The 57,671-nt window shown below is 45.0% G+C and carries 52 protein-coding genes and 1 riboswitch (1 of these 53 cut by a window edge); of the genes, 39 read left to right on the top strand and 13 right to left on the bottom strand.

The genetic code is table 11. From position 1 onward, the window contains the following. The 11 genes from AC0VXY_RS20005 to AC0VXY_RS19955 form a co-directional block, all read left to right on the top strand. Window positions 1–795, top strand: the 3' portion of a protein-coding gene (locus AC0VXY_RS20005) for a carbohydrate ABC transporter permease (protein ID WP_435989180.1). 108 nt of this gene lie to the left of the window's left edge; the window shows 795 of its 903 coding nt (coding positions 109–903); its start codon lies off the left edge, out of view; it ends in the stop codon at window positions 793–795. A 32-nt stretch (window positions 796–827) separates the two neighbouring features. Further along, window positions 828–1,658 carry a carbohydrate ABC transporter permease gene (locus AC0VXY_RS20000; protein ID WP_435989181.1) on the top strand — a complete coding sequence of 277 codons (831 nt, stop codon included), beginning with the start codon at window positions 828–830 and terminating at the stop codon, window positions 1,656–1,658. A gap of 115 nt (window positions 1,659–1,773) precedes the next feature. Further along, a complete protein-coding gene (locus AC0VXY_RS19995; protein ID WP_475526308.1) occupies window positions 1,774–1,962 on the top strand; it encodes a hypothetical protein in 189 nt (62 codons plus the stop codon). 91 nt (window positions 1,963–2,053) lie between these two features. Further along, complete coding sequence (locus AC0VXY_RS19990; protein WP_475526307.1) at window positions 2,054–3,043, top strand: LacI family DNA-binding transcriptional regulator; 990 nt, start codon at window positions 2,054–2,056, stop codon at window positions 3,041–3,043. A 186-nt stretch (window positions 3,044–3,229) separates the two neighbouring features. Next, a riboswitch (SAM riboswitch) is annotated at window positions 3,230–3,335 on the top strand. Window positions 3,336–3,405: 70 nt separating this feature from the next. Next, on the top strand, window positions 3,406–4,419 hold the full coding sequence (locus AC0VXY_RS19985) for a methionine ABC transporter ATP-binding protein (RefSeq protein ID WP_475526306.1): 1,014 nt from the start codon (window positions 3,406–3,408) through the stop codon (window positions 4,417–4,419). Continuing rightward, on the top strand, window positions 4,409–5,074 hold the full coding sequence (locus AC0VXY_RS19980) for a methionine ABC transporter permease (RefSeq protein WP_475526305.1): 666 nt from the start codon (window positions 4,409–4,411) through the stop codon (window positions 5,072–5,074). Before AC0VXY_RS19985 ends, AC0VXY_RS19980 begins: the two co-directional genes overlap by 11 nt. Before the next feature lie 21 nt (window positions 5,075–5,095). Then, entirely contained in the window at window positions 5,096–5,911 is an 816-nt protein-coding gene (locus AC0VXY_RS19975) for a MetQ/NlpA family ABC transporter substrate-binding protein (protein WP_475526304.1), read from the top strand. Window positions 5,912–6,501: 590 nt separating this feature from the next. Continuing rightward, window positions 6,502–7,635: an ABC transporter ATP-binding protein gene (locus AC0VXY_RS19970; protein WP_475526303.1), complete on the top strand. Its 1,134-nt coding sequence runs from the start codon at window positions 6,502–6,504 to the stop codon at window positions 7,633–7,635. Then, the gene (locus AC0VXY_RS19965) at window positions 7,632–8,543 is read left to right on the top strand and encodes a carbohydrate ABC transporter permease (protein WP_475526302.1); all 912 of its coding nucleotides are present in this window, start codon (window positions 7,632–7,634) and stop codon (window positions 8,541–8,543) included. The genes AC0VXY_RS19970 and AC0VXY_RS19965 overlap by 4 nt, the downstream gene beginning before the upstream one ends. After that, window positions 8,540–9,352, top strand: a complete 813-nt coding sequence (locus AC0VXY_RS19960) for a carbohydrate ABC transporter permease (RefSeq protein ID WP_475526301.1) — start codon at window positions 8,540–8,542, stop codon at window positions 9,350–9,352. The genes AC0VXY_RS19965 and AC0VXY_RS19960 overlap by 4 nt, the downstream gene beginning before the upstream one ends. A 79-nt stretch (window positions 9,353–9,431) precedes the next feature. Continuing rightward, window positions 9,432–10,778: an ABC transporter substrate-binding protein gene (locus AC0VXY_RS19955; RefSeq protein WP_475526300.1), complete on the top strand. Its 1,347-nt coding sequence runs from the start codon at window positions 9,432–9,434 to the stop codon at window positions 10,776–10,778. A 108-nt stretch (window positions 10,779–10,886) separates the two neighbouring features. Here AC0VXY_RS19955 and AC0VXY_RS19950 read toward each other — a convergent pair whose 3' ends face one another. Both AC0VXY_RS19950 and AC0VXY_RS19945 read right to left on the bottom strand, forming a co-directional pair. Continuing rightward, window positions 10,887–11,405, bottom strand: a complete 519-nt coding sequence (locus tag AC0VXY_RS19950; RefSeq protein WP_475526299.1) for an SEC-C metal-binding domain-containing protein — start codon at window positions 11,403–11,405, stop codon at window positions 10,887–10,889. Window positions 11,406–11,426: 21 nt separating this feature from the next. After that, window positions 11,427–12,041 carry a hypothetical protein gene (locus AC0VXY_RS19945; protein ID WP_475526298.1) on the bottom strand — a complete coding sequence of 205 codons (615 nt, stop codon included), beginning with the start codon at window positions 12,039–12,041 and terminating at the stop codon, window positions 11,427–11,429. Window positions 12,042–12,306: 265 nt separating this feature from the next. On the opposite strand from AC0VXY_RS19945, the gene AC0VXY_RS19940 reads away from it, so the two are divergent. From AC0VXY_RS19940 to AC0VXY_RS19910, 7 genes are all read left to right on the top strand, one after another. Further along, a complete protein-coding gene (locus tag AC0VXY_RS19940) occupies window positions 12,307–13,509 on the top strand; it encodes a M20 metallopeptidase family protein (RefSeq protein ID WP_475526297.1) in 1,203 nt (400 codons plus the stop codon). Continuing rightward, window positions 13,506–14,825, top strand: a complete 1,320-nt coding sequence (locus AC0VXY_RS19935; protein ID WP_475526296.1) for an amidohydrolase — start codon at window positions 13,506–13,508, stop codon at window positions 14,823–14,825. The genes AC0VXY_RS19940 and AC0VXY_RS19935 overlap by 4 nt, the downstream gene beginning before the upstream one ends. Continuing rightward, window positions 14,822–16,054 carry a M20 family metallo-hydrolase gene (locus AC0VXY_RS19930; RefSeq protein WP_475526295.1) on the top strand — a complete coding sequence of 411 codons (1,233 nt, stop codon included), beginning with the start codon at window positions 14,822–14,824 and terminating at the stop codon, window positions 16,052–16,054. The genes AC0VXY_RS19935 and AC0VXY_RS19930 overlap by 4 nt, the downstream gene beginning before the upstream one ends. A gap of 3 nt (window positions 16,055–16,057) precedes the next feature. Further along, on the top strand, window positions 16,058–17,365 hold the full coding sequence (locus AC0VXY_RS19925) for a hypothetical protein (protein WP_475526294.1): 1,308 nt from the start codon (window positions 16,058–16,060) through the stop codon (window positions 17,363–17,365). A 172-nt stretch (window positions 17,366–17,537) separates the two neighbouring features. Beyond that, the gene (locus tag AC0VXY_RS19920) at window positions 17,538–19,067 is read left to right on the top strand and encodes an AbgT family transporter (protein WP_475526293.1); all 1,530 of its coding nucleotides are present in this window, start codon (window positions 17,538–17,540) and stop codon (window positions 19,065–19,067) included. A gap of 239 nt (window positions 19,068–19,306) precedes the next feature. Then, window positions 19,307–23,278 (top strand): cell wall-binding repeat-containing protein, encoded by a 3,972-nt coding sequence (locus tag AC0VXY_RS19915; RefSeq protein ID WP_475526292.1) that lies wholly within the window; start codon window positions 19,307–19,309, stop codon window positions 23,276–23,278. A 170-nt stretch (window positions 23,279–23,448) separates the two neighbouring features. After that, entirely contained in the window at window positions 23,449–25,902 is a 2,454-nt protein-coding gene (locus AC0VXY_RS19910) for a cell wall-binding repeat-containing protein (protein ID WP_475526291.1), read from the top strand. 66 nt (window positions 25,903–25,968) lie between these two features. On the opposite strand, the gene trhO is transcribed toward AC0VXY_RS19910, so the two are convergent. Then, on the bottom strand, window positions 25,969–26,934 hold the full coding sequence (gene trhO, locus AC0VXY_RS19905; RefSeq protein ID WP_475526290.1) for an oxygen-dependent tRNA uridine(34) hydroxylase TrhO: 966 nt from the start codon (window positions 26,932–26,934) through the stop codon (window positions 25,969–25,971). 251 nt (window positions 26,935–27,185) lie between these two features. On the opposite strand from trhO, the gene AC0VXY_RS19900 reads away from it, so the two are divergent. Further along, window positions 27,186–29,192 (top strand): penicillin-binding transpeptidase domain-containing protein, encoded by a 2,007-nt coding sequence (locus AC0VXY_RS19900; RefSeq protein WP_475526289.1) that lies wholly within the window; start codon window positions 27,186–27,188, stop codon window positions 29,190–29,192. A gap of 92 nt (window positions 29,193–29,284) precedes the next feature. Here the strand turns inward: AC0VXY_RS19900 and AC0VXY_RS19895 are convergent, their stop codons facing one another. The 6 genes from AC0VXY_RS19895 to AC0VXY_RS19870 form a co-directional block, all read right to left on the bottom strand. After that, a complete protein-coding gene (locus AC0VXY_RS19895; RefSeq protein WP_475526288.1) occupies window positions 29,285–30,076 on the bottom strand; it encodes an SDR family oxidoreductase in 792 nt (263 codons plus the stop codon). A gap of 15 nt (window positions 30,077–30,091) precedes the next feature. Beyond that, window positions 30,092–32,257: a TRAP transporter permease gene (locus AC0VXY_RS19890; RefSeq protein WP_475526287.1), complete on the bottom strand. Its 2,166-nt coding sequence runs from the start codon at window positions 32,255–32,257 to the stop codon at window positions 30,092–30,094. Between the two features lie 12 nt (window positions 32,258–32,269). Next, window positions 32,270–32,743, bottom strand: a complete 474-nt coding sequence (locus AC0VXY_RS19885) for a DUF1850 domain-containing protein (RefSeq protein ID WP_475526286.1) — start codon at window positions 32,741–32,743, stop codon at window positions 32,270–32,272. Window positions 32,744–32,785: 42 nt separating this feature from the next. Further along, window positions 32,786–33,787, bottom strand: coding sequence for a TAXI family TRAP transporter solute-binding subunit (locus AC0VXY_RS19880; RefSeq protein ID WP_475526285.1), 1,002 nt, complete (start codon window positions 33,785–33,787; stop codon window positions 32,786–32,788). A gap of 135 nt (window positions 33,788–33,922) precedes the next feature. Next, a complete protein-coding gene (locus AC0VXY_RS19875) occupies window positions 33,923–34,618 on the bottom strand; it encodes a response regulator (RefSeq protein ID WP_475526284.1) in 696 nt (231 codons plus the stop codon). Further along, entirely contained in the window at window positions 34,602–36,212 is a 1,611-nt protein-coding gene (locus AC0VXY_RS19870) for an ATP-binding protein (RefSeq protein WP_475526283.1), read from the bottom strand. The genes AC0VXY_RS19875 and AC0VXY_RS19870 overlap by 17 nt, the downstream gene beginning before the upstream one ends. 75 nt (window positions 36,213–36,287) lie before the next feature. Between AC0VXY_RS19870 and AC0VXY_RS19865 the strand changes: the two genes are divergently transcribed. After that, entirely contained in the window at window positions 36,288–37,343 is a 1,056-nt protein-coding gene (locus tag AC0VXY_RS19865; protein ID WP_475526282.1) for a DctP family TRAP transporter solute-binding subunit, read from the top strand. A 17-nt stretch (window positions 37,344–37,360) separates the two neighbouring features. On the opposite strand, the gene AC0VXY_RS19860 is transcribed toward AC0VXY_RS19865, so the two are convergent. Beyond that, window positions 37,361–38,113, bottom strand: a complete 753-nt coding sequence (locus tag AC0VXY_RS19860) for a plasmid pRiA4b ORF-3 family protein (RefSeq protein WP_475526281.1) — start codon at window positions 38,111–38,113, stop codon at window positions 37,361–37,363. A 120-nt stretch (window positions 38,114–38,233) separates the two neighbouring features. Then, window positions 38,234–38,473 (bottom strand): hypothetical protein, encoded by a 240-nt coding sequence (locus AC0VXY_RS19855; protein WP_475526280.1) that lies wholly within the window; start codon window positions 38,471–38,473, stop codon window positions 38,234–38,236. Window positions 38,474–38,648: 175 nt separating this feature from the next. Here AC0VXY_RS19855 and AC0VXY_RS19850 point away from each other — a divergent pair, with 175 nt between their 5' ends. The 5 genes from AC0VXY_RS19850 (at window position 38,649) to AC0VXY_RS19830 (ending at window position 42,224) form a co-directional block, all read left to right on the top strand. Beyond that, window positions 38,649–39,575 (top strand): manganese-dependent inorganic pyrophosphatase, encoded by a 927-nt coding sequence (locus AC0VXY_RS19850; RefSeq protein WP_475526279.1) that lies wholly within the window; start codon window positions 38,649–38,651, stop codon window positions 39,573–39,575. Between the two features lie 66 nt (window positions 39,576–39,641). After that, window positions 39,642–40,028, top strand: a complete 387-nt coding sequence (gene gloA2, locus AC0VXY_RS19845) for an SMU1112c/YaeR family gloxylase I-like metalloprotein (RefSeq protein WP_475526278.1) — start codon at window positions 39,642–39,644, stop codon at window positions 40,026–40,028. A 420-nt stretch (window positions 40,029–40,448) separates the two neighbouring features. Beyond that, window positions 40,449–41,345 carry a helix-turn-helix domain-containing protein gene (locus AC0VXY_RS19840; RefSeq protein ID WP_475526277.1) on the top strand — a complete coding sequence of 299 codons (897 nt, stop codon included), beginning with the start codon at window positions 40,449–40,451 and terminating at the stop codon, window positions 41,343–41,345. 196 nt (window positions 41,346–41,541) lie between these two features. After that, window positions 41,542–42,003, top strand: coding sequence for a hypothetical protein (locus tag AC0VXY_RS19835; protein WP_475526276.1), 462 nt, complete (start codon window positions 41,542–41,544; stop codon window positions 42,001–42,003). A gap of 95 nt (window positions 42,004–42,098) precedes the next feature. Continuing rightward, window positions 42,099–42,224: a hypothetical protein gene (locus AC0VXY_RS19830; protein WP_336199816.1), complete on the top strand. Its 126-nt coding sequence runs from the start codon at window positions 42,099–42,101 to the stop codon at window positions 42,222–42,224. Between the two features lie 113 nt (window positions 42,225–42,337). On the opposite strand, the gene murB is transcribed toward AC0VXY_RS19830, so the two are convergent. Together murB and AC0VXY_RS19820 are read right to left on the bottom strand one after the other, a co-directional pair. After that, window positions 42,338–43,255: a UDP-N-acetylmuramate dehydrogenase gene (gene murB / locus AC0VXY_RS19825; RefSeq protein WP_475526275.1), complete on the bottom strand. Its 918-nt coding sequence runs from the start codon at window positions 43,253–43,255 to the stop codon at window positions 42,338–42,340. 188 nt (window positions 43,256–43,443) lie between these two features. After that, window positions 43,444–45,513, bottom strand: coding sequence for a bifunctional 2',3'-cyclic-nucleotide 2'-phosphodiesterase/3'-nucleotidase (locus AC0VXY_RS19820; RefSeq protein ID WP_475526274.1), 2,070 nt, complete (start codon window positions 45,511–45,513; stop codon window positions 43,444–43,446). 249 nt (window positions 45,514–45,762) lie between these two features. On the opposite strand from AC0VXY_RS19820, the gene AC0VXY_RS19815 reads away from it, so the two are divergent. The 14 genes from AC0VXY_RS19815 to hag (AC0VXY_RS19750) all read left to right on the top strand — a co-directional run bounded on the left by AC0VXY_RS19815 (window position 45,763) and on the right by hag (AC0VXY_RS19750) (window position 57,470). Next, a complete protein-coding gene (locus AC0VXY_RS19815; protein WP_475526273.1) occupies window positions 45,763–46,665 on the top strand; it encodes a DMT family transporter in 903 nt (300 codons plus the stop codon). 215 nt (window positions 46,666–46,880) lie between these two features. Beyond that, entirely contained in the window at window positions 46,881–47,732 is an 852-nt protein-coding gene (locus AC0VXY_RS19810; RefSeq protein ID WP_475526272.1) for a DegV family protein, read from the top strand. A 313-nt stretch (window positions 47,733–48,045) separates the two neighbouring features. Continuing rightward, a complete protein-coding gene (locus AC0VXY_RS19805; RefSeq protein ID WP_475526271.1) occupies window positions 48,046–49,530 on the top strand; it encodes an ATP-dependent helicase ComFA in 1,485 nt (494 codons plus the stop codon). A gap of 73 nt (window positions 49,531–49,603) precedes the next feature. Continuing rightward, entirely contained in the window at window positions 49,604–50,221 is a 618-nt protein-coding gene (locus tag AC0VXY_RS19800; RefSeq protein ID WP_475526270.1) for a ComF family protein, read from the top strand. A 60-nt stretch (window positions 50,222–50,281) separates the two neighbouring features. Further along, window positions 50,282–50,698, top strand: a complete 417-nt coding sequence (locus AC0VXY_RS19795) for a TIGR03826 family flagellar region protein (RefSeq protein WP_475526269.1) — start codon at window positions 50,282–50,284, stop codon at window positions 50,696–50,698. A 110-nt stretch (window positions 50,699–50,808) separates the two neighbouring features. Beyond that, window positions 50,809–51,078: a flagellar biosynthesis anti-sigma factor FlgM gene (flgM, locus tag AC0VXY_RS19790; RefSeq protein ID WP_475526268.1), complete on the top strand. Its 270-nt coding sequence runs from the start codon at window positions 50,809–50,811 to the stop codon at window positions 51,076–51,078. Window positions 51,079–51,095: 17 nt separating this feature from the next. Continuing rightward, on the top strand, window positions 51,096–51,590 hold the full coding sequence (locus AC0VXY_RS19785; protein WP_475526267.1) for a flagellar protein FlgN: 495 nt from the start codon (window positions 51,096–51,098) through the stop codon (window positions 51,588–51,590). 29 nt (window positions 51,591–51,619) lie between these two features. Continuing rightward, a complete protein-coding gene (gene flgK, locus AC0VXY_RS19780; RefSeq protein WP_475526266.1) occupies window positions 51,620–53,197 on the top strand; it encodes a flagellar hook-associated protein FlgK in 1,578 nt (525 codons plus the stop codon). Window positions 53,198–53,211: 14 nt separating this feature from the next. Next, window positions 53,212–54,117, top strand: coding sequence for a flagellar hook-associated protein FlgL (flgL, locus tag AC0VXY_RS19775; protein WP_475526265.1), 906 nt, complete (start codon window positions 53,212–53,214; stop codon window positions 54,115–54,117). Between the two features lie 74 nt (window positions 54,118–54,191). Further along, a complete protein-coding gene (locus AC0VXY_RS19770) occupies window positions 54,192–54,782 on the top strand; it encodes a DUF6470 family protein (protein ID WP_475526264.1) in 591 nt (196 codons plus the stop codon). Window positions 54,783–54,800: 18 nt separating this feature from the next. After that, window positions 54,801–55,244: a flagellar assembly protein FliW gene (gene fliW / locus AC0VXY_RS19765; protein WP_475526263.1), complete on the top strand. Its 444-nt coding sequence runs from the start codon at window positions 54,801–54,803 to the stop codon at window positions 55,242–55,244. Window positions 55,245–55,248: 4 nt separating this feature from the next. Next, window positions 55,249–55,470 (top strand): carbon storage regulator CsrA, encoded by a 222-nt coding sequence (gene csrA, locus AC0VXY_RS19760; RefSeq protein WP_034764426.1) that lies wholly within the window; start codon window positions 55,249–55,251, stop codon window positions 55,468–55,470. Window positions 55,471–55,626: 156 nt separating this feature from the next. Continuing rightward, window positions 55,627–56,541: a flagellin Hag gene (gene hag / locus AC0VXY_RS19755; protein ID WP_475526262.1), complete on the top strand. Its 915-nt coding sequence runs from the start codon at window positions 55,627–55,629 to the stop codon at window positions 56,539–56,541. A gap of 44 nt (window positions 56,542–56,585) precedes the next feature. After that, entirely contained in the window at window positions 56,586–57,470 is an 885-nt protein-coding gene (gene hag / locus AC0VXY_RS19750) for a flagellin Hag (protein WP_475526261.1), read from the top strand. Window positions 57,471–57,671 lie beyond the last annotated feature (201 nt).

Genomic DNA, 57,671 nt, shown 5'->3' with positions numbered 1-57,671 from the left:
GCTTTTTTGATCAGTTTCACAGACCTTGACCTAAAAGGGCTTGCCGACTGGTCGAATGTCAGCTTTATCGGCCTGGACAATTACTCGGCGTTAGTGTCGGATGAATTGTTCCATAAGTCGATTTTCAACACATTGTTTTATGTGGTCATTGGCGTTCCTCTTGTCATTGTTTTCTCATTAGGGATCGCCCTGCTGCTGAATTATGGGACAAGTAAACTGTTTACCGTATTCCGCGGCGTATACTACATGCCTTCGATCACGAACATCATTGCCGTCGCCGTGATATGGGGATTCTTATACAATACCGAATACGGATTATTTAACTACTTACTATCTTTACTCGATGTCGAGAAGATTCCTTGGTTAGGAGAGCCAACGATCGCCAAGCTATCGTTGATTGTGTTAGCCGTATGGAAAGGGATCGGGATCAATATGATCATTTTCCTTGCTGCCCTGCAGGGGATTCCAAAGTCCTATTACGAAGCGGCGGAGATGGATGGGGCGAACCGTTGGCAGGTATTGAAGAATGTGACGATCCCGTTACTGCGCTACGCCACTTTCTTCGTCACGGTCACAACGCTGATCGGATGGCTGCAATTCTTCGAGGAACCATTCGTTATGACCAACGGTGGACCACTTGATGGGACAATTTCAATGGCGTTATTCATCTATCAACGAGGATTCCAGTTCAGTGAATTTGGATATGCAGCCGCAGGCTCATTCATCCTGTTTGTCATCATCATTATCATCACGCTTCTTCAATTTAAGATGAGAAAATCTGATACAGAATATTAAGAATGAAACTATACAGTATCGGGGCTGAATATATGAAAACCAAAACAACGAAAAGTAAAGCGGAAAAGCTGTTAATCATCCTATTGCTTGCTCTCGGCGGGATTATCGTATCCGTGCCATTTATATGGATGATCTCAAGCTCGTTCAAGCCTGAAAGTGAAGTGCTTCAAATACCGCCAAGCTTGATACCGGAAAATCCGACCCTTGAAAACTACGTGAATTTATTTGAAAGCATGAATTTTGGAGTGTATCTACGGAACACGCTCATCATTGTACTATTTTCCTTTGTCGGTCTATTTTTTAATGCCATGGCCGGTTATGGATTTGCCAAATATCAATTTAAGGGCAGGGAGAAAATCTTCTATATCGTGCTTGCCACGATGATGATTCCTGCACAGGTTACGATGATCCCAGTCTATTTGATACTGAATGAAATGGGACTGACGAATACGATGACGGGGATTGTGCTTCCGGGACTGGCCGCTGCCTTCAGTATTTTCTTATTCAGGCAGTTCATGACGACGATCCCGACGGACCTGATTGAAGCAGCCAGACTCGACGGAGCAGGGGAATTCTATATTTTCTTCCGATTAATTGTGCCGATTGCGAAGCCGATCTTCGCCGTACAGGGGATCCTTACGTTTATCGGTGCGTGGAACAGCTTCCTATGGCCGTTGATCATCGCCAATGATGAAAGCCTCTACACATTATCCGTCGGGCTGTCATTGCTGCAGGGTCAATATGCCAACAACTTCGGCCTGCAGATGGCCGGCGCCGCCTTCATGGTCGTGCCGATCATCATCATCTTCTCCTTCTTCCAGAAATATATCGTCGAAGGATTTACGATGTCAGGCATCAAGTAATCAATGTGTACCAGGTACAGAGCTTTATGGATGTACCTGGTATATTTCTTTGACTGAAAAATGAAATCGATCCGGACGAAGGGCAGGGATAATGCCAGGACACCGTTTCAATGGAATGACGATATTCATGGCGGTTTTACCGACGAGTTTCTACGGTAATCATCCAGACTTCCATCTTCCTGAAAATGTTGATCATTCAGATGCAGAAGTGATCATCAGCAACTATTCCGATACCAGTGAACGACCTTCAGACATCAACACCCTTCGTCCCTACGAAGCGATTGTATACTTATTAGAAAAATAACCCAATACTTGAAGCGCTTTCATGTATAATGAACAGAAGAAATCAGTTAAGAAGGATGCCTTCATTTATTTAGCAATTAGGATGTGAACTTATGGCAACCATTAAAGATGTTGCTAAGCTTTCCGGAGTCGCCGTTTCGACAGCTTCTTATGCATTGAACAACAGTAAGAAAGTCAGTGAAGAAACACGACAGAAAGTTTTAGCGGCAGCCAAACAATTGAATTATCAAAAAAACGGGCTTGCTTCCGATTTGAAGCGGACAAGCACGAATACCATCGCCTTGATTCTGAGCGATCTATCAGGACCTTACTATTCCGAACTGATCAAGGGCGTTCAGGATGTGACCTCGACGAATGGGTATGATTTGATCGCCTGCAGTTCCATCGGGGGAGCACAGTCCACCGCCGTGAAATTTTTAAAAGAAAAAAGGGTTGATGGCGTCATCATCCTTGCCCATAATATCGATGACGAGACCATCCTGGAATCGGCAAGGGAAGGCTTTCCGATCGTGGTCCTCGACCGGAGCATCAAAAGCGATTATGTCACCCAGATCGAAGTCGATAATGTTCACGGAGCCTTCGTGGCAACTGAACACTTGATTGAGAGGGGGAGCCGTGACATCGCGTTTATCAGCGGACCTTATAACTCCCATGACAACGAGCTTCGTTTCCAGGGTTTCCGGGAAGCTTTGGACAAACATGGTATCGACTATAAGTCGAAATGGAAAGTATCAGGGGGCTTCACCCGTGAAGGGGGCTATCAGGCGACCAAAATGCTGATCGCTCAACGGGATGTCCCACAGGGTATTTTCTATGCGAATGATGAAATGGCCATCGGCGGCCTGCAGGCACTGAACGAAAAAAATATCTCTGTTCCAGAGGACATTTCCATCATTGGCTTTGACGACATCCAATTATCAGAATACGTGTCCCCGCCACTGACAACCATGAGGCAGCCGAAATATGAAGCGGGTGCGCTTGCCGTTCACCTGATCTTTCAGATGCTCTTGAAGGAAGAGGTCGATTCGTATTACAAGCTGACAACAGAGCTGATAGAGAGGGATTCGGTGAAAACTCGTTGACTTAGTGGAAGAACCTGACCTTTCCTGGATGGGAGAGGTCGTTTTTTTATATAAACAAAAATCTTTCGTTGCCGGGACAACAAAGATAACGCTTACATAAAAAACCACCAAAATCACCTCTTGACTTCCCCTTCGATACCCAGTATTATCCTCTATAAGATAAATTTTTCGAAAATTACATACATTCAATTATCCAGAGTGACCGAGGGATCAGGCCCTATGACGTCCGGCAACCTCCAGAAATGGAACGGTGCTAATTCCTGCAGAATGATTTCATTCTGAGAGATAAGTCGAGATAAACAGGCGATGCTTCTTTCAGTTGAAAGAGGCATTTTTTATTGGAGAAAAAAGGGGTGTGCACATTGATCGAGATTCGGAATCTGGTAAAAACGTACAAAACGAAAAAGCAAACGGTGGTCGGTGTCGACAACGTCTCTGTCACCATTGAAAAGGGGGAGATTTTCGGGATCGTCGGATACAGTGGAGCGGGGAAGAGCTCACTCATCCGCTGCCTGAATCTACTGGAAACCCCGAATTCAGGGGAAATCATCATCGATGGACAGGACTTCACGAAGCTCACATCCAAGCAGCTAAGGCTTGCCCGTCAGAAAACGAGCATGATCTTCCAGCACTTTCACCTCATCAAGTCGAAGACGGTGTTTGATAATCTCGCCTTTGCTTTGAAAGCAGCGCATGTACCGAAAGCGAAAATCAAACCGAGAGTCGTCGAGCTCCTGGAGATGGTCGGTCTTTCAGACAAAGCCGACGCGTACCCTGCTCAGCTCAGCGGGGGACAGAAGCAGAGGGTCGGGATTGCGAGGGCACTTGCCAATAACCCATCGGTATTACTTTGTGATGAAGCGACATCGGCCCTCGATCCGAATACGACCAAATCAATCTTGAGGCTGTTGAAAAAGATCAACAAGGAACTGGGATTGACGATCGTGCTCATCACCCACGAAATGGAAGTGGTGAAGGAAATCTGCGACCGGATGGCCGTGATGCAGGACGGGAAGATCGTGGAGGAAGGTCCCGTTTATGACCTGTTTGCCGAACCGAAACAGCCTTTAACGAAGCAGTTCATCGAAACGATTCTCCAATTCGACCTGCCACAGCATCTGGTGGACTCGAGAAAAGGGAAGCTCATCAAGATTCAGTTCAAAGGATCCATCGCCGAGGAAAGCGTCGTATCAGAGGTGTTTCAGCGGTACAAGGTGCGGGGGAATATCCTGCACGGCAAAATTGAATACATTCAGGATGTCCCACTTGGGATCTTCATTATGGAACTGATCGGATCAGCTGAAGAAATCGAAGCGGCGATCCGATATATCACGGCGAAGACGCAAAACCTGGAGGTGTTAGAGGATGCTGCCTGATTCATTGACTGCTATACTGCCAGAATTGAATATAGCCTTTTTTGAAACGGTGTATATGGTGGGGATTTCACTAGCCGTTGCGATTGTGGTGGGGTTGCCCCTGGGGATTCTGCTTTTCGTGACAGACAAGGGCTTATTTTTACAAAATAGTGTGATTAAGAAGGTCGTCGGATTCGTCGTGAACATGGTACGCTCGGTACCTTTCATCATTCTATTAGTAGCCCTCTTACCATTAACCAAACTATTAACCGGGACGACCATCGGGCCGACGGCGGCATCCGTATCACTCTCGGTTGCTGGGATTCCGTTTTTTGCGAGAATGGTAGAAACGTCTTTAAGAGAAATTGATAAGGGAGTTATTGAAGCATCGGTTTCCGTTGGGGCGAGTCCATGGATGATCATTAAAGACGTGCTGTTACCGGAAGCGCGTCCGGCGGTCATTCAGGCCATTACGATTACAACGATCAGTTTAGTCGCCTATTCCGCCATGGCCGGCATCGTCGGCGGAGGAGGAGTCGGGGACCTGGCGATTCGCTTCGGATATTACCGTTATGACAATACGGTGATGATTACGACCGTGGTCATCCTGATTTGTTTGGTTCAACTCATCCAGTATACGGGTGATGTGTTTGCACGATTGGTGGATAAACGATAACAACTATAGGGGGAACAACAAGTGAAAAAGTGGATTTTATTATTAGCATTAGCGGTAACAATGAGCGTACTGGCAGCCTGCGGAGGAGAAGAGGCAAGCTCAGAAGATAAAAAAGAAGTGACGATCGGAGCCACATCCGGTCCATATAGTGATATGGTTACGAAAGCAATCAAGCCCGGTCTTGAAGAAAAAGGCTACACGGTGGAAGTGAAGGAATTCAGTGATTACATACAGCCGAACAACGCACTAGCAGAAGGGGATCTGGATGCGAACCTGTTCCAGCACAAGATCTACATGGAAACCTTCGCGAAGCAGCATAACATGGACCTATCTGAAGTGATTGTCGTACCGACGGCGCCGATGGGGATCTACTCACAGAAGTTCGACTCCATCAAGGACATCAAAGAAGGCAGTGCCATCGCCATCCCGAATGATCCGACGAACGCGGCACGTGCGTTCCAAATCTTAGAGGACTCCAAGCTGATCACGTTGAAACCGGACACGGATCCATTGACCGTATCCGAAAAAGACATTGATGAAAATGTGAAAAACCTGCAATTCAAACCGATCGAAGCGGCACAGCTTCCAAGGGCTGTAGACAGTGTCGATTTATCTGCGGTTCCGGGCAACTACGCATTGGCAGCGGACATGGACCTTCTCGATGCCCTGCAATTGGAGGACATGCCTGACCAATACCGAAACCGAGTAGTCATGAACACAAAAGACATTGACTCACAACTCGCCAAAGACATCAAAGCCGTCGTCGAAGCCGACCAATTTGAAAAAACCATCGACAAAGACTTCAAAGGCTTCGGCAAACCGGAGTGGATGGAGTAGAGGGACGGACCTCGATTTTCACCGTAATTCAATAGTGAAACGTGATAGGGACGGGCTTCCGCATGAAAATGCGGAGGTCCGTCCCTCATCTGTTAGGTGCATCAAGAAAGGAAGGATAGGAAAAGTGCAGTCAATGGTTTTAACCGCCAGAAGGTGAATGTATTCTCGCTCTTAACAGAATGGTACGCCCAACCTGCTCTTGATATCATATTTTCTATAAGTTGAACGGATGTCAAATGGTCCGTTAATTCTATCCTGCCGAATCTATTAATTTTTATATCGATCGTTTATTAGTTCCACATTCGTAATGCAGTTGAAAATGTATTCATACAACCCTAATCTACCTCATATACTTTTCTCATACTGGAATTTTACTTCCAAATCCTCCTGATATGTTCATACATTTGTGTAGAGGCCCGGAGAATCACATCATGAGCTTAGGCGAACCTAGGTTATGTTTGTGATTCTTTTTATGTGCAGAAACGTTTGGGTTATGCCCGGTACATCAGCCCTCATTGTAACAGGTAAACATCTTCAAATATGAAAGCGTTTTAAAACATCGCTATTTACCGAAGAAAGGGGAAGAAGATGTGAAAAAAGTTGAGCTCATTGACGTATCAAAATCTTACGACAAAAAGAATGAAGTCATATCGAATATCAATGTCTCCATTAATCCGGGGGAATTTTTTGTGCTCGTCGGGCCGTCCGGCTGCGGAAAGAGTACGATGCTACGGATGATTGCAGGGCTGGAGGATATTACGGCTGGCGTTCTGAAGATTGGGGACAGGGAAGTGAATAACCTCCCGCCTAGCAAGCGGAATATTTCGATGGTTTTTCAAAATTATGCCCTTTATCCACACTTATCCGTCGAGGAAAACATCATTTTTGGCCTCCATGTGAAAAAAATCTCGAAGGCAGAGAGGAAGACGCGCTGTGATGAGACGGCGCAGATGCTGGGCCTCTCTGCGTATTTAAAAAGAAAACCCCGCGAACTTTCCGGTGGACAGAGACAACGGGTCGCACTGGCGCGTGCCATCGTCAATCAGGCGCCAATCTGTCTGATGGATGAACCCCTTTCCAATTTGGACGCCAAACTAAGGGCACATATGAGGTCTGAAATCAGACAGATTCAGCGGAAATTGGGAATCACGATGATTTACGTCACTCATGATCAAGTGGAGGCAATGACGATGGGCGACCGAATCATGATCCTTCATGACGGGAAGATCCAGCAGATCGGGAAGCCGATCGATATTTACAATAACCCTGCGAATCCTTTCGTGGCGACCTTCATCGGTTCTCCGCCGATGAATATTGCTGATGCGGAGTATAACTCGGAAACGTCACAGCTTCATATTGGGACTGATGGTAAAATCACCATGCTAAAAGATGATGAAAAATTCCTGAAATCAGGCCGTACCATTGTCGGTATCCGCCCTGAACATTTAAAAGCGGCGACAAAAGAAACCGAAGAGGGGGACAAAATCCATGTCAAAGTGATCAATGTCGAGGTGCTTGGAAACGAAACGATTTTTTCCTTTATGCTCGGCAAAAAAGAATGGACGGCAAAATGGACCGGACAGTGGAGGATAAATGTGGGGGACGTGATCCCCGTCGTTGTTAACTACAAATCTCTTTGCTTCTTTGACAGTGAAACAAAGCAGATCGTTAAAACCCCGTCGGATATTGAAAACCATATGTTTGATCAAGAGGTGCTCAAATGAAGTCCGGCCTGAATTCGGCATCGCCAAGCCTCTGGAAAAGGTCGCTGAACGTCAGGACCGCCATGCTTTATCTACTGCCTTCTATTCTATTGTTTGCCGTGTTCATATTTTATCCAATGTTCCGGACGCTTTATCTAAGCTTTTTCCTGACCGATCAGCAGGGGAATGCCGCCGTGTTTGTTGGACTTGAAAACTATGCTTATTTACTCGAGTCGCCCGAGTTCCTAAACAGTATAAAGGCCACCGTCCTGTTTGTATTGTATACCGTCCCGATTGGGATCATATTGGCTCTTTTTCTCGCCCTTATTGCGAATGAAAAATTGAAGGGCATCGGTTTTTTCAGGACGATGTACTCTTCTTCCATGGGGATATCGGTGGCAGCTTCATCCGTTGTCTGGCTGTTTCTGTTCCATCCGAGCGTCGGGATGTTCAACAGGTTGCTGAGCTTTATGCATCTACCGCAGGTGCAGTGGCTGCTTGATCCCGAATGGGCACTGATATCAGTTTCCATTTCGACTATCTGGCTAAATACCGGCTTCGCATTCTTAATTCTACTTGGAGGCCTTCAAAACATCGATGAGTACCTCTACGAAAGTGCCAGGATCGATGGAGCGGGGTATTGGTACCAGTTAAGGAGGATCACAATCCCGATGCTGTCGCCGACACTCTTTTTCATCATTACGATTTCGTTGATTAATGCGTTTCAGACATTCGGGCAAATTGACATCCTGACCAAAGGAGGACCTTCACAATCCACGAATCTCATCGTCTATTCGATTTACCGCGAGGCATTCATTAACTACCAATTTGGAACGGCGAGCGCGCAGGCGGTGTTCCTGTTCATTTGCATCTTGATTGTGACGATCCTGCAATTCAAGCTCGGTGAAAAGAAGGTGCATTATCAATGAGTATGCCGAAGAAAATATTGTTGTATGTCCTACTGGTTGTTTCTGCGTTTCTCGTGTTTTTCCCTGTTCTATATTCGTTCATGATCAGTTTCATGACGGGTTCGGAAATCCTCCAGGGGAAATTCCTTCCGCAGTCTATTACTCTGGAAAACTATTTTAAGGTGTTCGAGCGCCTGCCACTCATGAAATACTTGGTCAATAGTTTTGTCGTGTCATTCGGTGTCATGCTTGGGCAGCTCGTCGTCTGCAGCATGGCGGCGTATGCATTCGTGTTCATCCCGTTTAAGGGGAGAGATTTTATTTTCTTTCTGTTCATTTCAACGATGATGATCCCGTGGGAAGCAACGATGATCCCAAACTTCTTTACCATTCAAAAACTGGACTGGATCAATACGTATCAAGGGCTATCGCTACCATTCTTCGCTTTGGCATTCGGGACGTTCCTTTTACGTCAGCATTTTAAGACAATCCCGAAGGAGCTTCATGAAGCAGCGCAGGTCGCTGGCTTGAGCAAGTTCGCTTTCTTCTGGAGAGTGATCCTTCCAGTATCGAAAACAAGTCTCGTAACCCTCGGGGCATATGGATTTCTGACCACTTGGAATATGTATCTATGGCCGCTCCTCGTGACGACGAACGATTCGGTCCGAACGGTTCAAATCGGACTGAAGCAACTCCAGACGCAGGAAATGGCGACCGAGTGGGGAGTCGTGATGGCAGGCGTGATCATCGTCATCATTCCGACCCTGCTTCTTTTATTCCTCGGGCAGAAGCAACTGCAAAAAGGACTCACGCAGGGAGCATTAAAGTAGTGGTGTTTCACATGCCTTCTGCTCTCAAGTGAACAAAGGCATGTTTAACCATAAATAAAATAAAGGGGTGTTACCGAAAATGAAAAAGAAGCTGAGAATGCTGTTTGTTTTTAGTGTGTTGGCAACGATGCTTTTCACAACGGCCTGCTCGAACAGTGAGAATCAAAAGCCGAAAGACGATGACGGTGAAAAAAGTTCCGGGCCTGTGGAAATCAATTTCTGGCATGCGATGTCAGGTGCAGGCCAGGAAGTGCTTGATGGAATCGTTGACGATTTTAACAATTCTCAAGATAAGTATAAGGTCAATGCTGAATTTCAGGGGACGTATGAAGAGTCTTTGACAAAGTTGAGGAGTGTAGGCGGTACCGAGAATGCGCCGGCGATCACTCAGGTCTTTGAAGTCGGCACGAAGTACATGATCGAAAGCGGATTTATCGAACCGATGCAGACGTTCATCGATAAGGATAACTATGATGTCTCGCAGCTTGAGGAGAACATCCTGAACTACTATACAGTCGATGGAAAGCTGTATTCAATGCCTTTCAACTCCTCTACACCGGTAATGATTTATAACAAAGATGCTTTCAAAGAAGCAGGGCTCGACCCTGAAAATCCACCGCAAACCTTTGAGGAAGTGAAGGCGGCTGCTGCCAAGCTGACAAAGAAAGATGAGCGCTACGGATTCTCTATGCTCACATACGGCTGGTTCTTTGAACAGCTTGTGGCTACTCAAGGCGGGTTATATGTAAATGAAGAAAACGGCCGCGAGGGGGATGCAACGAAGGCAGTATTCAATGGGGAAGAAGGAATGCGCGTCTTCAAGTTCCTCGATGACATGAACAAAGCAGGGACATTCGGAAACTACGGAACGAACTGGGATGATATCCGTGCCGCCTTCCAAACAGGGAAAGTCGCCATGTACCTGGATTCATCCGCAGGTGTAGCGAACGCAATCAACAGTTCACCATTTGAAGTGGGAGTTGCATTCATTCCTTATCCTGAGGAAGTGGAACGCCAAGGAGTGGCAATAGGAGGAGCATCGCTTTGGATGTCGAAGGGTATCTCAGAAGAAAAGCAGGATGCCGCATGGGAATTCATGAAGTACCTGCAAACACCGGAAAGCCAGGCGAAATGGCATATAGGAACAGGCTACTTCGCCATCAATCCTGCCGCCTATGATGAAGACGTTGTAAAGAAGGAGTGGGAGAAGTATCCGCAGTTCAAAGTGACTGTCGACCAGCTGCAACAGACAAAACCATCTGTCGCGACACAGGGAGCATTGATTTCCGTTTTTCCTGAATCACGCCAGCAAGTCGTCACGGCGTTGGAGAACCTGTATCAGGGAACCGATCCGCAGGAAGCACTGGATCAGGCTGCGGAAGGAACGAACCGGGCAATAGAGATTGCGAATAAGACGAAGCAATAAATGAGGGAAATGACATTGGAGGGACGGACCTCCATTTTCATCGTAATGGAATAGCAGAACGTGATAGGGACGGGCTTCCGCATAAAAATGCGGAGGTCCGTCCCTCGCTTATAGACAGCACTTCTTATATTTCTTCCCGCTTCCGCATGGGCAGGGGTCGTTGCGTCCGATTTTGTCTCCTGTTTGGACGGGTTGTGTAACGAGAAGTGGTTGTTCATCCAATGAATGCTTTTCCACTTCTTCGATGAGGCTTTTCCACTGTGGAAGTTTCGGATGATGGATTCCGTTCATGACGCAGTTCACGTATAGGGATTCTTCCAGACAAAGCATGTTTTCATCATAACCTTCTTCGATGAGTGCTTCGATTTTGGGAATCGAGTCAGCTGATAACTGCTGACATAAATAATCTGCTATCAGTGTTTTAGCGGTAATGTCATCTGTTTGATCAAATAATCGTAACAGTGCTTGTTCCGCCTCCGCGCTCTTTATTCTGCCTAATACATCCAGTGTATAGAAATAGGTGTTCCCAAAGTGAGCTACTTTTTCAACCTCGCGCACCACCTGATCTGTCCCTATCTTCACCAGTGCATTGGCCACTTCCTCCAACAGCAAATCTTCTGCTTCCACGTTTTTAAAAAGGTTCACCAATTACGGGATGGCGCTCTCTTCGCGGGTTTCCCCAGCCATAAATACTGAGTAGACTAGATCGAAGCCGACTAGCTCATCTCCCTCAATCTGTACCTCCCCGCTTTTAATTTCGTCTTTCTTAACTAGCTCCTGAATGACCCTTTTCCCATGGTCAAAATACACTTGGTCATACTCATTCGTATTCAAATAAAACATGATGTCAGCAAGTTCCAAGAATAATTCCTCTTTTTTTAAAGCAGGAAGCTTTGCAATTTTCTTCAGTTGCCCTTCATCTATAAAAGATTTTACTTCGTTACTGTACTTAATCAGCAATTCTGTATCGGCATTCGCTAATAATTGAATGTAGAAGAGTACGTCGGTATCCCTTTTGCTCAGGCTTTTCAACCGACTGACTACCTCCTTCATTCCTTCCTCATTCAACGGCATGTACATTAAGTAAGGGAGTATAGGCGAAGAATATTCAGAAACCTGTCCCCGGTCATGGGCTTTTAACCCGGTTAAAAATGTATCCCCATCAACCAAATTGGAACCTTCTAACATTTCAATCGCATACCTCTGCACAAACGGGTCCTCACTCAAAAAATAAGGCTCTGCCCTCTCTACAAAACGGTTCATACAAACATCCTTTATCATAAGTATTTCCTTCAGTGTAATGGGTGGGAGGGGAAAAGGGAAGAGGGACGGACCTCAGTTATGTCAACTCCAGAAGGGGAAATCGTGATAGTAACGGGCTTTAATAGAAATACCGAGAGGTCCGTCCCTCAAAAAAACTTTCCCAACTTCAAAGGATTTCCCGTCTTGGTAGCGAATGTATATATTAACGGTATTATTAAGGAACTTTTCCTTAAATAATCATTCGACCGAAAAAGGAGATTTTTTCATGGATATAAAACAGCTTGTTCAATCAGTAGAGAATGAAGTCATTGCCTTGCGACGACATCTTCACCAGCATCCGGAAGTGAGTGGGGAGGAATTCGAAACGTCCAAGTCGATTCAGCAGAAGCTTTCGGAAGCTGGCATCCCTTATCAAACAGGCTATGCCAAGACTGGCGTACTGGGCATCATCAAAGGGGAAAAGCCGGGAGGGACGGTAGCACTCAGAGCAGATATCGATGCCCTGCCGATCCAGGAAGAAAATGAGCTTCCATACAAATCATCCGTTCCCAGTAAAATGCATGCCTGCGGACATGATGCCCATACGGCAATGCTTGTGGGGACAGGAAAAGTCCTCAATCAGTTGAAATCGGAAATAAAGGGCACGATCCTCCTTGTCTTTCAACCTGCTGAAGAGAATGCCCCAATAGGAGGTTCCCAACAAATGATGGACGATGGGGTCTTCGACGAATTCACGCCTGACATCATATTCGGACAGCATGTGTGGCCGGACCTTCCTGCAGGGGAAGTCGGGGTGCTACATAACGAAATCATGGGTGCTTCAGACCGCTTCAAGATCACGGTCAAAGGTTCAGGCGGACATGCCAGTATGCCCCACCAAACTAATGACGCGATCATCATCGCCAATAACCTCATCACCCAGCTCCAGACCATCGTGAGCCGAAACACTGATCCCATTGATTCCGCGGTCCTCACCATCGGTAAAATCGAAGGTGGATACCGCTATAATGTCATTGCGGATAGCGTGACCCTGGAAGGGACGATCCGGACGTTCAAACCGGAAGTGAAAGAAATGGTGAAGAGTCGCTTTTATTCCATCATAGAAGGAGTGGGAAAAAGCTTCGATGCTCACATGACCATTGACTATTTGGATGGATATCCGGCAACGGTCAACTCCCCTGAATGGGCAGATGAAGTAAGGAATGCCGCTCAGAAGGTGCTTGGGGAAAACGCAACACCAACCATATCACCATCTCTTGGAGGGGAAGACTTCTCCCGTTTCCTTCAGAAATATCCCGGAGCCTTCTACTGGCTAGGAACGTCAGTGAAAGAGACAGAACCTCAATATCCCCTCCATGACCCCCGCTTTAAATTGAATGAACGTGCATTAAGTAAAGGGGTTGAAGTAATGGTTCAGCTTGCGTTGGATGCCTTGGGGAGACTTGAGAAAGAGGGTTCCATCCGATGAAATCACTTGAACAGTTCATGGAAGAAATAGCGCCGGGTCTCACTGCTTTCAGGCGAACCCTTCATCAAAAGCCTGAACTCGGATTCACGGAATATGTCACTACCTATCTCCTGGGGAAAGAATTGATGGATCTCGGATTCACGATACATCTGGGAAAGGACGCCTTGGAATCAAGCGACCGATTGGGAGTCCCTCCAAAGGAATACCTTCATCTACAAGAGGAACGTGCCAGGATGGAAGGGGTGGAGGAAAGTTGGCTGGATAAAATGAGAGGCGGTCATACAGGGCTGGTCGCCACATTGGATACAGGTCAGCCCGGTCCTCATATGGCGTTTCGGTACGATATCGATGCCCTGCCCATCAGGGAGTCTACTGACCCGGGCCATTTTCCTGCAAGAGAGAATTTCACCTCTACCCATGAAGGCGTGATGCATGCCTGCGGCCATGACGGACACGCTGCCATTGGCCTCGGTGTCGCCACCTTTTTAACTCAATACAAAGACCAGCTTTCCGGGAAGTTCACCCTCCTCTTTCAACCTGCCGAGGAAGGGGGACGGGGAGCGAAAGCCATGGTGAAAAAGGGCTGGCTCCATCAAGTCGATTATTTTGCAAGCGGTCATATTGGAATCCGGAATACAAAGCTCGGTCATGTCTATGCGACAACAAACTCATTTCTTGCTTCCTCCAAAATCAATGTCGCCTATAAAGGGAAAGCGGCACACGCCGGCCTCGAGCCTGAAAAAGGAAAGAATGCACTGCTTTCAGCAGCAGCAGCAAGTCTCCATCTCTATACCATCCCGCGTCATTCCGATGGGGCGTCAAGAATCAATGTCGGGAAACTTCAAGCAGGAGCTGGGCGAAACATCATTGCCGATGAAGCCCATCTTGAAATGGAAACAAGGGGTGAAACTACTGATATCAATCAGTACATGTTGAAAGAAGCCCTGCGAATACTCCAGGCTTCCGGTGAATTGTATGGGGTGGAAACCGTGATCGATGTAGTAGGGGATACGGTGGAAGCAGAATGTAATCAAGAATGGATCCGGTTGTTACGCGAAGCAGCGGAAGCAAGCCCGATCATCTCGGACATTCATGATGTTTTACCTCTAAAAGCATCGGAGGACGTAACGTACATGATCAATGAAGTACAGAAGCAGGGTGGGAGCGCAACGTTCATGGTGTTCGGGACCGAACTGAAAAACGGCCATCATCATCACGCCTTCGATTTCGAAGAAGGGGTCCTGCAGGTGGCGGTAGATGCCTTCGCCCGTCTTATTTTAAAACTATCTCACCAAAAAGAGGAGGTTGCACGTTGAAAGATTGGCTTGATACTACTATAAAAATGTTGAATCTAGTTGATACCATGAAACAGCGGGACGGATTTACAAGGTTAGGATACTCAGAGGAAGAATTGGGAGCTATGAACGTATTCCGGAACATGGCAGAAAGCTTAGGATTATCTGTCCGGAGAGACGAGGCGGGGAATCTTTTTGCCAGATGGGAGGGGGAGACGGATCACGTTGTCATGACGGGATCTCATCTCGACACGGTTGAAAATGGAGGAGGGTATGACGGCGCGGCCGGTATCCTCTGCAGTCTGGGTGCCGTGAAAACCCTGAAAGAACAGGGGTTCAGTCCGCACCATTCTATAGAAGTAGTTTGCTTTGCTTCAGAAGAATCGGCCCGTTTCGGTGTTTCCACCATTGGAAGTAAGAGTGTCGCAGGAATTCTGGATAAGGCCATTGAAACGGTAACGGACCGTCATGGCGTTTCGGTTAAAGAAGCGGTAGAATCCACTGGCCTGGACTGGTCAACGGTCCAACATGCCGAACGATCCCAAGACGACATCCTTTCTTTCATCGAACTTCATATCGAACAAGGTACCCAAATCGAAGATCATGGAGCACGGTTCGGAATCGTCCGGGGCGTCGCCTGCCCGATCCGATTGAAGGTGAAGGTGGAAGGAATGGCCGGGCACACGGGTACGACCCCAATGGGAAAACGGACTGACGCCCTTGTGGCCCTTGCCCCCCTTATTTCATTCGTTTCCGGGGAAGCGGAAGAGCTCTCCCGTCAATCCCCGAAACCAATGGTGGCAACCGTCAGCACCCTGAACGTAAAGCCGAATGTCATGAACGTCATCCCCGGTTACGTAGAAGCGGGCATCGATATCCGGTCTGTCGACGATGACCTGAAGAGATCGATGGCTGATAAAATAATCGAAAAATGCCGAAGCTTAGAGAATGACTTTAATGTTACAATCAAAGTGAAAACTCTTGTAGATAACCCTTCCATCCTTTTGGATGAGAAGCTGACAGCCAGGGTGATGGGAGCCGGGGAAAGCCTCGGATACCCATCCTATGAAATGGACAGCGGGGCAGGACATGATGTCATGAATATGGCAACGAAATGGCCATCCGCCTTAGTCTTCATCCCTTGTGAAAAAGGGATCAGCCACCATCCGATGGAGCATAGCACGCTTAAGGACCTATCTATGGGAGTCGAGATTCTAGCTGAAGTATTGAAGCAAGAAGCAGGTGAATAATCATTGTTGATTAAAATTGGTGTCATCGGTCCGGATGATTCGATCAAACGGATCAATCATGTAGCAACGCATTTTGACCGTATTGAACTCGTGAATTTCCCCTATCATCAGGTGGATGAGATCGAACATATTCTGAAGAAGAATCGTGGTCTTGTCGATCAATGGTTCTTTTCCGGACAGTCCCCATTCTACTATGCCCTTGAGAAAGGGTGGATCACTGATAAGGAAGGAAGCTTTCCCCCCTTACACGGATCCAGCTTTTTCGGTGCATTATTGGAAGCGCAAATGAAAGAACAGACGCTTTTTAAGAAAATCAGTATCGACACGATTTCAAAGCAGGAAATTGAAACGGCCGTCAAGTTCCATTCTTTTGATGGGATCGACATCGCAAGCTATCCTTATGAAGGATATCGGAGTGCCGAGCAGCTTGTCGAGTATCACCGTTCCCTTTATGAAAAAAGGGAAATCGAGGTGGCCATCACGTGCATTCAAAGTGTACAAAAGAGCCTGACTGAAATGGGCATTCCTTGCTACCGCGTGGTGCCGACGAATTTATCGATCCGGATGATCCTGCAATATTTATTGGAAAGGGCCCAATCCAGAAAATATCGTAAATCCCAGATTGCGATCGTCGGGATTGAAGTGATCTATTCCACCCAGACCCTCGACGAGTCCCATTTTTCTTATAAAATGAAGCATCAGGAATTGGATCTGAAACGGAACCTCCTTCATATCGCCCAGAAGATCAATGGATCCATGGTGCAATTGGGAGATGGATTATTCTTTGTCTATACAACGAGAGGGGAACTGGATCTTCATAAGGAGGAGTCGATTTTTTCTACCCTGACTCAGGAAGTGAAGGCTCATACCGATTTGGATATACGCGTGGGACTCGGATTCGGTGTGACCGTGTTAGAAGCAGAACACCATGTCCGTCTTGCGTTTCAGCATGCGAGAAAGCACGAGTCCGCTATTGTTGTAAGCGTGAATGAAGATAAGACCGTCACGGAAATCCTCCCGTCCTTGAAACCTGTCACCTACTCACTGAACAACCTGGGTGATGAATGGAAGGCAGCCTTCAACGAGGCAACGGTCAGTTCTGCGATTGTCTCGAAAATCCTATCTCTTTCCCGTCATTATGATAAGGAAGAGATTACTTCCCAGGACCTATCCCGCTGGCTGAAAAGCACGGAACGGAACGGCAGGAGGATCCTGACGGAAATGGAGCGCATCGGGATTGTGAAAATCAGTGGTGAGGAACAAAGCGGGGGCAGGGGAAGGCCCCGTAAATTGTATCGTTTTCAGTTATAAGAGAAAGATCTCATTCCAATCAGGATGAGGTCTTTTTTTCATAATCAATAAATTAAAAATTTTCTAATAAATTTTATAAAATAAAGAGGAATCAGGCGTTCAATATCGAAATACTTATTAACGGAAGTAAAAAGGAATTATTCCTTAAAACATTAAACGAAGGAGTGACCTCATGACAAACCCGAATCTAGAAACGAATCCACCTCAGAAGGAGAAGGGATTTCTTCGCTTTTTAGGCGGAATCGAGAAGGTTGGGAATAAACTCCCCGACCCATTTATGCTATTTGTGTACTTATCTGTTTTCATCGTATTATTCTCGTGGTTTATTTCCAGTTTAGGCGTCACGGTCGTTCACCCGAAAAACGGGGAAGTGCTGGCGATCAAAAGCCTGGTATCCGGAGAAGGTCTTCAGTACATACTCACCTCCATGCTCGATAATTTCACGGGATTCGCACCACTTGGCCTCGTACTTGCCATGATGCTCGGTATTGGACTCGCCGAAAAAGTGGGACTGCTTGAAACAGCCATCAAGAAAACCGTACTGAATGCTCCAAAAGGGTTGATTACATATGCGGTCATCATGGTGGGGATCATGGGGAACCTGGCGTCAGATGCGGCGTTTGTCATTATCCCTCCCCTCGCTGCCATGATTTTCTACACAGTGGGAAGACATCCACTGGCAGGACTTGCCGCAGGATTCTCGGGTGTAGGGGCCGGATTCACGGCAAACTTCGTCATCACCGGAACCGATGCCCTACTGGCAGGGATTTCAACAGAAGCGGCAAAAGCCTTCGATGTCACCGTGACGCCGGTGGATAACTGGTATTTCATGATTGCATCAGTCGTGTTCCTGACCGTCGTCGGTGCATTAGTCACAGAAAAGATCGTGGAACCTAGACTCGGAACGTACAAAGGAAAAGTCGACAAAGTACTGGAAGAAGAAAGTCCATTAGAAGGGAAGGCGCTACGCAACGCAACGCTTTCTGGACTGGCGTTTATCGTATTATTGGTGGTTTCCATCGCTTGGCCGGATTCCCCGATGCGAAATGAAGATGGCGGACTCATCCCGTCTACCTTCTTATCAGGTATCATTCCGATCACTCTACTATTCTTCATCATTATCGGTGTCGCATACGGAGTGACAGTGAAGAAAATCCAATCAACAAAAGACATACCGAAGTACATGACGGAAGCCATGAAAGACATGGGCGGCTATATCGTCCTCATCTTTGCGGCAGCGCAGTTCATTGCCTACTTTGATTGGACGAACCTCGGGACATGGGTGGCCGTCAGCGGAGCGAATTTCCTTGAATCCATCCACATGACGGGGCTAGCAGGCATCATCGGTTTTGTCCTGTTGACGGCATTACTCAATCTATTAATCTTTAGCGGGTCGGCCCAATGGGCACTGGAAGCACCGATCTTCATTCCGATGTTTGCCACCCTCGGATATAACCCGGCGTTCGTTCAAGCGGCTTACCGGATTGCCGATTCATCCACGAATATCATCACGCCGATGAACCCTTATATTATTGTGATTCTTGCCTTTATGAAGGAATACGACAAGAAAGCGGGGCTTGGAACCCTGATTTCCCTCATGCTGCCTTATACGATTGCCTTCTTATCGGTTTGGATCGTACTGCTTCTGGCGTTTGCGTTATTGGGGATACCGTTTGGACCAGGGGTTGGAGTTTACTTGTAGGAACCGAGAAAGTACTATTTTACTAGAAAAAATATTTCGCCCACTGGTGAGTCACATTATTGGTGAACCTGTGGGCTTTTTTCATTTTCTTTCGTTCAAATTTACTTGTAATTTATGAAAGCGCTAACAAAAAATACGGTAATTTACCCTATTTTTACACTATTATGACAAATCCTGTTGTATACTGGTAGATGGTGGCGAATCTACCACTTTATAAAACTATGAACAGGGGGAAGAATATGAACGGGAAAACAATGAAGCGCCAATTGTTAAGTGTGACAGTTGCTTCCAGTATGGCTTTAAGCTTGTTTGCTCCTCCTCTATCTCAGCACGTATCCGCTGCAGATGAGGCATTTCAGGATTTAATTATTTCGGAATATATAGAAGGGTCCGGTTTCAATAAAGCAATTGAACTTTATAACGGTACTGATGAACCCATTGATTTATCAAATTACTCCTTAGAATTACATACAAATGGTGTAGAAACCACGGACAAGACTATGACTTTATCTGGCGTTCTTAATGCAGGAGAGACGTTTGTCCTCGCCCACAAGCAAGCTGTTCAGGACATTCTTGATCAAGCTGATATCTTAGACAGCAATGTCATCAATTTCAACGGAAATGATCCCATTACATTAAAGAAGAATGGTACTGTGATTGATTCCATCGGACAGGTTGGTTCAGATGCTGATTTTGCAAAAGACGTTTCAATCGTCCGTCATGATGCCGTTAAGTCAGGGGATTCAGATGTAACAGATGCATTTACCCTTACGACTGAATGGACAGATCAGGGCAAAGATGTATTCAGTGATCTTGGAACCCATCTATCAGAAGACCCAGCTCCGGATCCAACGCCAATAGAATTATCCACTATAGCAGATGCCCGCACAGCACCCAAAGGAACAGTAGTCAAAGTTCAAGGGACAGCAACAGCAGTCTTTGAAGCGGGTGGACAGATAAACCTGTTCATTCAGGACGGCACAGCAGGCGTCATCGTTCGTGCAAGCGGACTTACTGCCGATCCGGGTGACGAAGTAATCGCTGAAGGTAAACTTGGAGACTACTTTGGAATGCAGCAAATCGAAGCAACGGCTTCAAGCGTTGAAATCACAGAAGAAGACAAGGGAGTCCCATCACCAGCTTCTCTGACATCTACAGACCTCTCAGCAGAGAATGGTGAAGAACATGAAGGGATGTTTGTGGAATTTACGGATGTGACTGTGAAATCCAAAGACAGCAATGGTAACTTCACTGCAACAGACAGCTCAGGAGAGTTCGTCATCAAACCAAACGATGGCGCAATGCTTGTAGTTGGCAAAACGTACGAAATCCTCCGTGGAGTGGTTGATTATAATTTTGACGAATACAAACTGGTACCGCGAAATACGACAGATGTCATTGAAACAGCCTTCTCTGTAACGGCTGATCCTGCATCAGGATCTGTAGTCGAAGGGACGAAGGTTACACTTCAAACAGCAACTGAAGGTGGATCTATTCACTATACAACAGATGGCACTGATCCTACATCTGCCAGTCCTGAATATACTGCACCGTTAGAACTTACTTCTGATGTAACCATCAAAGCAGTCGTTGTAAAAGAAGGAGACACAAGTGAAGTTGCCACTTTCACTTACAAAATGCTTAAATCTGCAGACGGCTTAAGCATCCACGATATCCAAGGAGATTCCCATACATCTCCTTACGAAAACATGACCGTTTCAAACGTAGAAGGAATTGTGACAGCAAAGGCGGGTTCCAATGCATTCTACATGCAGGAAGAGACGCCTGACGATAACGTAGCGACTTCTGAAGGAATCTATGTTTATGCGAAAGGAAGTTCCGTAAACGCAGGGGACAAAGTGAATGTCGCTGGACAAGTAAAAGAGTGGAGAGAAGACGGTTATTCCGATGCGAAAGATCTTCTCACGACTCAAATTACTGCATCGGCTGTATCGGTTGAATCCTCAGGCAACACTGTCCCCGCGGCAGTTGTGATGGGTGAGGACCGCATCCCGCCTACTGAAGTGGTAGAAGATGATGAAATGAAAACATTCGATCCCGAAACAGACGGATTGGACTTCTATGAAAGTCTTGAAGGAATGCTGATTAAAATTCCTGATGCCACGATAACGGGTCCGATTGAATATGATGAACTTTCGGTCGTTGTGAATACAAGTGAAGACCAACGTCGCACAAGAGCGGGAGGCGTTTTGATTTCCCCTGAAGATTACAATCCTGAGAGAATGCTGATCGACGTCGATGGGATCAATATTAATGCGAAAACAGGCGATACCCTTAATGGATCCGTTACTGGAAACGTGAGCTACGACTACAGTAACTTCAAAATCCGTCCAACAGGGGATTTCCCTGAAGTCACTGACGGAGGAACAGTTCGAGAAGTGACCGCCATCACTCCGGTTAAAGAAGACTTGACGATCGCTTCATATAATATTGAGAACTTCTACGCCGGAATCGACCAAAGTAAAGTGGACAAGATTGCCGAATCGATGGTCAAGAATTTGAAAACCCCTGATATCGTCGGCCTTGTCGAAGTTCAGGATAATAACGGTCCAACGGATGATGGAACGACCGATGCAAGTGCTTCATATGAAGCCATCATTAAAGCGATTGAAGAAGCAGGTGGTCCGACATACGAATTCACTGATATTGCACCTACCGACAAAGTGGACGGCGGGCAGCCCGGCGGGAATATCCGTGTCGGATTCATTTACAATCCGGATCGCGTTCAATTGACAGACAAAGAAGCTGGAGATGCTGTCACAGCAGTTGATGTCGATGAAAACGGTCTTACACAAAACCCGGGACGCGTTGAACCGTTGAACGAAGCGTTTGATGATTCCCGTAAGCCACTCGCTGCCGAGTTCATGTTTAATGGTGAAAAAGTCATCGTCGTAGCGAATCACTTTAACTCCAAAGGGGGAGACGGCGCTTTATTCGGTGCGGAACATCCGGTTTTCCTTGGAAGTGAAGCACAGCGTGTTAAACAGGCTGAAATCATTAATAACTTCGTTACAGACGTGAACGAAAACGTGGAGGATGCGAATGTTGTGGTTCTGGGTGACCTGAACGACTTTGAATTTTCAAAACCTCTTAAGAAGCTTAAAGGTGATGTTTTAACCGATATGATGGAGAAGCTTCCTACTAAAGAGAGATATTCATATATCTATCAAGGAAACTCTCAAGTTCTTGATCACATTTTAGTAACGAATAATCTGGCTGATCATACGGACATTGACAGTGTGAACATCAACTCTGATTTCAGCGAGGAAGATGGACGCGCCAGTGACCACGACCCAGTTCTGGCGAAAATTCAATTTAGCAACAAGGTAGAGCGGATCTCCGGTGACGATCGTTACGAGACGGCCATCGAGATCTCCAAAAAAGGCTGGGAGTCTGCTGACACAGTCGTGATTGCACGTGGGGATATGTTCCCGGATGCCCTTGCAGGAGCTCCACTTGCTTATAAACATGATGCACCGATCTTATTAACACAGCAAAACTATTTGAATTCTGAGGTCAAAGCAGAAATCAAACGCCTTGGTGCAAAGAAAGCAATCATCCTTGGAGGAGAAGGGGCAGTATCCAAATATGTTCAGTATCAACTAAAAGGTTTAGGGCTTAAGACGGATCGTATCTCAGGGGATGATCGATTTGAAACAGCTGCGAATATTGCTGCTAAATTGGATGGAAATCCTGAAAAGGCGATTGTAGCAAATGCCTATCAATTTGCAGACGCTCTTTCCGTGGCATCCTATGCAGCACAAAACGGATATCCGATCGTATTATCTGCTCAAGACACACTTTCAAAAGCTTCCATCAAAGTCTTGAAAGACATTGATGAAAAAATCGTCGTGGGTGGAGAAAATGTCATCAGCACAGAAATTTTTGAAAGCTTTGATGAGGCGACCCGTTATAGTGGATTGGACCGCTATGAAACGTCAGCTGAAATCGCCAAGCACTTAACTCCACAAACAAATAGCGCGATCGTCGCAACAGGAGCCAATTTTGCTGACGCATTGGCAGGCTCTGTTCTGGCAGCCAAAGAAGGCGCTGAAATCCTGTTGGTGAAGAAGGACGAAGTTCCGAAAGATATCATGGAAGCAATTGAGATGGACCACATTACTAATTTCCATGTTGTAGGTGGCAAGAATGCTGTCAGTGAAGATGTTATGAATAAACTGAAGAAATAATAAGGAAATCAGTCGGGGGGATTTATTCCTCCGTCTGTGTAAATGGACCTATATTTTTTATTATAATATTTAGTAAATTAAGTACAATGCACATCAAAATTACTATATAATGGGTATTGTGGATAAAATTCCGACAAAAACCTACATATGAAAAGGAAGGGATGAACCAGATGAATATTAAGAAACCTTTATACGGCGTGTTGTCTACAGCAGCACTAGCCGCTGCCATTTTTGCAGTATCTCCGACGATCTCAGTTTCAGCAGAAGGGGACGATTTCGATTTAACAATCATGCATACAAACGATACGCATGCTCATGTCGAAGGGTACCCTCGCCTGGTTACGGCAGTGAATGAGCTTAGAACGGAAAAAGCGAATTCTTTGTTATTGGATGCTGGAGATGTATTCTCAGGAACTTTATATTTCAGACAATACCTTGGACAAGCCGACCTTCATTTTATGAATGAGCTTGGCTATGATGCTATGACTCTTGGAAACCATGAATTTGATAAAGACTCTAAGACTCTTGCTGATTTCATAAAGAAAATGGATTTCCCGATGGTATCTTCAAACGTGAAGGTGACAGGGGATAAAGACCTGGAACCAATATTTAAAAATGAGATTGGTATGTCTGCTGAAGGTGGGAATGTGTATCCTGCCGTGATTAAAGAGGTAGATGGAGAGAAAATCGGAATCTACGGTTTAACGACTCCAGATACAGCCTTTATTTCAAATCCTGGTGAAAATATCGTATTTGAAGATGCGGTAGAAAAGTCGAACTCTACGATCAAAATGCTTAAGGATAAAGGTGTCAACAAAATCATCGTCCTTTCTCATCTTGGATATTCCCATGATTTGAAATTGGCAGAAGCTGTGGACGGCCTTGATATCATTGTTGGCGGTCACTCCCATACGACTCTTGAAAAACCTGTAGTGATCGATAAGAAAGAGCCGACTGTCATTGTTCAAGCTGGTGAATACTTAAACTTACTTGGCTTATTGGATGTAACATTTGATGAAAATGGCGTAGTTACCGGAAATAACGGTGAGCTATTAGATCTTGAGACTTATGAAGAAGATGCTGAGGCACTTGCCAAGGTTCAAGAATTTAAAGCACCTCTTGACGAGTTGAAGAGTGAAGTGGTCGGTAAGACGGAAGTAGCTTTGAATGGTGAACGTGCAGATGTACGCAGAAAAGAAACAAATTTAGGAAACCTGATTGCCGATGGTATGGTGGCGAAAGCGAATGAGTTTGTCAAAACCCATATCGGTCTTCAAAACGGTGGAGGGATCCGTGCTTCAATCGATGCTGGTGAGGTCACTCTTGGAGAAGTATTAACAACATTGCCATTTGGGAATCAACTTGTCACACTTGACTTAACTGGTCAGGAAATCGTTGATGCCCTTGAGCACAGTGTAGCGAAAGTAGAAGGAAAAGATGCACCGGGAGAATTCCTGCAGGTATCAGGTATCCATTATAAGTATGATGTAACAAAACCGGCTGGTGAGCGAGTATGGCATGTCGAAGTCATGACGGATAATGGATTTGAAGAAATTGATTCTGACATGATGTATAGAGTTGCTACTAACGCGTTCACTGCAGATGGTGGAGACGGTTATACAATGTTCAAAGAGGCGAAAGAAGATGGTCGTCAAACCGATTTATTCATTACCGATTTCGAAGTGTTCTCATCTTACCTTGAAAACAACAATCCTATCTCACCAGTTGTGGAAGATAGAATCGTTCAAGAAGAAGCTCCGGAAGTAGCACGTTTGACCGGCGATACACGCTATGAGACAGCGGTTGAAATCTCGAAACAAGGTTGGGAAAATGCTGACACGGTCATCCTTGCCCGTGGAGATTCATTCCCTGACGCTTTGGCAGGAGCACCTCTTGCCTATAAGCATGATGCACCGATCTTACTAACTGAACAAGGTACACTTAATAAAGCTGCAAAAGCTGAAATCACGCGTCTTGGTGCTAAGAATGTCATCATTCTTGGTGGTAAAGGTGCTGTAAGTAACTATGTTAAATATCAGCTTGAAGGAATGGGACTTGATGTTGAACGTATTGGAGGGGACGACCGCTGGGAGACAGCAGTAAATATCGCTGCAAGCCTGGGTGGTTCACCAGAGAAAGCCGTAGTAGCCAACGGTAAAAACTTCCCTGATGCATTGGCAATTGCTTCTTATGCAGCAAGTAAGGGATACCCGATCCTGTTAACGGATAAAGATAAGTTGCCAGCTGAAACGACTAAAGCTCTAAAAGGCATCGACAGCACCATTGTAGTTGGTGGTGAAGCTGTGGTTGGCAAGAGAGTATATGATTCACTTCCAGATGCAACCCGTTACTTTGGACTTGATCGATACAGTACAGCAGCCAAGATCGCTACTGAACTGAATCCTTCTACTGATGTATATGTAGCCACAGGAAAGAACTTTGCTGATGCACTTGCTGGTTCTGTCCTTGCCGCTAAAGAAAATGCTTCAATGCTTTTAGTACAGCCAAATGATCTTCCAACCGTTACTTCTGATGCAATCCAAGAAATGAAAGCTAAGCATTTCAATGTTCTTGGTGGAGAAAATGCTGTAAGTGACGTAGTTGTAGAAAAATTAATGAAATAAGTCCTGTAAGTAAAAAAGAGCATCCAGTCGAAGCTGGATGCTCTTTTCATAGGTATACATTGTTCATTAGATCTTCGCCGTTTCCTTCTCCCGCTCAATCACTGCCAAACGCTCTGCCACTTCTTCCTCCGTCAAACCATGCTCCATAACATAGCGGTTTTCAGGGCTCGTGCGGCACTCATTCGAGCAGCTTCTCATATATTTATGCTCGTTTTCTTCGGAGCAAAGGATTTTGCGGTTACAAGGCGGGTGAGCACAGTTTACGTAGCGCTCGCAAGGTTCACCACTGTAGAAGTCTTTCCCTACGACAACGTGTTCTGTTTGGTTGACAGGAACACCGATGCGCTCGTCGAATACGTAAAGCTGACCGTCCCACAGTTGACCTTTTACTTCAGGGTCTTTTCCGTAGGTCGCGATTCCACCGTGGAGCTGTGCAACATTCTCAAAGCCTTCTTTCACTAACCAGCCTGAGAATTTTTCGCAGCGGATCCCACCTGTACAATACGTGATAATCTTTTTGCCTTCTAATTTATCTTTATTATCGCGGACCCAGTTCGGAAGATCGCGGAAGTTTTTGATATCCGGCTTCACGGCTCCTCTGAAGTGTCCAAGTTCATATTCATAGTCGTTACGTGCATCAAGAAGGATTGTATCTTCCTGCTGGATTTGTTCAAAGAAATCCTTTGGATCAAGGTACTCCCCCGTAAGCTCATTCGGATTTACATCATCTTCAAGACGAAGAGTGACAAGCTCTGGACGGTGTTTCACTTTCAATTTCTTGAACGCATGCTCGTCTGCTTCGTCGATCTTGAATACAGTATCCTTGAAATGTGGATCCTGTCTCATCGCTTCCATATAAGCTTCCGTCTGCTCGATCGTTCCGGAACATGTTCCGTTGATCCCTTCAGACGAAATCAGGATGCGCCCCATAAGGCCGATGTCCGCACACAGTTGTTTGTGCTGGGCAGTGACTTCCTCGGGGTTCTCAATGTCAACATAGTTGTAATACAATAATACTCGGTAATCTTTCATGTTTATTTCCACCTATCGATATATATTTGCAAGATATAATCTTAGGATTCAGTTCCTTATTACTCTTACGATGTACTATTATAACAAATTTTTATGAAATTGCATCATATGAGAGTGAGAAATACTGGGGATTGTGAGGGAATGGTGGTGGAAATTGGTTTTAAAACAAAAATATAAATACATTAAATTTGTAAAACTGGATACGATTTGAAACAATGAATATAAGAATAATTAAGGGGTTGTCACTACATATGATCAAAAAAATCATGCTGCTTTGTACTTTCGTCGCTATCAGTCTACTATTCGCAGGATGTCAGGAGAAGGCTCAGCCGGATGATCGCCTGCAGGAATACGTGGATCTTTGGAATAAAGGGAAGTTCGATAAAATGTTCTCAGACTATGCGAACTCCTCTACCAAGGAAACATTCAAAAAAGATGATTTTGTCACGAGATACAAAGATATCTATAAAGACCTCGAAGTGAAGGATGTCAAAGTATCTTTTAAAAAGCCTGACAAAGAAGTGGAATGGGACAAAAAATCGAAAGCGGAATTTCCTATGACCATTTCATATAACACCCTCGCCGGTGAAGTTTCATATAAAAAGGATGTCACGTTGACAAAAGAAAAGAAGGACGACGATGAAAACTGGTTTGTGGATTGGGACCCTTCGTTCATCCTGCCTGAAATGGAAAAGGGGGACAAGGTCGGAGTGGAAAGCATTTCTGCCAAACGCGGAGAGATCCTCGACCGGAATCAGCAGCCCCTTGCTGTCAACGGGGAAGCCTTTGAACTCGGGATTGTCCCGAAAGAATTCAATGAAAATGACTTGAGCAAGCTGTCATCTTTACTTGATTTATCACCAGAACAAATAAAGAGTAAATTGGACGCAAGCTGGGTGAAGCCTGACTATTTTGTCCCAATTAAAAAAATCGCCTTAAAAGAGCGTCCTCTCGCACTGGAAGTAATTGAACTTGACGGCCTTTACTCCAAACGGGTGCCTGCAAGGGAATACCCATACGGAGAAGCCACTGCCCATCTCACCGGTTATATCGGAAAGCTTACGGCCGAGAAATTGGAGAAGCTGAAAGACAAAGGCTATACAGCTCAGTCTTTCATGGGTTTAAGTGGAGCAGAAGAAGTCTATGAAGATGAGCTGAGGGGCAAAGACGGTCAGCGTATCTATCTGAAGAAACAAGATTCAGAAGACACGGTAACCGTGGCCGAGCAGCCTGTAGAGGACGGAAAGAACATCACCTTAACCATTGATGCCGAGATGCAAAAGAAGATATACGCACAGATGAAGGATGAAGCGGGAACGGCAGCCGCCGTTAATCCCCAAACAGGAGAGGCACTGGCCCTTGTGAGCACCCCTGCCTATGACCCGAATGAGTTCGTATTAGGGATGTCTGCAGAGAAATATAAGAAACTTGCGGACGATCCGAAAAAGCCGCTCCGGAACCGATTCCCGCTTACCTATTCACCAGGATCAACGATGAAGGGAATCACGGCTTCTGTCGGTCTGAAATCCGGCAAGCTGGATCCAAAAAAAATCTATGATATCCCTGGGAAGAAGTGGCAAAAGGATGAGTCATGGGGGAATTATAAAGTGGTCCGTGTTTTTGACAACGAGAGCAAAGTGGATCTCGAAAGCGCCCTTAAATTCTCGGATAACATCTATTTTGCACGAGTCGGACTAGATATGGGTGCCGAGACATTTATTGCAGGCTTGAAAGATTTCGGCTTTGGGGAAGAGATCCCTATGTCTTACCCGATATATAAATCACAGGTTTCAAACGACGGGAAAATCTCCAAAGAAGTCCAGCTGGCCGATTCTGCTTTCGGTCAAGGGGAAGTGCTGATGAGTATCGTACACATAGCAAGTGCATACGGCGGGATCATCAACGATGGCACCATGATGGAACCAAAACTCCTGAAGGATGAAGAACAAAAAGTGTGGAAGAAAGACCTGCTTTCAAAAGAACAGGCAGACATGATGAAAACGAATTTTCGAAAAGTGGTCACAGAAGGTATAGCCGGAAAAGCGAGTGTAGAAGGAAAAGCGATTGCCGGTAAAACAGGGACGGCAGAGATCAAGTCGGAGCAGGGAACGAAAGGCAAGGAAAATGGAGTGTTCGTTTCCTATGATCAGAATGACCCGTCCATGGTTCTCGCCATGCTCCTGGAAGATGTACAGGATGCCGGCGGGAGTACCCATACCGTCCAAGTGGCCAAGAAGTTTTATGATAGTTGGAAATAAAGAGGAAGAGAGGGGCATCTGCTCCTCTCTTTTTCAATGCTCAAGGGAAAGCACAAAAAATCCCCAAAGACCTCCTTTGGGGATTTAAGTGTTTATAAAGCAGTGACCATTCCACCATCCACGACCAATGATTGACCGGTTAAATAGGTGTTTGCATCTGAAACGAGGAAGGTAATCACCTTGGCAAATTCCTCCGGCTCACCGTAGCGTCCCAGGGGAATCGCTTTTTCACTCATACTTCTCAGCTCGTCAACGGTCATATTTCGCTTCTCAGCGTTTAGCTGATCCAGTTCTGCCACACGGTCTGTTGCAATTCTTCCGGGACCGACTGTGTTGATGAGAATATGATCCTGGGCTAATTCCCTTGATAAGCTTTTGGACAACCCGACCATTCCAGTTCTGAACGTATTTGATAGAATCAGACCGTCGATTGCTTGTTTCGTGGAAGATGAAGCGATATTCACGATCCGCCCACCATTATTCCTTTTCATATGAGGAATGACCTCTCTGATCGTTCGAATATAGCTGAGGAGGTTCAATTCAAAGGCATACTGCCAATCGTCATCCTCGAAGTTTTGAAATCCTCCCGCTGGTGGACCGCCAGTATTGTTGACGAGAATATCCACTCCACCCAGTTTCGATACCGCTGTTTTAACGAGGGACCGGATGTCTTCCGGGTTCGTCATATCACATGTTGTGTAATGAATGTTCTGATTCCCGGTTAATTCGATGATTTCTTTTGCGGTCTTTTGAAGCTCTTCTTCATTTCTGCTGGAAATAAGCACACGGGCACCTTCTTTTGCCAGTTCCAGTGACGTGGCTTTTCCTAAACCTTTACTTGATGCGGTCACGATGACTGCTTTATCTTTTAAACCGAAATCCATTTTCATCCACCTCATTTAATTGGGAATATTGATCTCCTTGTTCATCGGTTTACCCTTTCCCTGGTAGTTCCAAAACAGTACAAAGACGAATACGGCAAAACCAATGATGTCTGTCACCCAGCCGGGATAAATCAGGAGAAAGGCTGCAACTGCACTGATAAGCCGCAGGTTGATAGGGAATTTCTTTTTAAAATAGCCTTCAATGGCGACGGATAACAGGAATACGCCGATCACAGATGTAACGGTGAGCGTGATGATGCTTGTAACCGTAGCGTCCACCATCAGCATTTCATGGGAAAACACAAACATAAACGGAACGATGAATCCGGCTATGGCGAGCCTCATTGCCTGGAATCCGGTCTTCGTCGGATCACCGCCGCTGATTCCCGCTCCGGCAAAGGCAGCCAATGCGACAGGAGGCGTGATGTTCGCAAAGATCCCGAAGTAGAACACAAACATATGAGCGACAAACACGGCCGTTTCCGTCGATCCTGCCAATTCACGGAACAGGGGCAGTTGTAATAGAATCGGTGCTGCCATCGTACTCGTGATGATGTAGGTCGGAATACTCGGCAGTCCCATCCCTAACACAATGGACGTCACCATGGTCAGCAACAATGTGATGACGAGCTGCAGAAGGGGACTGTCGATCATTTCGCCGATCCCGACGATACTGTTGGCGAGTTCCAGGGCCACTCCCGTCAGTGAAGCCACTCCTACCACAATCCCCACGGCACCGCAGGCAACGGCGACAGGTATCGTCGTTTTCGCCCCTTCTTCCAATGCTTGTACACAATCCTTCAAACCAATTTCTTCGGCTTCCAGGTTTTTGGATTTTCTGAACAGGTTGATCAGTAAAGGAATCACAACAACCAATAGGAGTTCCCACCATCCGTTTTTCAAAGGAGGCATCCCTTCGCCGGATAGAAGACCATTCACTTGTGGTTGAAACACAAAGAATACCCCGAGCAGAGTCGATAAGGCCAGAACCTGTTTTGATCCAGATATGATGATCGTGGCCAAGATGGACCAGAAGGCGGCGTAGAATGGTGTTTTTCCTGAGAATAATAAGTACAGAAGAATCACCATCGGGATGATTAAGTGCCCGCGTTCTGCCAAAACGGCTTTCACGGATGGAAGTTCCGATTTCGGTACTCCATTCAGCCCACGCTTGGATGCTCTGAAGTGTACCTGAAGCAGGATCCCGATGTAGAATAGGAGGGCAGGGATGATACCTGCGAGAATCACCTTCGTATAAGGGATATTAAGATTCTCAGCCATGATGAAGGCTGCGGCACCCATGATCGGTGGTAGGATCTGTCCCCCCACACTGGCTGCTGATTCAACGGCTCCTGCAAACTCTTTCTTGTAGCCAATCTTTTTCATCAAGGGAATGGTAAAGGCACCTGTCGTCACGACATTGGCAACGGCTGATCCATTGATGGAACCGAGGAACCCGCTGGCAATGACGGCAACTTTAGCGGGACCGCCTTTCGTATGACCGGCAACGGCCAAGGCCAGATCGTTAAATAATTTCCCCATTCCGGACCGGCTTAAGAATGCGCCGAACAGGATGAATAGAATGATGTAACTGGCAGATACACCAATCGCCGTACCGAGAATCCCTTCGGTAATATAGACAAGTTGTGAAATCATCTTTTTGGTCACGGTCAGCGTGATCTGCGAATTCAATTCAGGATAAATCGACAGTTTCACATAGAGGCCGTATAGTAAGAATCCCAGTGCCAGAAGGGTCAATCCCCATCCGGTTACACGCCTGGTCAATTCCAGAAGCAGGACGATGACAAGGATCCCGACGTAGAAATCCATATCGTTGATCTGCCCGCCAGTACGGATGATCCGTTCTGCACTGAATAACATATAAATGCCGACGATCAAGGATAATCCACTTAAGATATAGTCATAAAACGGAACCGATTGATCTTTCTTTTTACTAACAAAGGGGTATAGGATAAAGCCAATCGCCATCAGTCCATATAAGTGAATGCTTCGCTGTTTCACATCGACCAATGCCCCGGCGTAGGACGTGTACAAATGGAAGAGGGCAATTCCGGCTGCCAATACTAAAAGGAACAGACCGATCACCTTTGGATACTTGCTCCTCGTATTGCCTTCCCGGTCCAACTCCTCCACTGATGTATTCTTCTCGTTTTTCATCATGAGTCACCTCGCTTAATCTTTAACAATCATATAAATCAATTTATACAGAGGGACGGACCTCACCGATAATTGGTAGGACACTTGGGGATCAAGGGAAATGGTCCGCCCGTTCAATCGAACCCGGTGATTCGTCCCCTTGCCTGTTTGAAAACGCAATGAGCTCCCGATCGTTTGATGGATCCCCGTCATATACACCCAGCCGTCTTTGATATACGTATTATCTCCTGCGTGATCAGGGACGCCGGCTCCGAACGTTTTGAAACGGGTCGAAGTCAGCAAAATGGTTCCCTTTTGAATATGAAAGAATTCTTCCCAATCTTCTTTTTCAACCGAATGGGTCCAGCGTATGGAAACGTCTTTCTCTTCTAAAAATGGCTGAACGATTATATTTTGATTTTCATAGGATAAGAGCAATGTGTTCATCGGGACGAAGGCGGAAAGGATGAGAAGGAAAAGAATAACGATAACCAGTATTCTTTTTTTCATAGATAGAAAGAAGAGGGCACCAGGATTGATGCCCTTTCCGTTTTATTTCAGTAATCCTTTTTCTTTATAAAACTTTTTCGCCCCTGGGTGAAGGGGAGCTATGAGGCCCTTCGCCATCTCGTCCCGGTCGACTTCCTTAAGGGGAGCCACTGCCACTGCATCCGTCCCCAAGTAATCATAGTAGCGCTTTGTCAGATCGTATACGGTGTCTTCACTTATATCTTTTGATACGATTAGCATATTTTGAATCCCGACGGTTTCCACTTTTGAATCCAGGTTGTATTTCGCTTCGTCACCTGAATCAATGGTGAACGTTTTGTAGAAAGGATATTTCTCCATCAGCTTATCAGCAAGATCACCTTTGATTTCAACAAACGATACATCATTTTGCTGCATAAGGTCTGTAATATTACTGTTTGGTACTCCAGATGTGAAGAAGGCAGCATCCAGGGTGCCATTCTTCATTTCCTGCACCGAATCCGCATAGCCGGTGTGAGTCACTTTTTCAAGGTCATCATACGTAAGGCCGGCAGCTTCCAATACCTTCTTTGCGCTCTGTTCCACACCGGAACCTACCTGTCCGACACCGACTTTCTTACCCTTTAAATCTTCAATACTCTTAATTCCGCTATCAGACATCGCGACTACCTGCACCACGTTCTGGTACATGCCTGCCATTGCTTGAACGTCTACTTTATTGCCTTCGAACTGTCCTTTGCCTTCAACGGCATCATAGGCGACGTCACTCATGACGATGGCCATTTGATTTAAGCCGTCCGTGATGTTCTGGATATTGGCAACAGATGCGCCAGTCGATTCTACCGTTACATTTCCGATGGAATCACTTTCTTCAAAAATAGGTTTTAACGATCCACCGATCGCATAATAAGCACCGGACGTCCCACCTGTCCCAAACACTACTGATTGGCTGGACGAATCACCGCCACTGCCTGAATCGCCTCCACTTGCCCCATCACTGCCGCAAGCAGCCAATAGAATGGAGACGATGGCTATGATTGAAATCCATTTTAATTTTTTCATCATTTCGTCCTCCTTTTATTTACCTATTTAGTATGGTAACGCTTACATATTAAAATTAGAATATTTAGAACTTAAAGGACGTTTTGGTCTTTTTGGTCTTTTTTTATCTGAACAAAAAAATGGATAAGGCCGAATGCCTTATCCATTTTTCCACTGATAGCGATTGACCGGTCTCCCGATTCCGCCGTATTCAATCATGATCTGAACATGATCTGATTTCAGGAGGTAATCCAAGTATCTTCGGGCTGTAACTCTTGCAATCCCGATTCCTTCCGCCGTCTCTACAGCGGAAAGGGGGGTGGATTGACCGGAAAGAAATTGAACGATTTGCTGAAGGGTTTGCGCATTCAGCCCTTTCGGCAAATCCACATGATGTTTGTCAGCAACAGAGTGAGAAGGTCCTCCTTGGAGCTGATCGATCTCATGCTGTCCAATGATTCCTTCTCCTGATATTTGTTGTTTAAATGCCCGATATTTTTCGAGAGCCTGCTTCAACCGTTCGAACTTGAAAGGCTTGATGATGTAATCAACGACTCCCAATCTCATCATATCCCGGATGGTTTCTTTATCCTGTGCCGCAGATATGATGATGACATCCACGTCCGTGCCCTGCTGGCGAAAAGCCTGCAAGGTTTCGATTCCGGTTTGTCTGGGCATGAAATTATCCAGGAGGACAAGGTCAGGTTGAAAAGAAGAGACCTTTTCTGCACCTTCCTGTCCGTTTCCGGCAATGGCGCACACCGTAAATCCCGGTACCCGTTCAATGAACATCCGGTTCACCTCTTGAACCATCGGGTCATCCTCAATGAGCAGAACGTTAATTGGTTTCGTCATCTGTATTCCCTCCATTCATGGGAAAGGCAAGCTGAAATACTGTTCCTTCCCCCGGGGTTGATTTTACTTGTATTTGGCCCTTCGATTTCTCCACAATACTGTGAATTAAGTAGAGTCCGAGCCCCGATCCGTCTTTTCCTTTGGTCGTGTATCCATGTTTAAATAACTGTGGCATCTGTTCTTCTGATATCCCGATTCCATTGTCTTCTATCTCGATATGGAACATATCTGGATCTTCTTTCAAATAGACGTGGACGGACTTTGATTCTTCCGTTGTGTCCTTTAACGCATATAAACTATTTTCGATGAGGTTTCCTAGGAGTATGACAAAATCATGTTCATCCAGCAGGGAAGGAAGGGAGGTTAAATAACTATCGGGATCAATCTGAACTTCAATTCCCAGTTCCCGTCCTCGCCTGATTTTACCCAACAAAAGACCCGTCAACCGATCAAGCTTGATTCGCTCGGCTAAGAATGCGGAGAGATCCTCCTCTTCCCGGGAAGAGTGGAAAATATAATCGAGAGCTTTCTCATTTTCTTCAAGCTGAATCAGTCCGGCGACGGTATGTAATGCATTCTGATGTTCATGGTTTTGTACGCGTAATGCTTCGACGAACTCCTTGACTCCCGTCAGCTCCTCTGCAAGCCTGGTCATCTCTGTTCGATCCTGGAACACGGCAACCGCCCCAACAATATCCTGATTGACCAAAATCGGCACCCTTGAATGCAGGATGATCCTGTTGTTTAATGTCATCTCTTCATGATAAATAGGTTCCCTGGTTCTCAGAACGTCTGGTAGCTTAAAAGAAGGGAGAATCTCATGAATGGACTTTCCGGTCGGATTATCCTTAATGAATAATATTTCTTTCGCCTTTTCATTAAAAACAGTCAGTCTTTGTTGGTTATCAATGGCGATGATTCCTTCATTCATGGCTTGGAATGTTGCCGTACGTTCCACCAGAAGCCTGCCGATTTCATGGGGCTCGAGCTGAAAGGTATCTTTCTTGATTTGTCTCGCTAACAACCAGGAGCCCATCATGCCGAATAAAAGGGTGATGGCTCCTATGATCATCAATTCATTCTTTAGATTGCTCATAATATCGAAGGTGGAAGGGAGCAGGATGCCTACAACGACCACACCGATTTGTTGATGTTCAGAATTCATGACGGGAACGAATCCCCTCACAGCCGTGCCGAGTTCACCTTTGGCCGTCGAGACATAACTATGCTCCGCAAAGGCGGGGCCTTCATCCTTCCCGGCGGATATGGTTCCGAGCTGCTCTTCCGATGGATGGGAATAGCGGATCCGATTCATATTGAGTACGACAATATAATCGGATCCATTAACGGTACGGATGTTTTCGACCACCGGCTGAATTTCCTCCCATCCAAGGGAATCTTCCAGGTGGCTTTGAACGGTCGGGAGGTTGGCTACTGTCCTCGCCGTAATGAGGGCCTGATTCCCTAATTCCTCTTTTTTCATCTCGATCGCTTTTCCGACAAAAATAATGAATCCGATCAATAGGGCAAATAAGACAACCCCGAAGGATAATATCGTCATTTTCCAGCGAATAGGCATTTGTTTTCGATTCATTCTGAATATTCCTTCCTCTTTGTTCAAAGTTATTGTACCATTTTTAATAGAATCTGAAAGAGGAGGGTTCCCCTGATGAGAACCTTTTTGTTCATTGGCCTCTTTATCCTGACAGGGATTGTGACCGCCTATGTGGTTGGATTTCAAACACGGGATGGGTTTTCAGCAGAATATGACGATGATCAGGAAAAAATGAGGGATCAAATCGTGATCAAGGTGAGTCACGTCGTGTCGGAAAACACCCCAAAAGGAAAAGCAGTCAGGCGGTTTAAAGCACTTGTAGAAGAGAATACAGGGGGAAAAGTGAAGGTGGAAATCTATCCGAACGGATCCCTGTATTCGGATATCAGTGAATGGAATGCCCTTAAGAACAATAATGTGCAGATGATCATTCCGGCCACATCCAAAGTATCGCAGTATGTTCCGGAGTTCGGCCTATTTGACTTACCCTTTGCCTTCGATAGCTACAGCCAGGTTCAGCAAGCTTTTGAAGGAAGGATCGGAGAGATTCTACTGGAAAAAGCAGAAAAGCGTGAACATGTAAAAGGTGTCACCTTTTGGTATAACGGGTTTAAACAAATAACGAATAATCAGCGTCCTTTACTAACCCCCGCTGATTTTAATCGAGTACATTTTCGAACAATGCCAAGTGAAGTCCTAAAGAAACAATATCAAATGATGGGGGCGGCTGTAAGTGATCTCCCTTTTAATAAAACCTATGAAAATCTGGAGGTCGGCTTCATTGATGGGCAGGAAAATACGATCTCCAATATATACTCCAAGAAGCTCTATGATCATCAAGCCTACCTCACTATCAGCAATCATTCATACTTGGGTTATGCTGTATTAATGAATGAAGAATTTTGGAATGAGTTACCTGAAGAGTATCAGGAAGAAATCAATGAAGCCATGATCCAAACCACAGACTGGATCCGACGGCACTCCATTGAAATGAATGATGAGCAAATGCGGGAGTTGAAGAGAAACACCGATTTGGATATTCATATTCTGTTGAATTCAGAGAAAGAAGAGTGGGTAGAGAAACTGGCTCCTTTGTATGAGGAATATGAAGATGTGTTTGGGGAGGAATTGATGGGGGAGATGGGTGAAATAAACGGCAGACTTCGGTAAATGTCTGCCGTTATGTATTAGAATTGTATTTCTTTTAATTTTTCATTGGTTTCTTCCAAGTCAAATTCTTCGGGATTGTGATCCTCAAACCGTTCCCTGAAGAACATCACTTCCTCATCTTTTTCATCGGGGTTTGATAGTACTTCTAAAATATGTTGATAATGATGGATACCCCCGCCATCCTCTAAAGGACGATTTCGTTTCCCCTTTAGGCACATCGGAAAGTTCAATTTTTGATCCTCTGATATTTTCTCGAGGAGGATCTGGTGCTGCCAATTGTCACCAAAATCATAGGTGTAAGATATCTTATCATTCTTCTCGTCCAACACATTTCCAAGGATCGCTTTACTGGAGTCATAAGTCCGTTTTGCCTCAAATTCATACTCTTCGTCGGGATATTCAAACTCACCGTGTCGAGTATCAAAAGAATATAAATGTGAATTAGTCCAACCCATTGCTGCTTGGATTACGTGATGAAGCTGATGGAGGGAAAGAGTGTTAGGGATGAGTACCCGTCTCCAAATGGGCGGTTTTGCCCCTTTTAAAGAAATTTTCAACTGAAAGGTTTTTTTCTCCACAGGTTGTGTTACTTCTCTTTCTACCTTTGGATTAGTTCCATTTGGAAGAATTTGAGTTAATACTGGTTTTTGGAATTGTTTGATAATCGTAGTTTCAAGTCTTTTCTGTTCCTGAGGCGGCAATGCTCTGTATTCTTCCGAGGTTTTCAGCTTAGTGATGAGGCTTTGCAGGAGATTTTCACGATTTAGCATAAGTTTCCTCCTTGGGTTATCAATTTTTATATTATAGGAGAATATGAAGAATATGAAATGAGGTTTAAGGCATTTGGGGAAGTGATCTCTAAAAAGCAGAGAAAGGGTAAGTTATACTTATCATTGCTCCATCCCCACCCGTCGTTTCACCTTAAGAAGATCTTTCTTCTGATCCCAGTTTTCTTTTACCAGAATGGCGATATTGTCCTGAGTATCCTGCTGATTTTCCTCGAGTACGGTCATTCTGGATTCGAATTTGTCCAAGCGGTTTTCGATCTTTGTCATTCGCTCATTCATATTGTTTTCAAACCGAGTCATTTGTCCTTGAAGTTCTCTTATGGCCTGTAAAATCTGATCCATCGTATTTTTCACCTCCTTCTATTTATTCTAACACAGAATCTGGGAATATTACCTTCACAATCACTGGAAAAAATCTTATCCGGACATACGGTTTTGCTTTTAAATATGGTAATATAAGAAAATGTAAAGAGAGATAACAAACGAATCATATTACATAGAGTTAGGAGAATGATCAATGAGTAAAACACTAATTTTTGGACACAAAAATCCAGACACAGATACCATCACGTCAGCACTGGTTTATGCTGATTTGAAATCGAAAATCGGGATGGACGTGGAGCCGGTTCGCCTGGGTGAAGTGAACGGTGAAACACAATATGCCCTTGATTACTTTAAAGTCGATGCACCGCGCTTAGTAGAAAAGGTTGCCGCTGAAACGGATACGGTCATCCTGGTTGACCACAACGAGCGCCAGCAGAGTGCAGCGGACATCGAGGAAGTACGCGTTCTTGAAGTCATCGACCACCACCGCATCGCGAACTTTGAAACGGCAGATCCCCTGTACTACCGTGCTGAGCCGGTTGGATGTACGGCAACGATCTTAAACAAGATCTACAAGGAAAAAGGAGTAGAGGTCACGAAGGAAATGGCTGGATTGATGCTTTCAGCGATCATCTCGGATTCTTTATTATTTAAATCTCCGACCTGCACAGATGAAGACGTAGCAGCAGCAAATGAACTGGCTGACATCGCAGGGGTAGACCCACAAGTGTACGGCTTGGAAATGCTGAAGGCAGGCGCCAACATGAGCACGAAATCAGTCGCTGAACTTGTGACCCTTGATGCAAAAGAATTCTCCATGGGTAACGCCAAAGTGGAAGTGGCTCAAATCAACGTCGTCGATGTCAATGACGTATTCGGACGTCAGGCAGAAGTTGAAGCGGCCATGGAAACCATGATCAAGGAAAAAGGTCTGGATCTATTCCTTCTTGTCGTGACAAACATCCTGGATAACGACTCGACGGCTCTTGCCCTTGGAAGCAAAGCGGCTGAAGTCGAGAAAGCGTTCAACGTCACACTTCAAAACAACACGGCTCTATTAAAAGGCGTGGTATCCCGTAAGAAGCAGATCGTACCTGTGTTGACGGATGCGATAAAATAAGGAAAAATTGGAAGGGGCAGTCTTTTGGCTGCTTCTTTTTTATATTAACAAAGGGAGAGGTCTAACATGAACTTCAAAAAAATCCACCACATCGCTATCATTTGCTCGGATTACACCAAATCGAAAGACTTTTACGTCAATAAACTGGGTTTGGATATAAAGCAGGAAATATACCGGGAAGAAAGAGATTCTTACAAGCTCGACCTCACGTTAAACGAGGAATATATCATCGAACTGTTTTCATTCCCAGAAGCCCCGGCGCGACCGAGTTATCCGGAAGCACGAGGGCTGCGCCATTTAGCCTTTGAAGTGGAGGATATAGAGGGTACAGTAGAGGCACTGAATCGAAAAGGTATTAAAACAGAGGAAATAAGAATAGATCCTTATACCGATCAAAAATTCACCTTCTTCGAAGATCCCGATGGACTGCCGTTGGAGCTATATGAAATCTGATAGAGGTCCGTCCCTCAAAAAAAGAGCACTTCCCATTAAGAGAAGTGCTGTCCAAAGGTATTGTAATTTGTCGTTAAATTCATTTAATCATATATAGATTTTTGAAGGATTGCGGATATGGCGCGATTATCATTGAAAAACAGAGGGGTTCCTAGGGAATTTCAGTTGTTTTATACATAAATATAAAAATATTAATATTTTCGATAATGTTAAGAGTAGATAAAAAAAGAGCGCTTCCCACAAGGAGAAGCGCTATCAAAAGGTATTGTAATTTGTCGTTAAGACTATTAAAACATAGATTCAGAATGCATGTATTGGCGCCATATGTTCTTGAGGAAGAATGTATGAGGATAATCCTAAAAAAACTGCCTGTTTTCTGATGAAATATTAAAATATTAATATTTTTAAGGAGGTGGACTTGTGGACTATTCAGTCATCGGGAAAAAGATAAAGGAATTGAGGAAAGTCGTCGGTTTGACTCAGGAAGAATTGGCAGACGGAATATGTACCCAAGCTCTGATCAGCCGGATAGAGAAGGGGGATATCTATCCGAGCGCCACGTCCCTCTATCAAATTTCAAAGAAGCTTGGTGTCGATGTTAACTACTTTTTTGAGATTGGGTTGACTCCCCGTCTCGATTATGTGAGAGAGGTTGAGCGGCAACTAAAGAAGCTGAGAGTGAAATTGAAATATGATGAAATTCTTGAGATTGTCAAAGCCGAAGAGAAGAATCCCTTATTTCTAAAAGACGAAACCAATCTTCAACTTCTCTATTGGCATAAAGGGATCTATGTGAATGAGGTCGAAAAAAATAAAGACGAAGCTCTGATCATATTAGAGAGGGCACTCTCACTGACATATAATAAGAAAAAGGCCATGTCAGAGCGTGAAATGAATATTATGATCAGTATGGGAATCCTGGAATTCAGCCGCCGCAACCACGAACGGGCGTTAGAGATTTACGAAGACGTCAATGCCGCTTTGACTTACAATGACCAGCTTAGCGATAAGTCCATCAAAACCAGACTATTGTATAATATCGCCAGGGTACTGACGAGACTTGGAGAGTATCATGAATCCACCAGGTATTGCGAAGAAGGCATCCGCTGGATCATAGAAGAAGAGAACTTATATGGCTTCGCTCAATTGAATTATCATATCGGATACAACCTGGAACTGGAAGAGAAGTACGGGGAGGCATTACCTTATCTCGTTAAAGCTGCCATGTTGTTTGACATTCAATATAATACAACGTTATCTACTTTTATCGAAGGGAAGATAGAAGAACTGAAAGAAAAGATAGAAGGGGGAAAATGAGTCAAGCGATGTGAACCAATCCTTATACTTTTTTGATAAATCCATATTATTGTTTGAATCGCTTAAGAATCATGAGCACACTGCATTTTAACGAAGAAAAAAGAACAATTATCTTTAAAATTGATGTGATGAGATTCTCCTTCATACATTCAGCATGTCCCTCATAAGATGGATTGTAGGTGAGGGGTGTGGATGTATGAGAAGGAAAAGCCCGGTTCCTCTGATAATCGGTGCAGTCGGTGGGATCATCCTGTTAGTGGCTCTGTTCACATTTATCGGAAAAAGCCAGGAACCTGATACACCTGAAGAAGTGATCAAGGAGTTTTATGACTTTGAAAAAGATGGGGACTTCGGTAATGCATGGGAGTTATTTCACTCGGAGATGAAAAACAAGTTTCCCAAATCCTCCTATATCCAAACGAAGAATCATGTTTTCATGGGGCATATGGGGGTAGATGAGTTCGATGTGGAAGTCGGGAGCATAGAAAAGGTGAAGGAGTTTACGTTTAATGACGAAGGGCTTCAGTTCAAAAATGTCAGGAAAGCTGAAGTGAACATGTACTACGATAGCCAATTTGGAGAGCTGATGATAACTCAAACGTGTTATGTAGCGATTGAAGAGGATGAATGGAGGATCCTATGGAATTATAATTTCTGACCTGAAAATAAAATGTGATTTTTTCATTGAATTGGTTTTATCCGGTGTGTGCTGGGTAAAAGGAAACTAATTATTTATAAAGGAGGGCATTAGCTGTGTCACTGCTCTATTTTAAAGCTCGTGAAGCCTATGAACTGGATGCGAAAGTATCTCAATCCCAAATTATACGATTGAGGGAATACCGCAGAACCAAGCCCGCTCCTGTTGCTAAAAAGAGATAGCTAATGGATCCTTTTGAAAAATGACCCTGCTCAGTCTAAATTCGTTTAGACTGTTTTTTTATGATTAAAAATGTAAAAAAGTCGGAAATCCACTGATTCCCGACTCTCCATTATTACAGATCTTCCCCGATGATGCGGACTTCCCGTTCAAGGTCTACATCAAACTTTTCTTTCACCGTCTTCTGAACATGTTCAATCAGTGAAATATAATCAGTTGCCGTTGCGTTGTCTTTATTCACAATGAAGCCGGCATGTTTGGTGGATACTTCTGCACCGCCGAAGTTCGTACCTTGAAGTTCGCTGTCCTGAATCAATTTACCTGCGAAATATCCAGGAGGACGCTTAAAGACACTTCCACATGATGGATACTCAAGTGGCTGCTTGGATTCCCGTTTGTCTGTTAAATCGTCCATGATGGCCTTGATGTCTTCATAGACCCCTGGCTGCAGACTGAACGTCGCCTCCAGGACGATATCCCCTTTTTCCGAGATATTACTGTGTCGGTAATCAAGCTCAAGTTCTGCCGCTGTCCGTTTCACAAGGTTTCCTTCACGATCGACGACATGGCAGTAATCAAGGACATCCTTGATCTCTCCACCGTACGCCCCTGCGTTCATGAACAGGGCGCCGCCCACCGTACCCGGAATGCCGCATGCAAACTCCAGTCCCGATAACTGCTCGGCTAAAGCGCGTCTGGACACATCGATGATGGCCGCGCCGCTTTGAGCGACAATCAGCTGATCGGTTGCTATAATGTCCTTGAAGTTCTTTAAGTGAAGGACGATGCCACGAATTCCGCCATCCTTCACGATCAAATTCGAACCGTTTCCGAGTAGTGTAAATGGCACATCGACTTTATTCGAAAGCTTCACGATGTTTTGAACTTCTTCATATGTGGTCGGGGTAAGGAAGAAGTCTGCTCTTCCCCCAAGCTTCGTATACAAATGATCCCTTAACAATTCGTCACGCTTAATATTGTCAGAGTGCATGACCTTCGTTAATTCTTCAAACACTTTTTCTTTATTGTACATTCTATATCAGTCCTATAAAGTAGTTTACGTCTCTTCACTATTCAATCCTACCCCACCATTATATGACGAAAACCCCTGAAAGTTAAATGGTTTCAGTTGGTAGTGGGCAATATCAGTCTATTGGAGGAATACCCTGCTCCATAAATAAGAAAAAGAACCCCCTAATTGGAGGTTCCTGGGACTTACAGTTATTTCAAGAAATGAAATGATTTAGCCACATTCGAGATGAGGTTTGCCATGAAGCTGCGGTTTTCTTTCTTTTCCTGTCCAGGATTCGTTCCATCGCTTTCTTTTAGTTTGATCGAATACTTGCCAAACCCGCTGTCCTGTTCTCCGAGGAACTTATACTTTCTTGCATCCTTGATGTAATTCTGAGCTTTCAGGGACGTTTCGAAAACGATATTCGTATTTCCTTTCACAGGGGTAAAGGACCAGTTCCCATCTGCCTGAGGATCGATGGTCTTTTTCTCCATAATATAGTCGATGATCACATTACGGTTTTCATCAGGTGATTTAACGATGATTTCTGAGTTTTTCACGCCCGGGAATTTTCCGCTTGCACGATAGTTATTGGTCGCCACGATGAATTTCTGGTTCGGATCGATGGCTTTTCCATTAAATTTCAGATTCTTGATACGGCTTGAGTCTTTGTTTACCAGAGCGCCTTCAGCATCGTACTTAGAAGGCTTGGTTACATCGATTTCATAGGTGACGCCGTCAATGACATCAAAGTTATAAGAGCGGTAGTCACCGTTCACAAGATTCTGCTCTTCTGATTTAGAAGGATCGATTTGATTGAATTGACCGGCAGACATCTCAAGCCATTCTTTTACATCAGCACCTGTAAGCAGAACGGCTTGAAGTGTGTTTGGATAGAGGTACAGGTCAGAGACGTTCTTGATGGCGATCTCACCTGCAGGGATGTCTGTATAATAATCAGGATTCGCACGTGTACCCGCTTTGAACGGGGCACCTGCAGATAGAACCGGGATGCCATCATACTCTGTCCCTTTAATATACTTTTCGATATACCATTTCTGGGCGTTGGTCACAATCTGTACAGATGGATCATCACTCACTAAAGCAAAATAACTGTTGATTGGGGACGTCGTCTCACCGACTGCACTGCGCACCCATTCAATCGTCGCCTCATGCTCTTCTTTCACTGCGTCGAGGATACTTTGGTCTGCCTCAACAGCAGGTGTTCCGTCCGGATTCAAAATAGAGCGGGTGGAAGCCTGGGTATTAGTCACATCCCATTTCCCGTCTTTTAACTCAAGTTGAAGGTCAACGAGTCCAAGATGATCTCCCCAGGAACCAGGCATGACCGATCCGACACCATTGATCGTTCCTTTCGTCACGTCTACCCCTTCCATCCCGCTATACGAATCAGAAGGGAAGACCCCGTGTGAATGGCCAAACAAGATCGCGTTGATTCCATCTACTTTAGAAAGGTCATAGGTTGCGTTCTCCTCCATGCCTTCCTGTGTGACGTTACCGATACCGGAGTGAGGGATCGCGACAATCACATCAGCACCGTCAGCCTTCATCTGAGGGACGAACTTGTTGGCAGTCTCAATGATGTCTTTTGCAACGACTTTTCCTTCAAGGTTCCCTTTATCCCACTGCATGATCTGAGGAGGGATGAAGCCGATGACGCCGACTTTGATTGCATGTTCTTCACCGTCTTCATCGACTACCGTGCGATCAAGGATTTCGTACGGTTTAAAATAGTTCTGGTCATTGTCGGGGTTCCCGTCTTTATCATCTACGTACACATTGGCATTCACATATGGAAAGTTGGAGCCTTTTAATGATGTACCGAGGAAGTCAAGACCATAGTTGAACTCATGATTTCCGACGTTCCCTGCATCATAATCCAGCAGATTCATCGCTTTGTAGACAGGGTGGATTTCCCCATCTTGAAGCGGGTCTTCTTTTGCTACATAATCTCCAAGTGGATTTCCCTGAATCAGATCTCCATTATCGAATAATAAAGAGTTCTTGGATTCCGCTCGAGCCTGTTTGATCAGGGTAGCCGTTTTGGCAAGTCCGTATTTATCTGTCACTGTATCTTGATAGTAATCATAGTTTGCGAGGTTCACGTGGATGTCGGTTGTTTCAAGTATGCGAAGCTTTACAATATCTTTGTCCATGACGTCTGCATAAGTAATGGAAGGAGTGGCTTGAGGAATCAGAAGGCCAAGGGCCAAAGCGCTGCCGGCAATGACTTTTTTCTTATTGGATGTGTTTTTCAAAAGAATCGCTCCTATATGTAGTTAATTGTCAAACAATTACATGCTAGCATATCTACATGAAATAAAAATGGTGTAAAAGTATGATTTATTTGAAAAGTGTAAAAGTTTTGTAAAGAGCTAGTAGTGCGTAAATTGCTGGTTTATTTTTGAAGGGTAATAAGATAGGATAGAACATATAAAAAATATGCTATAACATCTATTCATCTACTAAAATATACATTTCGGAAACAATAGAGAGGAGGGAGCCACTTGGCACGAATATACACGGCGCTAATCGGCTTAAGCCTGATCTGGGGCATGTCTTTTGTCTTTATAAAATGGTTGGTCGAACCGGCAGGAGTGTGGGGGACGGTGTTTTTACGATGCCTGGCAGGGGCCCTCGTGCTTCTTCCGATCTTTTTCATTCAGAGGAAAAGAGAAGGGAAGAAACTACTTCCTTTATGGAAACTCCTGGTTGTGGGGATCGGCAATGCGGCCCTACCGTGGACCCTGATCGCTTTAAGTGAAACGCAAATCAACAGCAATACCGCTTCCATCCTGAACGCGACCACTCCAATTTGGACAGGACTGGTTGGATTTTTATTCTTCTCTGTTGTGTTGACGGGATTTCAATGGATCGGGATCGCAGTCGGTTTCATCGGCATCCTTGTGCTCATGAACTTTGAAGTGAGCGGCATCTTCTCGTCTGATTTTGTCGGGGTGGGAACGATGGTACTGGCCACGATGAGCTACGCATTTGCTTCCCAGTTCACGAAAAAATACCTGGCAGGAACGAGTGTAGTCGTCATTTCCACCTTTCAGCTGCTGATTGGGGCCGCGGTCGGATTTGTCGGCATGATGATCACGAATCCCATTTCTGTCGGTGATTTAGCGTCAGGAGAGGTCATCCTTGGCATTTTAGGACTGGGCTGCCTCGGGTCGGGTGTGGCGACGCTCCTGTATTTCTACATCATGACCAATGGAAGTCCCGAATTTGCCTCTACTGTGACGTACCTGATTCCGGGTACGGCGATGATCTGGGGATTTGTTCTTCTAGGGGAGCAGGTGACCCACAATCTCATTTTAGGCTTGTTGATCATATTCGCAGGGGTATTCCTATCCTCCCGAAAGTCAAAGAAAATCATTACTTCCCTGCCGGCAGGGATGAGGTAAGACCTTTAAACAAACGTTTGATTAGTATGTTGAATCCCTTGTCCCACAAGGGGTTAGCGTACCAGTCAAACGTTTGTTTAGTTTCCGGGAACCGAAACCACCCAGAAACTAATGCAAACCAACTTACTTTCATATAAAATGAGTAAGATACATAAGGTAGACTCTAACGCATAGCACAGGCTATTAAAAATAAAACATAAGGATGGTAATTCTATATGAAAACGGCAATTGTAACGGATAGTACCGCCTACATCCCGAAAGAATTGCGTGATCGACTCAACATACATATGATTCCTCTCAGCGTCATTTTCGGAGGAGAAACCTATCAAGAAGAAGTTGATATTACGGCAGGTGAATTTTACGAAGAAGTCAGCATCCAGGAAAAGCTTCCAACCACTTCACAGCCCCCGGTCGGACAATTCGTCGAGCTATTCGAGAAACTTTCCAACGATTACGATGCCGTCATTTCCATTCACCTGTCCAGCGGAATCAGCGGGACCTATCAAGGTGCCGTGCAGGCAGGTGAAATGGTCGAAAGCATTAAAGTATACCCCTATGACTCAGAAATCAGCTGCATGATCCAAGGCTTTTACGCCATCGAAGGGACCAAGCTTGCCCGTGAAGGAAAAACGGCAGAAGAAATCGTTGGGTTATTGGACGAAATGAAGAAATCCGTACAGGCATACTTCATGGTCGATGACCTCGCCCATCTGCAGCGCGGCGGCAGGCTTTCTCAAGCACAGGCCATCATCGGGAGCCTGTTACAGGTAAAACCACTGTTGCACTTCGTGGACAAAGTCATTGTACCCTTTGAAAAAATCCGCACGAAAAAGAAAGCGTTGAAGCGTGTGGAAGGAATCCTCGAAGAAGCCGTGAAGTCAGGTGAAGCCTATCAAGCATCCATCATTCACGCCAATCGGGAAGACGAAGCGATTGAGTGGAAAAACGAGCTTCAAGAAAAGTATCCGAACGTGGAATTCAATGTGAGTTATTTCGGTCCGGTCATCGGGACTCATTTAGGTGAGGGTTCGATGGGGATGGGCTGGGCGAGGAAGATGAGTAGGTAGGGGATTGATTTTGACTGCTGATTTGTACCTGGTACAAGATGCGCTTGATGTACCAGGTACAAACTTTGATTGATGTACCAGGTACAAATTGGTCATCATGTACCAGGTACAAACTTTGCTTGATGTACCAGGTACAAACTTTGATTGATGTACCAGGTACAAATTGGTCATCTTGTACCAGGTACACACTCCCACATTCTCTATCGGTGCCAGGCACAAAACGATCGTTTCATGCCTGGCACCATTTTTATTAGGAAGGATTTTCAACCTCAAATGTAGAATACAATACTATCCCACATAAGGAGTGATGCAGTTGCGTTTTGCTTTAATGGATCACAGGTTAATCCCTGAGCCCCTTGTAAAAGAACCCCACCCCCTTCTCCAAAAAATCTCGGAAGTCACTTCCATTCCGTCACATCCAATTAATCCATCTTTCCAATTTTCACCAGAACTGCAATCCTATCTAAGTGGACGATCTTTATTAGTAGACGAGATCCCATTTTCAATTCATACCCTCCATGAGCATTATTTGAATGGCTATGTTTCCTATGAAAAAGGTGTGGACGCAGGGCGGTGTCATCGTTGTGGAAATAACAAACCTCATCTATTGGCTACTTTCAATTGTTCCAGATGCCACACCGGATGCACCTATTGCCGTAATTGCATCATGATGGGGAGGGTGTCTGAGTGCACGCCGCTCATAAGGTGGAATGGTCCCGGGCCGGATTCTCCACCAGTAACGTTTGACTGGGCCGGTACCCTTTCAGAAGCGCAAAAGGCAGCATCGGAAAAAATGATATCTGCGATTCGAGCTAACAATGACCTTCTCGTCTGGGCCGTATGTGGAGCCGGCAAGACGGAGGTGCTTTTTGAAGGAATATATGAATCGCTTCAGCAAAACAAGCGGGTCTGCATTGCCGCACCCCGTACCGATGTCATCCTGGAACTGTCTCCCCGCCTCAAAAAAGTGTTTCCTCAAACAGAGGTCACCACACTGTACGGGGGCTCGGAGGAACGGCACAGCTATGGTCAGCTTGTTCTCTCTACTACCCATCAACTCTACAGGTACAAAGAAGCCTTCGATGTCATGATCATAGACGAAGTCGATGCTTTCCCCTATTCCTACGATTCCTCTCTGCAAGGGGCAGTAGTAAAAGCCCGGAAGCCCCGCTCCTCCATCATTTATCTGACGGCAACCCCGGACCGTAAAACGCAACAGGAATGTGCCCGGGGAAAAAGAAGCTTCATCCAAATCCCTGCCCGTTTCCACCGCCATCCGATCCCACTTCCCAGTTTTGTCTGGTGCGGAATCTGGAAAAAATCCCTTGAGAAAAGTCGAATTCCCCCTGCGTTGAAAAAATGGACCTCATTAAGACTCAAACAATCCAAACAAGCCCTGATTTTCTTTCCGACCGTCGACCTTATGGAAAAGGCCCTGCCTCTATTTCAAGAAATGCACCCCCTAATTGAATCGGTTCATGCTGAGGATCCCCAACGAAAAGAAAAAGTTATAAAGATGAGACAGGGAGAAGTTCCGATTTTACTTACGACAACCATTTTAGAACGGGGAGTGACGATCCCAAACATCGATGTCGCGGTCCTTGGTGCCGAAGAGAAGATTTTCACCGAAAGTGCACTCGTTCAAATCGCCGGCAGGGTGGGGAGGAGCGCTGACTATCCAACAGGTGATATCGTCTATTTCCATTACGGCCGCACGAGGGAAATGATCAAAGCGCTGCTTCACATCGACCAAATGAACAAAGAAGCCGTGAAAAGGGGACTGATTCATGGTCACTAACTGTTTGAATTGCAGTACCCGAGTAGAAGAGGTTTGGTCGTGGAGAGGGTTATTTTACAGGGAGCCCCAATATTTGTGTCAGGAATGCGAGAAGCAGTTGGAGAAGATTGAAGGGGAGCGTTGCAGGGGATGTTCCCGTTCACTGGAGGCATTGCCTTCCAATCTCGTAAAAGAAGAGATCTGCCTGGACTGCCATCGATGGGATTTAGATCCGGAGTGGAAGGGGATTCTCCATAAAAACGATTCATTGTATCACTATAATGATTTTCTGAAAGAATACTTGGCCAGATACAAATACCGGGGGGATTACGCGTTGGCCAAAGCCTTCTCCCATACGATTAAATCCTATCTTGCAAAAATGGCATATGACCACATCATCCCTATCCCACTCAGCGATGAACGCCTCTATGAGAGAGGATTCAATCAATCTACCGCACTGTTGGAAGAATCAGAGGTCCGTCCCTCACATATTCTCACGCGTTTGCATTCTGAGAAGCAGTCGAAGAAGACTCGTGCTGAGCGTCTTCACCAGGTGCAGGTTTTTCAGTTGAGAGAGTGTGATGTGAAGGGAAAGTCGATTCTGCTGTTTGATGATATTTATACGACGGGGACGACGTTGAGGCAGGCGGCAAAGTTGCTGAAGGACGCTGGTGCTGACGAGGTATCATCCTTAACTCTCGCCAGGGGTTAAAGCAATCCCCTTTCCTTCCGATATAAGGGGTAAGAGAAGCTTCACCGGGAGGAAACCGATATGTCAGAAATCATCAACTGTCCACGTTGCAACGCGATTTTTATGCAAAATAAATTCCGTGATGTATGCGACAAGTGTTTTAGAGAAGAAGAAAAGATGTATGAGACCGTCTACCAATTTTTAAAGAAACGGGAGAACCGTGCTGCGACCATGGATCGTGTTATTGAAGTGACCGGGGTAGACGAGGAACTTCTATATAAATGGGTGAAAAAAGGCCGAATCCAGACGAGGCAATTTCCGAATATGGGTTATCCTTGTGATAAATGTGGGAAGATTATAGGGACGGGACGAATCTGCGGTGACTGTTCTTCTGGACTTGCCAGTGATCTGAAAAAGTTCGAAACGGAACAGGAATGGAAGAAGAAATCCCAGGAATCGGGCCAGAGAACCTATTACACCATGAGAGAAAAGAACTAGTGCTAACCAAAATAAATGAGGAAGAACTAACCAGGCTCTATTACTAAACAAATCTCCTATATATCCGATATACTAGGTAGAAACCATGTACGTGAAGAAAGCGAGGGAACATGATGAAGATTAACTCTATCGGAAATCAGAACATCAATCCTTACAAGCGCAACCTGAACAAAATGGATGAGGTAGGGAAAGCGGGGAAACCTGCATCCGACAAAATCGAAATTTCTTCTGCTGCCAAAGAAATGCAGGAGGTTTCCAAACTCGGCAAAGAGCGCCAGGCGAGAGTAGAGTCTCTCAAAGATCAGGTACAGAGCGGGAATTACACCATCGATCCGAAAGCCGTTGCTAGAGGATTAAAGAATTTCTATAACGGACAATAAAGAAGGAGCGAACAAACATGTCAGCAACCAATCTAACTACAAATCTTGAAAAACTGTATAAGCTGCACAAAAGTTTGTTCGATCTTTCAGTGAATAAAACGGATGTCATCAAAAAAGGTGATATGAATGAACTCGATCAGGTATTGAAGGATGAACAGAAGCACTTGGCCGCCATTAATACGGTGGAAGCTGAGCGGCAGCGGGAATCCAGCAACTATCTTCAATCAAGGGGAGCATCTTTCACTGAGGCTCCCACGATTTCTCAGTGCATCGAGCACAGTTCAGTCCAGGAACAAGAAATTTTCGCCCAATGGCAGAAAAAGCTGGTCGATATTATCGGAGAATTGAAGGCTCAAAACGAGCTGAATCAAAAGCTTGTCTATCAATCTCTTCAATTCGTGAATATGAATCTATCCATGACGCAGCATCAGCCGGAACAATCCACCTATTCACGACCAAACGGTGAAAAAAAAGCACCGGCAAGTCGATCCATCTTTGATTCGAAAGCATAGCACTTACTAATTGAAACGGAGGCAACACCATGCGATCCACTTTTATGGGCCTGGAAACGGCAAAACGAGGCATGTACACCCAGCAGGGCGCTCTTTATACAACCGGCCACAATATCTCCAACGCGAATACTCCTGGATATACCCGTCAAAGAGTCAACTTTGAACAAACGACACCCTATCCTTCCCCAGCCATGAACCGTCCGCAAATCCCAGGCCAAATCGGAACGGGAGTCGAAGCCGGTTCGATTCAACGCGTGCGTGATTCATTCCTGGACATGCAGTACAGAGGCGAAAACCAAAAACTTGGCTACTGGGAAACGAAAATGGAAGCGATGAAGAAGATGGAAGAGGTCATGAACGAACCATCCGACTCAGGCTTATCCAAAACGATGGATATGTTCTGGCAGTCCCTTCAGGATCTAGCTGTTAACCCGTCCAACTCTGGTGCGCGGTCAGTCGTCGTTGAGAGAGGGAAAGCCGTTGCTGAAACATTCAACTACTTATCGTCTTCCTTAACAAGTGTCCGTAGCGATCTGAAAAATGAGCTGTCTGTCTCTGAAAAGCAAATCAATTCACTGTCCAGACAAATTGATAACATCAATAAACAAATAGCCGATGTAGAACCACACGGCTATCTGCCGAATGATTTATACGATGAACGGGACCGATTGATCGATGAACTTTCACAGCATGTTTCCATCCAAACGAGCTACCAGTCTAATGGTGGAGCGTCGTCACCAATCGCAGAAGGTGCGGTCACTGTCACATTGGTCGGGAAAGACGGAAACCTGGCTGTCAACCTCGTCGGGAAAAATGGAGTCAATGAAGTTAAGCTTACCTATGATGGCCCACAAAATACGGTGGATTCTGTCTCGATTGGTCAACAAACACTCGATATTAAAGACTTTTTATCACAAGGCGAAGGAAAACTGAGAGCCCTTGTCGATACATACGGCTTCAAAAATAAAGACGGTGAAGCAGAAGGCTCCTACATCAGTATGTTAGGCGAACTGGACAGCATGGCGTATGAATTCGCCAAGGCATTTAATGACCAGCATCAACAAGGGGTCACACCTGAACAGATGAACGACCCCAATTTTGATCCCGACAACTTCACACCAAATACACCAAAGTTCTTCCAGGATGAAAAGAATGCCACAGCAGATCTGGATGGTGTGCCAAAAGCAGGCTTCGCTCAAAGAATTCAGGTAGCCGATGAAATGAGCAACCTCGACAATATCGCAACTGCGGGTGCAGATAATCCGACCCTCGGAGACGCATCAAATGTTCTGGCCCTTGCCGACATCATCACAACGACGAAACTTCCTTACGGCGAAAAAGAAGCGTCATTCCAAGGGCACTTTGAATCCGTGATTGGAAAAATGGCAGTAGAATCACAAGAATCCGTCCGACTCGCAAGCAACTCTGGAGTGTTAAGAGGTGCCGTGGACGAACGTCGAATGTCCGTCAGCGGAGTGTCCCTTGACGAAGAAATGACCGACATGATCAAATTCCAGCATGCCTACAACGCCTCTGCGAGAATGATCACATTGCAGGATGAAATGCTCGACAAAATCATCAACGGTATGGGTACCGTTGGAAGATAAGTAGGTGAAATACTATGCGCGTAACACAAAGTATGCTGACGGCGAACTCGATGAGAAATCTCAGTTCATCTTATGGACGAATGGGGCAATTACAGGATCAATTGGCCACAGGGAAGAAGATTACCAAACCTTCTGATGACCCGGTTGTTGCGATGAAAGGGATGTTTTATCGTTCGAACCTGACAGGGATCGAGCAGTACAAACGGAATCTATCGGAACTTTACTTGTGGATGGAAAACTCGGAGTCTGGAATCGAACAAGCAAATCAAGGATTGCAGCGTGTTCGAGAATTGACGATTCAAGGTAAAAATGGAACGTTAAGTCCGGAAGATCGAAAAGCGGTTGCTACGGAAATTGAACAGATTAAAAAAGACCTTGTCAGTGTCGCGGAAACAAAAGTGGCCGGCAGATATATTTTTCATGGTACAGACGTTGGGAATTCTCCGATCAAGGACGGAAATCCCACAGATGGAAGTGCTCCGCAGGTCGCTGACAATTTAGGCAACGGTGCTATCGATGCTTATCCTGTAGAGGTTTCGCAAGGTGTTTCTTTAAAAGCCAATGTTAATCCTAATAAGGTCTTTAATCAGAAGCTATTCGACACCGTGCACAACATCCAAAAAGCATTGGAGTCAGGGGATGTTTCAGCTCTGGATGGTCAGCTTGAAGAGCTAGATAGCGTCATGAACACCTTATCAGCAGAACGTTCTGAGCTTGGTGCCAGATACAATCGTCTTGAAATGGTAGACGACCGACTGGGTCAACAGGAAGTAACGGCCAATCGAATCCTATCAGATAACGAAGACGCCGACATCGAACGCGTCATCACAGATTTGAAAACCCAGGAAAGTGTCCACAGAGCGGCACTCAGCGTCGGAGCCAGAATCATTCAGCCGACATTAATGGATTTTCTAAGATAAAAGCAAGGGGACTGACCCTTTAAGGTGTTTTGTCACCTTAGGGTCAGTTCCTTTTTATATGGAGGTGAATACGTATGAACGTTCCACAAATAAGATTGCAATCCACGTCAGCAGCCCTGAGCATCCGGACGATTCCAGGACGTATGGACATTGAACAGCCCCCAGCACAACTGGATATCCAGCAGCCCCAGGCAAAGATGGAAATAGAGCGTACGCCTTCCAAACTGACCATCGACCAAACCGAGGCAAGGGCCGATATGGACTTGAAATCGGTGCGCCGCAGGATAGAAGAATTTTCCCAACAAGGCTACGAAGACTGGCTGACGGGACTTGCCCGGGTAGCCCAGGACGGGGATGAACTCATGATGATCGAGAATGGCGGAGGTGCGATTGCCGCCCAGGCTAAACGGAACAGTGAGGATCCGATGTATGAGTTCAATATAGGATGGATTCCTTCAGGGGGAAGCGTCAAAATCAACTATGACCCTGGAAGTGTGAAGGTGAACATTGAACCACAAAAAGTGGTGAATAACTCTCGTCCTCAAAAACCCAATATACAGTATACCCCAGCCCAGGTGGATGTCAGCTTGAAACGATACGCAGATTTGCAAATAGATTTTGCAAACTTAAAACACGTAGGGATCAACTATGAACAAGAAATATAGAATGAAGGAATGAAGCGGATGAAAATCAATACGAAATATCATGGAGAAATAGAAGTAAAGTCAGAAGAAGTTCTAACATTTGATCACGGAATTCCTGGATTCGGAGAGGAGAAGCAGTTTGTATTATTGCCGCTGCCGGAGAATGAGTGGTTTCATATACTGCAATCCGTGAAGACACCTCACCTTGGTTTTGTAGTGACGGATCCATTTATGTTTTTTAAGGAGTATGATTTTGAGCTGGATCAGGCTAGTGTGGAGTCTCTAGGGAAACCTTCTGAAAAAGATGTGCAGGTGCTTTCTATTCTTACTGTACGGGACACGCTAAATGAATCTACAGCTAATTTACAGGCCCCTATCATTCTTAACCTGGCAAATCGCAAAGGAAAACAAGTCATCTTAACAAACTCAAACTATCAAACCAAGCACCTGATCTTTGCTCAGCCTGCAGGAAAGAAGGGGTGAAGGGATGTTAGTACTGACAAGGAAGACGGGAGAAAGCATTCAGATTGGGGATGACATTGAGCTAACGGTCATTTCTGTAAAAGGTGATCAGGTGAAACTGGGGATAAATGCCCCGAAGAACGTAGACATCCACCGGAAAGAAGTCTACCTCTCTATCCAGGAAGAAAACACCGAAGCTTCGAAAGGAATCGACAACCTGTTTAATCTTTTGCCAAAAAATGATTAATTATTTTTCGGAAACTATTAAACACCAGTCGAAACAACCGATAATAGTATTGTAAGCAATGAGGAGAAGGGCGGCCGACCTTTGTGACTTGTTGCAAACTAAAAAATGATATAGTTCACAAGGATGTGGACTTACTTTCAAGGAGGAAATTTTGTAATGAGAATTAATCATAATATTGCGGCGTTGAATACTTATCGTCAGTTGAATAGTGCTTCAACTAACCAATCTAAATCAATGGAGAAATTGTCTTCTGGTCTTCGTATTAATAAGGCTGGAGATGATGCTGCTGGTCTTGCAATCTCTGAAAAAATGCGTGGGCAGATTCGCGGATTAGACATGGCTTCTAAGAATGCTCAAGATGCAAACTCAATGATTCAAACAGCTGAGGGTGCGTTAAATGAAACGCATTCCATTCTTCAACGCATGCGCGAGTTAGCGGTACAATCATCTAATGACACTAATACTGATACTGACAGAACTCGATTACAAGAAGAAGTGGATGAATTAGCGAAAGAAATTACAAGAATTTCAAATACAACAGAATTTAACACAAAGAAATTAATTGATGGATCTAATGATTCTGCAAACGCTAGTCTTGCAACAGCTGGCGCTGCATTAACTTTCCATATCGGAGCGAATACATCTCAAAATATTACTTTAGAGATTGGTGCAATGGATGCCACCTCCTTAGGAGTACACAATGGTGGTAATGTAAATAATTTAAGTGCAAATGACGCAACTGTAAATGGTGGAGCCGTAACAGAAGACGGCATTAGAATAAACACCCAAGCTGCAGCAGATACTGCTATTACAGCAATACAAGGCGCGATTGACACTGTATCTGCAGAAAGATCGAAATTAGGTGCATATTCAAATCGTTTGGAGCACACGGTTAACAACCTAGGAACATCTGCAGAGAATTTAACTGCCGCTGAGTCACGTATCCGTGATGTAGACATGGCTAAAGAAATGATGAGTCAAACTAAAAATTCAATTCTCTCACAAGCAGCACAAGCAATGTTAGCTCAAGCTAATCAACAACCACAGGGAGTTCTTCAATTATTACGTTAAGATAATTTTGATTTAGATACTTTTCTATCAAGGAGGAAAATAGCATGAGAATTAATCATAATATTGCAGCACTAAATACTTATCGTCAGTTAAGTAATGCAAGTAACGCTCAAGGTAAATCTATGGAAAAATTATCTTCTGGGCTACGAATAAATAAAGCAGGAGATGACGCAGCTGGTCTTGCAATCTCCGAAAAGATGCGTGGTCAAATCAGAGGCTTGGATATGGCTGCTAAAAATGCTCAAGATGCGAATTCAATGATTCAAACTGCTGAAGGTGCTCTTAATGAGACACATTCTATCCTTCAACGTATGCGTGAGTTAGCGGTCCAATCCTCAAATGATACAAACACAGATACTGACCGTTCTCGATTACAAGAAGAAGTTGATGAGCTAGCTAAAGAAATCACGCGTATTTCAAACACCACAGAGTTTAATACACAAAAATTAATTGATGGCACCAAAGATAGTAATGGTATTGGAACTTCATTAACCTTCCATATTGGAGCAAATGCAACCCAGAATATCACACTAGATATTGGTGCAATGGATGCTAAAACTTTAGGTGTTGATGATACATCGGGAACTGCTGCCACTGTTGCTGGTGGAGATGCAGTTACAAATGCTGGTATTGACATTTCTTCTCAGGGAACAGCAGATACCGCTATTACAGCAATACAAGGCGCGATTGACACTGTATCTGCAGAAAGATCGAAATTGGGTGCATATTCAAATCGCTTAGAACATACCGTGAATAATTTAGGCACATCATCTGAGAATTTAACTGCTGCAGAATCAAGAATCCGTGATGTTGATATGGCTAAAGAAATGATGAGTCAAACAAAGAATTCGATCCTTTCTCAGGCAGCACAGGCTATGTTGGCTCAAGCTAACCAACAACCTCAGGGTGTGCTCCAACTTCTACGATAATTTTATGTTTTTTTGTTCAATCGATATTTGAATTTAGGCTGTCTTGAAAATCAAGACAGCCTAAATTTTGTTGATAGTTTAATTTGTTGTTAAAGTTATTATATTATCTCTCAGAGTATATATATATTCCTTTTGTTGTTTTCTTAAACTAAACTTTCCCCACTAACCACCGATATAACCGATATAACCCTCAGGAGGATC

The organism is Rossellomorea sp. QJM3NY_18 (assembly GCF_056173145.1).
The sequence above is the reverse complement of the archived record's forward strand: the minus strand, read 5'-3'. Positions and strand labels throughout refer to the sequence as shown.

Coding starts and splice junctions, on each gene's coding strand:
- AC0VXY_RS20000 (WP_435989181.1), top strand. CDS start 828: ATGAAAACCAAAACAACGAAAAGTAAAGCGGAAAAGCTGTTAATCATC.
- AC0VXY_RS19995 (WP_475526308.1), top strand. CDS start 1,774: ATGACGATATTCATGGCGGTTTTACCGACGAGTTTCTACGGTAATCAT.
- AC0VXY_RS19990 (WP_475526307.1), top strand. CDS start 2,054: ATGGCAACCATTAAAGATGTTGCTAAGCTTTCCGGAGTCGCCGTTTCG.
- AC0VXY_RS19980 (WP_475526305.1), top strand. CDS start 4,409: ATGCTGCCTGATTCATTGACTGCTATACTGCCAGAATTGAATATAGCC.
- AC0VXY_RS19965 (WP_475526302.1), top strand. CDS start 7,632: ATGAAGTCCGGCCTGAATTCGGCATCGCCAAGCCTCTGGAAAAGGTCG.
- AC0VXY_RS19960 (WP_475526301.1), top strand. CDS start 8,540: ATGAGTATGCCGAAGAAAATATTGTTGTATGTCCTACTGGTTGTTTCT.
- AC0VXY_RS19955 (WP_475526300.1), top strand. CDS start 9,432: ATGAAAAAGAAGCTGAGAATGCTGTTTGTTTTTAGTGTGTTGGCAACG.
- AC0VXY_RS19945 (WP_475526298.1), bottom strand. CDS start 12,041: ATGAACCGTTTTGTAGAGAGGGCAGAGCCTTATTTTTTGAGTGAGGAC.
- AC0VXY_RS19940 (WP_475526297.1), top strand. CDS start 12,307: ATGGATATAAAACAGCTTGTTCAATCAGTAGAGAATGAAGTCATTGCC.
- AC0VXY_RS19935 (WP_475526296.1), top strand. CDS start 13,506: ATGAAATCACTTGAACAGTTCATGGAAGAAATAGCGCCGGGTCTCACT.
- AC0VXY_RS19920 (WP_475526293.1), top strand. CDS start 17,538: ATGACAAACCCGAATCTAGAAACGAATCCACCTCAGAAGGAGAAGGGA.
- AC0VXY_RS19915 (WP_475526292.1), top strand. CDS start 19,307: ATGAACGGGAAAACAATGAAGCGCCAATTGTTAAGTGTGACAGTTGCT.
- AC0VXY_RS19910 (WP_475526291.1), top strand. CDS start 23,449: ATGAATATTAAGAAACCTTTATACGGCGTGTTGTCTACAGCAGCACTA.
- trhO (WP_475526290.1), bottom strand. CDS start 26,934: ATGAAAGATTACCGAGTATTATTGTATTACAACTATGTTGACATTGAG.
- AC0VXY_RS19900 (WP_475526289.1), top strand. CDS start 27,186: ATGATCAAAAAAATCATGCTGCTTTGTACTTTCGTCGCTATCAGTCTA.
- AC0VXY_RS19895 (WP_475526288.1), bottom strand. CDS start 30,076: ATGGATTTCGGTTTAAAAGATAAAGCAGTCATCGTGACCGCATCAAGT.
- AC0VXY_RS19890 (WP_475526287.1), bottom strand. CDS start 32,257: ATGATGAAAAACGAGAAGAATACATCAGTGGAGGAGTTGGACCGGGAA.
- AC0VXY_RS19885 (WP_475526286.1), bottom strand. CDS start 32,743: ATGAAAAAAAGAATACTGGTTATCGTTATTCTTTTCCTTCTCATCCTT.
- AC0VXY_RS19880 (WP_475526285.1), bottom strand. CDS start 33,787: ATGATGAAAAAATTAAAATGGATTTCAATCATAGCCATCGTCTCCATT.
- AC0VXY_RS19875 (WP_475526284.1), bottom strand. CDS start 34,618: ATGACGAAACCAATTAACGTTCTGCTCATTGAGGATGACCCGATGGTT.
- AC0VXY_RS19870 (WP_475526283.1), bottom strand. CDS start 36,212: ATGAATCGAAAACAAATGCCTATTCGCTGGAAAATGACGATATTATCC.
- AC0VXY_RS19865 (WP_475526282.1), top strand. CDS start 36,288: ATGAGAACCTTTTTGTTCATTGGCCTCTTTATCCTGACAGGGATTGTG.
- AC0VXY_RS19860 (WP_475526281.1), bottom strand. CDS start 38,113: ATGCTAAATCGTGAAAATCTCCTGCAAAGCCTCATCACTAAGCTGAAA.
- AC0VXY_RS19855 (WP_475526280.1), bottom strand. CDS start 38,473: ATGGATCAGATTTTACAGGCCATAAGAGAACTTCAAGGACAAATGACT.
- AC0VXY_RS19850 (WP_475526279.1), top strand. CDS start 38,649: ATGAGTAAAACACTAATTTTTGGACACAAAAATCCAGACACAGATACC.
- gloA2 (WP_475526278.1), top strand. CDS start 39,642: ATGAACTTCAAAAAAATCCACCACATCGCTATCATTTGCTCGGATTAC.
- AC0VXY_RS19835 (WP_475526276.1), top strand. CDS start 41,542: ATGAGAAGGAAAAGCCCGGTTCCTCTGATAATCGGTGCAGTCGGTGGG.
- murB (WP_475526275.1), bottom strand. CDS start 43,255: ATGTACAATAAAGAAAAAGTGTTTGAAGAATTAACGAAGGTCATGCAC.
- AC0VXY_RS19810 (WP_475526272.1), top strand. CDS start 46,881: ATGAAAACGGCAATTGTAACGGATAGTACCGCCTACATCCCGAAAGAA.
- AC0VXY_RS19795 (WP_475526269.1), top strand. CDS start 50,282: ATGTCAGAAATCATCAACTGTCCACGTTGCAACGCGATTTTTATGCAA.
- flgM (WP_475526268.1), top strand. CDS start 50,809: ATGATGAAGATTAACTCTATCGGAAATCAGAACATCAATCCTTACAAG.
- AC0VXY_RS19785 (WP_475526267.1), top strand. CDS start 51,096: ATGTCAGCAACCAATCTAACTACAAATCTTGAAAAACTGTATAAGCTG.
- flgK (WP_475526266.1), top strand. CDS start 51,620: ATGCGATCCACTTTTATGGGCCTGGAAACGGCAAAACGAGGCATGTAC.
- flgL (WP_475526265.1), top strand. CDS start 53,212: ATGCGCGTAACACAAAGTATGCTGACGGCGAACTCGATGAGAAATCTC.
- AC0VXY_RS19770 (WP_475526264.1), top strand. CDS start 54,192: ATGAACGTTCCACAAATAAGATTGCAATCCACGTCAGCAGCCCTGAGC.
- fliW (WP_475526263.1), top strand. CDS start 54,801: ATGAAAATCAATACGAAATATCATGGAGAAATAGAAGTAAAGTCAGAA.
- csrA (WP_034764426.1), top strand. CDS start 55,249: ATGTTAGTACTGACAAGGAAGACGGGAGAAAGCATTCAGATTGGGGAT.
- hag (WP_475526262.1), top strand. CDS start 55,627: ATGAGAATTAATCATAATATTGCGGCGTTGAATACTTATCGTCAGTTG.
- hag (WP_475526261.1), top strand. CDS start 56,586: ATGAGAATTAATCATAATATTGCAGCACTAAATACTTATCGTCAGTTA.